This window comes from Amycolatopsis sp. NPDC114503 (genome assembly GCF_055633655.1).
Genome location: NZ_JBVKDT010000004.1, coordinates 1 through 56,581 on the forward strand (window position 1 = coordinate 1; position 56,581 = coordinate 56,581).

General features: G+C 69.0%; 49 protein-coding genes, 1 tRNA gene and 1 pseudogene (1 of these 51 cut by a window edge). 19 read left to right on the forward strand and 32 right to left on the reverse strand.

From position 1 onward, the window contains the following. Positions 1–154: 154 nt before the first annotated feature. From ACZ7OI_RS17190 to ACZ7OI_RS17215, 6 genes are all read right to left on the reverse strand, one after another. Positions 155–868: an ABC transporter ATP-binding protein gene (locus ACZ7OI_RS17190; protein WP_116203489.1), complete on the reverse strand. Its 714-nt coding sequence runs from the start codon at positions 866–868 to the stop codon at positions 155–157. Next, entirely contained in the window at positions 855–1,784 is a 930-nt protein-coding gene (locus tag ACZ7OI_RS17195; RefSeq protein ID WP_470265184.1) for an ABC transporter ATP-binding protein, read from the reverse strand. The genes ACZ7OI_RS17190 and ACZ7OI_RS17195 overlap by 14 nt, the downstream gene beginning before the upstream one ends. After that, positions 1,781–2,926: a branched-chain amino acid ABC transporter permease gene (locus ACZ7OI_RS17200; RefSeq protein ID WP_470265185.1), complete on the reverse strand. Its 1,146-nt coding sequence runs from the start codon at positions 2,924–2,926 to the stop codon at positions 1,781–1,783. The genes ACZ7OI_RS17195 and ACZ7OI_RS17200 overlap by 4 nt, the downstream gene beginning before the upstream one ends. Further along, positions 2,923–3,936, reverse strand: coding sequence for a branched-chain amino acid ABC transporter permease (locus ACZ7OI_RS17205; RefSeq protein WP_037818218.1), 1,014 nt, complete (start codon positions 3,934–3,936; stop codon positions 2,923–2,925). Before ACZ7OI_RS17205 ends, ACZ7OI_RS17200 begins: the two co-directional genes overlap by 4 nt. A gap of 94 nt (positions 3,937–4,030) precedes the next feature. Next, entirely contained in the window at positions 4,031–5,206 is a 1,176-nt protein-coding gene (locus ACZ7OI_RS17210; RefSeq protein ID WP_470265969.1) for a branched-chain amino acid ABC transporter substrate-binding protein, read from the reverse strand. 619 nt (positions 5,207–5,825) lie between these two features. Further along, the gene (locus tag ACZ7OI_RS17215; protein WP_009079762.1) at positions 5,826–6,440 is read right to left on the reverse strand and encodes an ANTAR domain-containing response regulator; all 615 of its coding nucleotides are present in this window, start codon (positions 6,438–6,440) and stop codon (positions 5,826–5,828) included. A 196-nt stretch (positions 6,441–6,636) separates the two neighbouring features. On the opposite strand from ACZ7OI_RS17215, the gene ACZ7OI_RS17220 reads away from it, so the two are divergent. Continuing rightward, positions 6,637–6,710: transfer RNA gene (locus tag ACZ7OI_RS17220), tRNA-Leu, on the forward strand. On the opposite strand, the gene ACZ7OI_RS17225 is transcribed toward ACZ7OI_RS17220, so the two are convergent. From ACZ7OI_RS17225 to ACZ7OI_RS17240, 4 genes are all read right to left on the reverse strand, one after another. Beyond that, on the reverse strand, positions 6,699–7,400 hold the full coding sequence (locus ACZ7OI_RS17225; RefSeq protein WP_470265186.1) for a hypothetical protein: 702 nt from the start codon (positions 7,398–7,400) through the stop codon (positions 6,699–6,701). The two genes, ACZ7OI_RS17220 and ACZ7OI_RS17225, sit on opposite strands and share 12 nt — an antisense overlap. Positions 7,401–7,898: 498 nt before the next feature. Further along, a complete protein-coding gene (locus ACZ7OI_RS17230; protein WP_470265187.1) occupies positions 7,899–8,069 on the reverse strand; it encodes a hypothetical protein in 171 nt (56 codons plus the stop codon). Between the two features lie 581 nt (positions 8,070–8,650). Then, a complete protein-coding gene (locus ACZ7OI_RS17235) occupies positions 8,651–8,869 on the reverse strand; it encodes a hypothetical protein (protein ID WP_470265188.1) in 219 nt (72 codons plus the stop codon). A 301-nt stretch (positions 8,870–9,170) separates the two neighbouring features. Continuing rightward, complete coding sequence (locus ACZ7OI_RS17240) at positions 9,171–9,863, reverse strand: TetR/AcrR family transcriptional regulator (protein WP_470265189.1); 693 nt, start codon at positions 9,861–9,863, stop codon at positions 9,171–9,173. A gap of 103 nt (positions 9,864–9,966) precedes the next feature. Between ACZ7OI_RS17240 and ACZ7OI_RS17245 the strand changes: the two genes are divergently transcribed. From ACZ7OI_RS17245 to ACZ7OI_RS17275, 7 genes are read left to right on the forward strand one after another with little or no spacing between them, the layout of a single operon-like run. Further along, positions 9,967–11,157, forward strand: coding sequence for a lipid-transfer protein (locus tag ACZ7OI_RS17245; RefSeq protein WP_470265190.1), 1,191 nt, complete (start codon positions 9,967–9,969; stop codon positions 11,155–11,157). Between the two features lie 37 nt (positions 11,158–11,194). Further along, entirely contained in the window at positions 11,195–11,626 is a 432-nt protein-coding gene (locus ACZ7OI_RS17250) for a type II toxin-antitoxin system Rv0910 family toxin (RefSeq protein WP_470265191.1), read from the forward strand. Beyond that, positions 11,626–12,480 carry a MaoC/PaaZ C-terminal domain-containing protein gene (locus ACZ7OI_RS17255; protein ID WP_470265192.1) on the forward strand — a complete coding sequence of 285 codons (855 nt, stop codon included), beginning with the start codon at positions 11,626–11,628 and terminating at the stop codon, positions 12,478–12,480. The genes ACZ7OI_RS17250 and ACZ7OI_RS17255 overlap by 1 nt, the downstream gene beginning before the upstream one ends. Before the next feature lie 21 nt (positions 12,481–12,501). Continuing rightward, positions 12,502–13,380 carry an SDR family oxidoreductase gene (locus ACZ7OI_RS17260; protein ID WP_470265193.1) on the forward strand — a complete coding sequence of 293 codons (879 nt, stop codon included), beginning with the start codon at positions 12,502–12,504 and terminating at the stop codon, positions 13,378–13,380. Positions 13,381–13,393: 13 nt separating this feature from the next. After that, on the forward strand, positions 13,394–15,595 hold the full coding sequence (locus tag ACZ7OI_RS17265) for an acyl-CoA dehydrogenase (RefSeq protein ID WP_470265194.1): 2,202 nt from the start codon (positions 13,394–13,396) through the stop codon (positions 15,593–15,595). Between the two features lie 46 nt (positions 15,596–15,641). After that, complete coding sequence (locus tag ACZ7OI_RS17270; RefSeq protein WP_470265195.1) at positions 15,642–16,622, forward strand: AurF N-oxygenase family protein; 981 nt, start codon at positions 15,642–15,644, stop codon at positions 16,620–16,622. Further along, a complete protein-coding gene (locus ACZ7OI_RS17275) occupies positions 16,622–18,082 on the forward strand; it encodes an FAD-dependent oxidoreductase (protein ID WP_470265196.1) in 1,461 nt (486 codons plus the stop codon). Before ACZ7OI_RS17270 ends, ACZ7OI_RS17275 begins: the two co-directional genes overlap by 1 nt. A 1,480-nt stretch (positions 18,083–19,562) precedes the next feature. Here the strand turns inward: ACZ7OI_RS17275 and ACZ7OI_RS17280 are convergent. Further along, positions 19,563–20,066, reverse strand: coding sequence for a hypothetical protein (locus ACZ7OI_RS17280; RefSeq protein ID WP_470265197.1), 504 nt, complete (start codon positions 20,064–20,066; stop codon positions 19,563–19,565). 325 nt (positions 20,067–20,391) lie between these two features. Here ACZ7OI_RS17280 and ACZ7OI_RS17285 point away from each other — a divergent pair, with 325 nt between their 5' ends. Further along, positions 20,392–21,330, forward strand: coding sequence for a helix-turn-helix domain-containing protein (locus tag ACZ7OI_RS17285; protein ID WP_470265198.1), 939 nt, complete (start codon positions 20,392–20,394; stop codon positions 21,328–21,330). A gap of 1,331 nt (positions 21,331–22,661) precedes the next feature. Here the strand turns inward: ACZ7OI_RS17285 and ACZ7OI_RS17290 are convergent. Further along, positions 22,662–22,961, reverse strand: a complete 300-nt coding sequence (locus tag ACZ7OI_RS17290; protein WP_470265199.1) for an antibiotic biosynthesis monooxygenase family protein — start codon at positions 22,959–22,961, stop codon at positions 22,662–22,664. Positions 22,962–23,329: 368 nt separating this feature from the next. On the opposite strand from ACZ7OI_RS17290, the gene ACZ7OI_RS17295 reads away from it, so the two are divergent. The 3 genes from ACZ7OI_RS17295 (at position 23,330) to ACZ7OI_RS17305 (ending at position 25,146) form a co-directional block, all read left to right on the forward strand. Further along, complete coding sequence (locus tag ACZ7OI_RS17295) at positions 23,330–23,803, forward strand: hypothetical protein (RefSeq protein ID WP_470265200.1); 474 nt, start codon at positions 23,330–23,332, stop codon at positions 23,801–23,803. Positions 23,804–24,397: 594 nt separating this feature from the next. Further along, positions 24,398–24,676, forward strand: coding sequence for a thioredoxin domain-containing protein (locus tag ACZ7OI_RS17300; protein ID WP_470265201.1), 279 nt, complete (start codon positions 24,398–24,400; stop codon positions 24,674–24,676). Positions 24,677–24,708: 32 nt separating this feature from the next. Continuing rightward, positions 24,709–25,146: a hypothetical protein gene (locus tag ACZ7OI_RS17305; protein WP_470265202.1), complete on the forward strand. Its 438-nt coding sequence runs from the start codon at positions 24,709–24,711 to the stop codon at positions 25,144–25,146. Between the two features lie 554 nt (positions 25,147–25,700). On the opposite strand, the pseudogene ACZ7OI_RS17310 reads toward ACZ7OI_RS17305, so the two are convergent. Both ACZ7OI_RS17310 and ACZ7OI_RS17315 read right to left on the reverse strand, forming a co-directional pair. Beyond that, a pseudogene (locus ACZ7OI_RS17310) lies at positions 25,701–26,042 on the reverse strand (winged helix-turn-helix domain-containing protein); the annotation flags it as partial. 376 nt (positions 26,043–26,418) lie between these two features. Then, entirely contained in the window at positions 26,419–27,039 is a 621-nt protein-coding gene (locus ACZ7OI_RS17315; RefSeq protein ID WP_470265203.1) for an SMI1/KNR4 family protein, read from the reverse strand. A 134-nt stretch (positions 27,040–27,173) separates the two neighbouring features. Here ACZ7OI_RS17315 and ACZ7OI_RS17320 point away from each other — a divergent pair, with 134 nt between their 5' ends. Then, positions 27,174–27,407: a hypothetical protein gene (locus tag ACZ7OI_RS17320; protein ID WP_470265204.1), complete on the forward strand. Its 234-nt coding sequence runs from the start codon at positions 27,174–27,176 to the stop codon at positions 27,405–27,407. A gap of 91 nt (positions 27,408–27,498) precedes the next feature. Here ACZ7OI_RS17320 and ACZ7OI_RS17325 read toward each other — a convergent pair whose 3' ends face one another. Continuing rightward, positions 27,499–27,909: a nuclear transport factor 2 family protein gene (locus ACZ7OI_RS17325; protein ID WP_470265205.1), complete on the reverse strand. Its 411-nt coding sequence runs from the start codon at positions 27,907–27,909 to the stop codon at positions 27,499–27,501. Between the two features lie 471 nt (positions 27,910–28,380). Between ACZ7OI_RS17325 and ACZ7OI_RS17330 the strand changes: the two genes are divergently transcribed. Further along, positions 28,381–28,839, forward strand: coding sequence for an MmyB family transcriptional regulator (locus tag ACZ7OI_RS17330; RefSeq protein WP_470265970.1), 459 nt, complete (start codon positions 28,381–28,383; stop codon positions 28,837–28,839). 358 nt (positions 28,840–29,197) lie between these two features. Here the strand turns inward: ACZ7OI_RS17330 and ACZ7OI_RS17335 are convergent, their stop codons facing one another. From ACZ7OI_RS17335 to ACZ7OI_RS17345, 3 genes are all read right to left on the reverse strand, one after another. Continuing rightward, entirely contained in the window at positions 29,198–29,608 is a 411-nt protein-coding gene (locus ACZ7OI_RS17335) for a hypothetical protein (protein ID WP_470265206.1), read from the reverse strand. Positions 29,609–29,636: 28 nt separating this feature from the next. Then, on the reverse strand, positions 29,637–32,342 hold the full coding sequence (locus ACZ7OI_RS17340; protein WP_470265207.1) for a hypothetical protein: 2,706 nt from the start codon (positions 32,340–32,342) through the stop codon (positions 29,637–29,639). A gap of 568 nt (positions 32,343–32,910) precedes the next feature. Further along, positions 32,911–33,372: an Lrp/AsnC family transcriptional regulator gene (locus ACZ7OI_RS17345; RefSeq protein WP_470265208.1), complete on the reverse strand. Its 462-nt coding sequence runs from the start codon at positions 33,370–33,372 to the stop codon at positions 32,911–32,913. A gap of 69 nt (positions 33,373–33,441) precedes the next feature. Here ACZ7OI_RS17345 and ACZ7OI_RS17350 point away from each other — a divergent pair, with 69 nt between their 5' ends. Next, positions 33,442–34,338 carry an SMP-30/gluconolactonase/LRE family protein gene (locus ACZ7OI_RS17350; RefSeq protein ID WP_470265209.1) on the forward strand — a complete coding sequence of 299 codons (897 nt, stop codon included), beginning with the start codon at positions 33,442–33,444 and terminating at the stop codon, positions 34,336–34,338. A 109-nt stretch (positions 34,339–34,447) separates the two neighbouring features. Here the strand turns inward: ACZ7OI_RS17350 and ACZ7OI_RS17355 are convergent, their stop codons facing one another. The 7 genes from ACZ7OI_RS17355 to ACZ7OI_RS17385 all read right to left on the reverse strand — a co-directional run bounded on the left by ACZ7OI_RS17355 (position 34,448) and on the right by ACZ7OI_RS17385 (position 42,068). Further along, positions 34,448–35,152, reverse strand: coding sequence for an alpha/beta fold hydrolase (locus ACZ7OI_RS17355; protein WP_470265210.1), 705 nt, complete (start codon positions 35,150–35,152; stop codon positions 34,448–34,450). An 86-nt stretch (positions 35,153–35,238) separates the two neighbouring features. After that, positions 35,239–35,745 carry a MarR family winged helix-turn-helix transcriptional regulator gene (locus tag ACZ7OI_RS17360; protein WP_470265211.1) on the reverse strand — a complete coding sequence of 169 codons (507 nt, stop codon included), beginning with the start codon at positions 35,743–35,745 and terminating at the stop codon, positions 35,239–35,241. Positions 35,746–35,813: 68 nt separating this feature from the next. Then, positions 35,814–37,100 carry an MFS transporter gene (locus ACZ7OI_RS17365; protein WP_470265212.1) on the reverse strand — a complete coding sequence of 429 codons (1,287 nt, stop codon included), beginning with the start codon at positions 37,098–37,100 and terminating at the stop codon, positions 35,814–35,816. Between the two features lie 630 nt (positions 37,101–37,730). Then, positions 37,731–38,465 (reverse strand): dipeptidase PepE, encoded by a 735-nt coding sequence (gene pepE, locus ACZ7OI_RS17370; RefSeq protein ID WP_470265213.1) that lies wholly within the window; start codon positions 38,463–38,465, stop codon positions 37,731–37,733. Positions 38,466–38,494: 29 nt separating this feature from the next. Next, positions 38,495–39,784 (reverse strand): M20/M25/M40 family metallo-hydrolase, encoded by a 1,290-nt coding sequence (locus ACZ7OI_RS17375; protein WP_470265214.1) that lies wholly within the window; start codon positions 39,782–39,784, stop codon positions 38,495–38,497. Then, complete coding sequence (locus ACZ7OI_RS17380) at positions 39,781–41,121, reverse strand: cytosine permease (RefSeq protein WP_470265215.1); 1,341 nt, start codon at positions 41,119–41,121, stop codon at positions 39,781–39,783. The genes ACZ7OI_RS17375 and ACZ7OI_RS17380 overlap by 4 nt, the downstream gene beginning before the upstream one ends. Next, positions 41,118–42,068, reverse strand: a complete 951-nt coding sequence (locus ACZ7OI_RS17385; protein ID WP_470265216.1) for a DUF1177 domain-containing protein — start codon at positions 42,066–42,068, stop codon at positions 41,118–41,120. Before ACZ7OI_RS17385 ends, ACZ7OI_RS17380 begins: the two co-directional genes overlap by 4 nt. 97 nt (positions 42,069–42,165) lie before the next feature. Here ACZ7OI_RS17385 and ACZ7OI_RS17390 point away from each other — a divergent pair, with 97 nt between their 5' ends. Beyond that, positions 42,166–42,960, forward strand: coding sequence for an IclR family transcriptional regulator (locus tag ACZ7OI_RS17390; RefSeq protein WP_470265217.1), 795 nt, complete (start codon positions 42,166–42,168; stop codon positions 42,958–42,960). A 17-nt stretch (positions 42,961–42,977) separates the two neighbouring features. On the opposite strand, the gene ACZ7OI_RS17395 is transcribed toward ACZ7OI_RS17390, so the two are convergent. Both ACZ7OI_RS17395 and ACZ7OI_RS17400 read right to left on the reverse strand, forming a co-directional pair. Continuing rightward, complete coding sequence (locus tag ACZ7OI_RS17395) at positions 42,978–43,766, reverse strand: maleylpyruvate isomerase family mycothiol-dependent enzyme (protein ID WP_470265218.1); 789 nt, start codon at positions 43,764–43,766, stop codon at positions 42,978–42,980. A 117-nt stretch (positions 43,767–43,883) separates the two neighbouring features. Continuing rightward, positions 43,884–45,344, reverse strand: coding sequence for an aminotransferase class I/II-fold pyridoxal phosphate-dependent enzyme (locus ACZ7OI_RS17400; protein WP_470265219.1), 1,461 nt, complete (start codon positions 45,342–45,344; stop codon positions 43,884–43,886). Positions 45,345–45,444: 100 nt separating this feature from the next. On the opposite strand from ACZ7OI_RS17400, the gene ACZ7OI_RS17405 reads away from it, so the two are divergent. From ACZ7OI_RS17405 to ACZ7OI_RS17415, 3 genes are all read left to right on the forward strand, one after another. Continuing rightward, positions 45,445–45,618: a hypothetical protein gene (locus ACZ7OI_RS17405; RefSeq protein ID WP_470265220.1), complete on the forward strand. Its 174-nt coding sequence runs from the start codon at positions 45,445–45,447 to the stop codon at positions 45,616–45,618. Positions 45,619–45,945: 327 nt separating this feature from the next. Continuing rightward, positions 45,946–46,815: a serine hydrolase gene (locus tag ACZ7OI_RS17410; RefSeq protein WP_470265221.1), complete on the forward strand. Its 870-nt coding sequence runs from the start codon at positions 45,946–45,948 to the stop codon at positions 46,813–46,815. 128 nt (positions 46,816–46,943) lie between these two features. Next, entirely contained in the window at positions 46,944–48,038 is a 1,095-nt protein-coding gene (locus ACZ7OI_RS17415) for a carboxylate-amine ligase (RefSeq protein WP_470265222.1), read from the forward strand. A gap of 7 nt (positions 48,039–48,045) precedes the next feature. Here ACZ7OI_RS17415 and ACZ7OI_RS17420 read toward each other — a convergent pair whose 3' ends face one another. From ACZ7OI_RS17420 to ACZ7OI_RS17440, 5 genes are all read right to left on the reverse strand, one after another. Next, positions 48,046–48,861 (reverse strand): DUF1206 domain-containing protein, encoded by an 816-nt coding sequence (locus ACZ7OI_RS17420; protein WP_470265223.1) that lies wholly within the window; start codon positions 48,859–48,861, stop codon positions 48,046–48,048. Positions 48,862–49,069: 208 nt separating this feature from the next. Next, complete coding sequence (locus ACZ7OI_RS17425) at positions 49,070–50,287, reverse strand: MFS transporter (RefSeq protein ID WP_470265224.1); 1,218 nt, start codon at positions 50,285–50,287, stop codon at positions 49,070–49,072. Next, on the reverse strand, positions 50,284–53,964 hold the full coding sequence (locus ACZ7OI_RS17430; protein WP_470265225.1) for an IucA/IucC family protein: 3,681 nt from the start codon (positions 53,962–53,964) through the stop codon (positions 50,284–50,286). The genes ACZ7OI_RS17425 and ACZ7OI_RS17430 overlap by 4 nt, the downstream gene beginning before the upstream one ends. A gap of 417 nt (positions 53,965–54,381) precedes the next feature. After that, positions 54,382–55,266 carry a serine hydrolase domain-containing protein gene (locus ACZ7OI_RS17435; protein WP_470265226.1) on the reverse strand — a complete coding sequence of 295 codons (885 nt, stop codon included), beginning with the start codon at positions 55,264–55,266 and terminating at the stop codon, positions 54,382–54,384. 149 nt (positions 55,267–55,415) lie between these two features. After that, positions 55,416–56,581 carry the 3' portion of a vWA domain-containing protein gene (locus ACZ7OI_RS17440; protein WP_470265227.1) on the reverse strand. Its footprint extends 37 nt past the window's final position, so only the last 1,166 of its 1,203 coding nucleotides appear in the window; its start codon lies off the right edge, out of view — the gene reads right to left on this strand; its stop codon occupies positions 55,416–55,418.

Consider the following 56,581-nt stretch of genomic DNA (forward strand, 5'->3'; position numbering starts at 1 on the left):
AAGCCAAAAATGCGGACGGCGGGTGCTTGTCAAGGCATCTTTCCCGCCTTGACAAGCACCCGCCGTCCGTCATCACAATCAGCTTCGGGGTGCCCCCACCATACGAGGCGCAATGTCGCCGCCAGGCGACGAGCCGAAGCTCACCGCAGCCGAGTCACCCGACCCCGAGATAAGCCTCCTTGATACTGGTGTCAGCCAACAACTCCTGCCCAGTACCAGTCTTGGTGATCTGCCCAGTCTCCAGCACATACGCCCGATGCGCCCGGGACAACGCCTGCTGCGCATTCTGCTCGACCAGCAGCACAGTCGTCCCCTGCCGGTTGATCTCCGTGATAATCCGGAAAATCTGCTGAATGAACTGCGGCGCCAACCCCATCGAAGGCTCGTCGAGCAACAACAACCGAGGTTTGGCCATCAACGCCCGGCCAATAGCCAGCATCTGCTGCTCGCCACCGGACATCGTCCCGCCGACCTGAGTCTTCCGCTCGGCCAGCCGCGGGAACAGCTCAAACACCCGGTCGAAATCCGGCTGCAGATTCTTCCGGTCCTTGCGCGCGTACGCGCCCATGTCCAGGTTCTCCAGCACCGTCATGCCAGGGAAAATCCCCCGACCTTCCGGAGCCTGCGAAATCCCGCGGACCACGCGCAAATCCCCGCGCAGCCGCGAAATGTCCTCGCCGTCGAACCGGATGGCTCCGCCGGAGATCGGCCGGATGCCGGAAATCGCCCGCATCGTGGTCGACTTGCCGGCGCCGTTCGCTCCGATGAGGGTGACGATTTCGCCCTCGTTGACCGTGATCGACAGCCCGGACACGGCCTGGATCCGTCCATAGTGGACGGAAACGTCGGAAAGCTCAAGCAACGTCATCGTCGGGAACTCCCAGGTAAGCGGCGATCACGGCGGGGTTCTCCCGGATCTCGGCAGGCAGCCCGTCGGCGATCTTCTTGCCGAACTCCAGCACCACGATCCGGTCGGTGACGCCCATGACGAGCTTCATGTCGTGTTCGATCAGCAGGACGGTGTAGCCGTCGTCGCGGATCGTCCGGATCAGCCCCATGAGCTCTTCCTTCTCCGCCGGGTTGAACCCGGCGGCAGGCTCGTCGAGGCACAGCAGCTTCGGCTCGGTGGCCAGGGCCCGCGCGATCTCCAGCCGCCGCTGATAGCCGTACGGCAGGTTCTTCGCGCGGTCCGCGGCCCGGTCGGCGATGCCGACGAATTCCAGCAGCGCCATGGCCTTCTCGATCGCCTGCTTCTCCTCGCGGTGGTGCCGAGGGACCCGCAGGAGAGCGCCGAGCAGGCTCGTCTTGTGCCGTGCGTCGGTGCCGACGACCACGTTCTCCAGCGCGGTCATCTCGGAAAACAGCCGGATGTTCTGGAACGTCCTGGCGATGCCGAGCTGGGTGATCCCGTGCCGCGACGTCTTGCCGAGCGGTTTGTCCTCGAGCAGCACCTGCCCCGAGGACGGCCGGTAGACGCCGGTCATCGCGTTGAAGCAGGTGGTCTTGCCCGCGCCGTTCGGCCCGATCAGGCCGAGGATCTCGCCGCGCCGGATCTCGAAGGACACCGAGTCCAGCGCCACCAGGCCGCCGAAGCGGACGGTGACGTCGTCGACCTTGAGCAGCGTCTGCCCGTAGTCGGCCCGGATCTCGCGGTCCGGCGCGACGACCTCGGCGACCTCGGCCTCGTGCTCGGCGAGCTCGTCGGCGGTCATGTTCGCGACCTCGGCCACGAGGCCGCCCTCGGCCGGGACCTCGGGCCCGTTTCCGTTGCCAGGGACCGTCATGCCTTCTCCCCCGCGTTGTCGGACGCCAGCGAACCGTCGCTGCTGACCTGTTCGCCCTTGCCGAGCAGCCGCTGGTACGCCTGCCTGCCGTACGCGAGCAGCCGCTGCCGCGCGCCGAGCAGGCCCTGCGGGCGAAAGATCATCAGGACGATCAGCGCCAGGCCGAAGATCAGGTACTTGTACTCCGCGATCGCCTGGAACCGCAGCGGCACGTAGGCCACCACGATCGCGCCCAGCAGCACGCCGACCTTGTTGCCCGCGCCGCCGAGAATCACCGCGGCGAGGAACAGCATCGACGTCACCACGTCGAACTTCTGGTTGTTCACGAAGCCCAATTGCCCCGCGTACAGCGCGCCGGAGAGGCCGCCGACCGCGGCGCCGCCGACGAACGCCCAGATCTTGAACTTGAACGTCGGCACGCCCATGATCTCGGCCGCGTCCTCGTCGTCGCGGATGGCGACCCACGCGCGGCCGACGCGGCTGCGCTCCAGGTTCCCGACCACGAACAGGATCACGATGATGATCGTGACGCAGAGCCAGTACCACGGGATGCCGTCGGTGTTGTTGAAGAGCGGATTGCCGTCCGCCTTCACGCCCGGCGGATGTCCGACGCCCTGGAAGCCGCGGTTGCCGCGCAGCGGGTCGATGTTGTCGGCCAGCAGCCGCACGATCTCGCCGAAGCCCAGCGTGACGATCGCCAGGTAGTCGCCGCGCAAGCGCAGCGTCGGCGTCCCCAGGATCACCCCGAAGATCATCGTGACCACCATCGCGATCGGCAGCACGACGAGGAACGGCAGCTTCGACAGCGACGAGTCCGGGCTGGTGAACAGCGCCATCACATAGGCGCCGATCGCGAAGAACCCGACGTAGCCCAGGTCGAGCAGACCGGCTTGGCCCACGACGATGTTGAGCCCGATGGCGACCAGCGCGTAGCGGGCCACCTCGAACATCGCGATCGGGAAGTCGTACCCGGGCTGGGTGGTGATCAGCGGCGGGTTCAGCACCGGCAGCAGGTAGACCAGCGCCACCAGCGGGATGAGCACCCCCCACTGCTGGACCCGGGAGAGCCTGTTCCACCAGTCCGAAACGGGACGGCGGCGCGCCTTCGCCGGAGCGGCGGGCGGCGTCGTAGTCGTCGTCATACCCGTGCCTTTCCGAGCGATTCGCCGAGAATGCCGGTCGGGCGGAACATCAGGATCAGCACCAGCAGGGCGAACGCGACGACGTCGCGCCACGCGCCGCCGAACAGCGACTGCCCGTAGTTCTCCACGACGCCGAGCAGCAGGCCGCCCAGCAGCGCGCCGCGCAGGTTGCCGATGCCGCCGAGCACCGCGGCGGTGAACGCCTTGATGCCGAGGATGAAGCCGCCCTGGTACGAGGCGCCCTGCGGGATCTTCATCATGTAGAACAGCGCCGCCGCGCCGGCCAGCAGGCCGCCGATGAGGAACGTGAGCGTGATGACGCGTTCCTTGTTGACGCCCATCAGCGTCGCGGTGTCCGGGTCCTGCGCGACCGCGCGGATGCCGCGGCCGAACTTGGTGCGGTTGACGAACATGTCCGTGCCGACCATCAGCAGGATCGACGCCACCACGGTGATGATGGTGACGATCGTGACGCTGCCGCCGAAGATTGTGAAGACCTCGTCGTTGCGCAGCAGCCGGATGCTGTTCTCCGGGTTGCCGCCGCGCCAGATGAACAGGATCTGCTGCAGCACGAAGGAAGCGCCGATCGCGGTGATCAGGAAGACCAGCCGGGGCGCCTTGCGTTTGCGCAGCGGCCGGTAAGCCACGCGTTCCAGCACGACCGCGGTGCCGCCGGAGACCGCCATCGACGCGATGAGCGCGAGCAGCAGGAAGCCGATCAGCTCGAAGATCGGCAGATCCGGCGTCGCGCCGGGGCGGAAACCCAAGCCGTAGAAGGTGAACCACGTCGCGAAGGCGCCGTAGATGAACACCTCGGAGTGGGCGAAGTTGATGAGTTTGAGCACGCCGTAGACGAGGGTGTAGCCCAGCGCCACGAGCGCGTAAATGCTGCCGTAGGAAAGACCGTCGATCGTGTTGTCCCAGAACTGGTTCAGGAACGAATTCACGTCGAAGGTGATCCAGCTGCCGCCGCCCTGCGCGAGGACGAGCGAACTGAGGTCAGGGGTCATCGACACACTAGTTCTCCATGTGGGTCCGGGGTGCGGGCCCGGGCGGGATCAGCCGCCTGGCCCGCACCCCGGTACTGGAACCGAAAGCGGTGAGCTACTTGATCTCGGTGTTGCGGACGATCTTTCCGTTGTCCACCTTGTAGGTCCACACGGTGGTCGCGGCGAGCTCGCCGTGGTCGTCCCACTTGAAGTGCTTCGTGATGCCCTGGCCGTCGTAGGTCTTCACGTAGTCCAGCAGGCCGGCGCGGTCCTTCTTGCCGGCGTCGATGCCCCGCAGCAGGATCGTCGCGACGTCGTAGGCCTCGGGCGAGTAGGTGCCCGGGTCGACGCCGGTCGCCGCCTTGTAGGCGTCGGTGAACTTGGTGAACTGGTCAGCGGGCACGCAAGGGCAGGTGAAGTACGCGTTGGCCGCGGCGTCGCCGGCGCCCTTCACGAACAGGTCGTCCTTCACGCCGTCCGGGCCGACGAACTTCGCCTTGACGCCGGCGTCGTTCAGCTGCTGCGCGAACGGGGCGGCTTCCTGGTAGTAGCCCGAGTAGAAGATCGCGTCCGGCTTCTCGCCCTTGATCTTGTTGACCACGGCGGAGAAGTCGGTCTGCTTCGTCTTGACCTTGTCCTGGCAGCTCGCCTTGTCGCCGAGCGCCTTGACGGTCGAGGCGGCGAGGCCGGTGCCGTACTCGGAGTCGTCCTCGATGACGCAGACCTTGCTGGCCTTGAGCTCGCCGGTGATGAACTTCGCGGCGGCCGGGCCCTGCGCGTTGTCGTTGCCCAGCGCGCGGAAGAAGGTCTTCCAGCCGTTCTGGGCGAGCGACGGGTTGGTCGCGGACGGGGTCACGGCGACCAGGCCCGCGGAGTTGAAGATGTTGCCCGCGGCCTTCGACTCGCCCGAGAACGGGAGGCCGATGACGCCGACGATGCCCGGGGTGTTGACGATCTGGGTCACGATGCCCGGCGCCTTGTCCGGGGTGCCCTCGGTGTCGAACTGCTCCAGTTTGACCTGGCAGCCCGGGTTCGCCTTGTTGTGCTGGTCGACCGCCAGCTTCGCGCCCTTGAGGATGTTCTGGCCCAGGGCCGCGTTCGCGCCGTTGATCGTGCCGGCGTAGGCGATCGAGGTCGGCGCGCACTGCGCCTTGCCGTCTCCCGCCGGGTCCGCCGCGTTTGCCGCCGCCGACGGGGCCGCGGCCTGCGGCGCGCCGCTGTCGCCACCCGAGTCACCGCCGGTCCGCGCCGAACAGGCGCCAAGGGAGATGACTCCCGCCGCGGCCAGCACGATGACCTTAGTGAGTCGTGCTCTCTGCACTCGTTCCTCCAAATGCCACCCGCCACGCTCCCGTGGAACGGCGGGTCCCTGCGTGGGACTTCGACTGGGCGCTGAACGTAGCCGCCGGGTGAGGTGTTGCACAGAGTCACAGCGAGTCTTGTATCCACATCGTGACGGTCGTCACGAGAATTAACGGACGATTTACACTCGATCGTCTTATTGCAACGACCGAGTGAATGACTCTTCGTGTCCGAGCACCCCTCGAAAGGACCTTGACCAGACGTCTGATCAATGGGGGCAGTCTAGGAACATCCCCTCCGTCACCGTGACCGACACCACGATGCCCCGGCCTCCAAGGTAGCAACCTTGCCCTTTCGCGCAGGGCAGATCAACCCGCACGGGTGGGTACGGCACCGCTGCGGCAGAAGGGTTTTCGCTGGTCAACAGCCAGGTTTCGGCGCGACACGGCAGGCCGAGCCGGATGCGGCGAAACGGACGGGGTCCCGCTGGGCGGGAGCGCACTCCGGGTCCAGCCGGTCACTCTCCGGCGCTGTTTCCGGTCTCGGGTCATGAAAAAGCGGGCGCGACCCCCTGGTCACGCCCGCTTCTCCGGGTTCTTGCCCGTTGCTCAGCCGATGCTTTCCACGACCGCCTCGGCGACGGCCTTCATCGTGGTGCGCCGGTCCATCGCGGTGCGCTGGATCCAGCGGAACGCGTCCGGCTCGGTGAGCCCCTGACGGCTCATCAGCAGGCCCTTCGCCCGGTCGATGACCTTGCGGGTCTCGAGCCGGTCGGTGAGCCCGGCGACCTCGGCCTCGAGGGCCTGCAGCTCGGAGAACCGGCTGACGGCCAGCTCGATGGCGGGCACGAGGTCGCGTTTGGCGAACGGTTTGACCAGATACGCCATGGTGCCCGCGTCGCGGGCCCGTTCGACGAGGTCGCGCTGGCTGAACGCGGTGAGAATGACGACCGGCGCGATCCGGTCGCCGGTGATCCGCGCGGCCGCCTCGATGCCGTCGAGCTTCGGCATCTTGACGTCGAGGATCACGAGGTCCGGCTTGAGGTCGGTGGCCAGCGCGATGGCCTCCTCGCCGTCGCCGGCCTCGCCGACGACCTCGTAGCCCTCTTCGCGCAGCATTTCCACCAGGTCGAGCCGGATGAGCGCCTCGTCTTCCGCGACGAGCACCCGTCGCTGCGGCACGCCGGCGGCGGCGCCGTTCGACTCGGCAGCCTGTTCGGTCACCGGTGTCCTCCTGAAGGCTCGGCGGGACGTCTTCGACACGCGGTCACCCGCGAGAGCCCAGCGTACCGGGACCGATCCAGATCCCACGATGGCGTTCACCACGAAGTGGCGGGAGACACCCAGCCCCGGCCCCAAGTCGATCACCGGACCCGGTCGAGGGAGACAGGGGCGGGTCCCGTAGAGTTTCCGGCACTGCGCCCCCGTAGCCCAACTGGCAGAGGCAACGGATTCAAAACCCGTCCAGTGTGAGTTCGAATCTCACCGGGGGCACGCGGGATCTACACAAGCGAGCGCGCTCGGTTGAGCGGCTTGTGTGTCGCACATCTGGTCCGTGATCCTCTCCGCCACCTCGGCCACGTCCGGGACGTCCCAGGCGGGCAGCGTGATGGCTATCTCGACATGATCGTCGTCCAGCAATCGCACTTCGAGCCGAAGCACTTCGAAGAGTCTCCTCGGCAGTTCCGACGGTGCGGCGGCCAGTTTCAGGGCAAGCAGGGCAAGGCATCGAGCAAGGCTGCTTCGTCCGGGCCGGGCAGCTCCGGCTGGCTCGCGGCCTCGATGTCCAGGGCCTCGACCTGCTTTCTTCTCCGCCTCCAAGCCGTTGTACGTGCCCCGCAGACCGCGGGTGAACGGATCCGCCGGGTCCCCGCTTTGGGCTTGCAGGAGAACCGACTGCTGGCGCTTCTCGACGTCAGCGATCGCGCGTTCCAGCAAGGCGCGTTTCCGCAACCGCTCTTCCGTAGCCACTTTGTCCGTCGACGAGGCCTCGCCGAGCAACAGCCGTATCCGCTCCTGCCCGAACACCCGATCGGTCAGGAACTGGGCGACCACCTCGGCTACCGCATCCTCTCGGACGTAGACCGTCTTGCGGTGCCCCGCGTACTTGTCGGCTCTCCCCCGGTTGTTGTTCAGCGGGTGGCAGACGTAGTAGGCAAACCGCGGCCGCTGCGCCCCGAACATGCGACGACCGCAACTGCAGAAGATCAGGCTTCGGAACAGGCCCGTCCGCTTCGCCTCCGGGGGGCTGTTGAGCTCGAGGCCGTTCCGCCTTCCCCTGCCGATCTTCCGGCCGGCGTTCATCTGGTCGTACATCCACTTCGGAATCAGCGGTTCGTGCGCTGGCTCGACCGACCAAACCCACTTCTCCGGAGCGTTGACCTACCCGTGTGCCGACCTCGACGCCCGTCGGCGACGGTCGACTTGCCCCAGGCCCCACGCGCGCGAAGCATCCCCGGCGGCTGAGGAGGCGGGTACTTCGTCAGATCGGCGTTGAGCCGGTCGAGCAGAATCCGTCGCGCCCGACTGACCCGGAGGCTTCTGACCGCGGCGTGCCCTCAAGAACGCATTTCCGAGGCTCCTGTCAGCCCGTCACGGCACCAGATGCGCATTCGTCGCGAGCGGCATCCGATCGCCGGACGAGTTCTGTTCCGTTTCCGAGCCAGACGGGCAGCGCTGCTACTACTGCCCAGTTCCGGCTTTGCTGTCCGGATCGGCCAAGTCGGCGATTCTGTTGAGGGCTTCCGACACCGCGAGAGTCGCGCGCACCTGGGCTTCGGCGTTCTTGTTTCCTTCGATGGCCTCGACAGCCGCTTCAGCATGTCGCGCCGATTCATTCTGAGCGTCGTTCACATCCATCCTCCTTTTCAGGAGCCGTCGGACTTGTCACTAGGTTTCCCTTGCTCGCGACTGCGAAGCGCCCTTCCGATGTTTTCCTTCCAACGTGGTTCCGCGTCATCCACGTGGCCGCGCTCTGGCAGCCGCTCTGCGACACCGCGTCAGTGTCGCTCACACCTTCGCGGTGTCATCCTGTCCCTGGCGAAGACCGCATGCGGGCGAAGCGAAGTACGGCGACAGACTCCTAGCGCGCGTTTCTTCCCGATCGGCGAAGACGCGCCCGGCGAAGCCGCTCCTGCAAGCTGATTGAGGGCCGCACTCGGACTCGCGAAGACATCGCACTTTCAACACCGCTGCGCCTTCAGCACTTCACCTGCCCCGAACTCCGAACACAGCAGCAGGACCGACAAACTTGAATTCTGCTCAATCGACAGGACGTCGCGGGCAGTCGACTGCCCGCTGCACCGACAGCGACAGCGAACTTCTCGGCACCATCCCGCCCTGCGAGCCGCCCCAGACCTCTTTCGCCAGCCACCCGGAGCCTGGAGTTGCCACGGAAGGGGCAGCGCCGACCACAGGAATTCGAACCGGCGGCATCAATCCGCCCTTCCGGAATCGACCACGCCGGTGAGATCCCGTTCTTCACCGTTGCGCGGTTCGTCCTGGGACTCGCGCCGAGCTGCCGACCAAGCCAAGATGCGGCGGTAGCCGAGGACCTCGCCCTCCAGAACATGGCCTTCCGGCACCTTGTCGTCCACCGGCTCGATGACATGCCAGCTCACCTCCGGGTGCCCGACGAGCACGTCAGCCGGCATTGGCAGCTCAGTCCCCCAAGGGTGACCGACTGGTCGGGAAGACGAATCCACGCTCCGGGGTTTTCGACAGGAAAGACCCCCGGCCGGATGGACCGGTCCTATTCGACGACCCGCCCTTCCCGCAGCATGCGCAGCTGACGTATTCGTACTCGTTCCGGCAGCGTCAGCGCGCTGGGGAACATCGGCCAAGCCGTGGACGAGCTTCGCAGGGTGCACGCCGACCCCGTGCGCAGTCCAGACTCCGCGGGGCGCCTTCGACGCGCAGCCGCTGCGCGGTCTCCGCCGGTGTCCCCGGTCGGCCTCAGCCGCCGAGCAGGTCCGCCACCGGACGCTCGGGATCGATCTCGACGCCGAGGACCCGGAGGTTGCCGTCGAGGACCGCCCAGACCGACCGCGCGAGGAACTCGGCTAGCTGGGCGGCCGTGAAGACCCGGGGCTGCTCGGTCAGCCACCGGTTGACGCTGGCGTCGACGAATCCGACCAGCCCGGCGGCGATCGGCTTCGCCAGGTCGGGGTCGTTGCCGAGACCGACCAGCCCGGCCGCGAACAGCTCACCCGCCCGTCCGGCGATCGCGGCCTTGGTGCCGGCGACCGCCCGGGAAGACCCGGCCGCGGTCCGGGTGTGCGCGAGCAGGAACGCGTGCAGGTGCTGATGTGCCTCGACCCAGCCGAGGTAGGTGCCGACCGCGCGCCGGATCGCCGCCATGACCGTGCCGTCCGGCTGCAGCGTGGGCGCGAGTTCGGCCATCAACGACTCGACGATGCGCCGGCAGATCTGCTCGTCGAGGTCCGCCCGGTCCTTGAAGTGCCGGTACACCACCGGCCGGGGCAGCCGGGCCCGCTCGGCGATCGCCTTGACGCCCACGTCCGGGCCGTGTTCCTCGATCGCGGCCACCGCGGCGTCGAGCACGTCGCCCTGGCGGCGCATCTTGTGCGCGTCCCAGCGGGTCGACCGGCCGTCGGCTTCGGAATCGGGGGTGGCGGCTTCGAGCATCGGTTCAGCATACGTCCCGGCCACTTTTCCGAGACACCTTGTCACAGTCATCTGAATGAGACATGCTGTCACAGCAAGACGGTCGGACCGGCGAGGAGGTCGTGTGAACGCCAGGACGTACGTGATCGGCGTAGGGATGACGAAGTTCGAGAAGCCGGGCCGCCGCGAATGGGACTACCCGGACATGGCACGCGAAGCGGGGACCAACGCCCTCGCAGACGCGGGCATCCGCTACGAGCTGGTGGAGCAGGCTTACGTCGGCTACGTCTACGGCGAATCGACCTCCGGTCAGCGGGCGGTCTACGAACTGGGGTTGACCGGCATCCCGGTGGTCAACGTGAACAACAACTGCTCGACCGGGTCCACCGCGCTCTTCCTCGCCACCCAAGCGGTGCGCAGCGGCGCCGTCGGCTGCGCGCTGGCGCTGGGCTTCGAGAAGATGCAACCGGGCTCGCTGGGCGCGACCTACGAGGACCGCGAGCAGCCGATGATGAAGCACCTGCTCGCGCTCGCCGAACTGCAGGAGTTCGCGATGCCGCCCGCGCCGTACATGTTCGGCGCCGCCGGGCGCGAGCACATGCAGCGCTACGGCACCACGGCCGAGCAGTTCGCGAAGATCGCGGTGAAGAACCATCAGCATTCGGTGAACAACCCGTACGCGCAGTTCCGCGACGAGTACACGCTCGAAGAAATCCTTGCCGCGAACCAGGTTTACGACCCCCTGACCAAACTGCAGTGCTCCCCGACCTCCGACGGATCGGGCGCGGCGGTGATCGCGAGCGAGGCGTTCGTCGAGCGCCACGGCCTGGCCGGGCAGGCGGTGGAGATCGTCGGCCAGGCGATGGTGACCGACCTGCCGAGCACCTTCGAAGACCGCAGCGCAATCAGCCTCGTCGGAGCGGAGATGACGCGCACCGCCGCCCGGCAGGTCTACGAGCAGGCCGGCCTGGCTCCGTCCGATGTGGACGTCATCGAACTGCACGACTGCTTCTCCACCAACGAACTGCTGACCTACGAAGCGCTCGGCCTGTGCGGGGAAGGTGAGGGCGGCAAACTGGTCGACGCCGGCGAAACGACCTACGGCGGGCGGTGGGTGGTCAACCCCTCCGGCGGCTTGATCTCCAAAGGCCATCCGCTCGGCGCGACCGGGCTGGCCCAGTGCGCCGAGCTGACCTGGCAGCTGCGCGGCACCGCCGAGCTCCGGCAGGTCGAGGGCGCGACGGTCGCCCTGCAGCACAACATCGGGCTCGGCGGCGCCGCGGTGGTCACCGCCTATCGGACCGCCCAGCGCTGAACCCGCATATTCGCTTCAATCGCAAGGAGAAAATGACATGACGACCGTCAACGTCGCCGGCCAGTTGCCGACCACGCCGGAGAAGGCCTGGGCCACTGTGTCGGACCTGCACCGGTTCGAGGAATGGCTGAGCATCCACCAGAAGTGGAGCGGGGAACCGCCTGCCTCGATCGGGCTCGGGACCAAGATCACCGAGGTCGTCTCCGTGATGGGGATGGCGAATAAAATCGAGTGGAACGTGGACGAGTACGACGAACCGCGTTCGCTCAAGATCAGCGGCACCGGGATGGCCGGCGTCAAGGTCTCCTTCACCCTGTCGGTCAAGCCGGCGGACGCGGGCAGCGTCGTCGAAATCGACGCCGAATTCTCCGGTCAGATGATCGTCGGCCCGATCGGCCTCGCGATCGGCAAGAACACCAAGGGCGAACTGGAGAAGTCCGTCGCCAAGCTGGCCGAATTGGTGGCCTGATGGCGGGATCGGCGACCGCCGGGTTCGACCAGGCCGGGCTCGGCGTCTGGAGCGAGCCGGAAACGTTCGAGGTGACCGCGGAGCGGATCGCCGCGTACGCCGAGGCGACCAACGACCCGATCCGGCGCCACCGCGACGGCGAGGTGGCCCCTCCGGTGTTCGCGATCGTGCCGGTGTTCAACTCGCTCGTGCCGGCCGCGTTGTCGGTCGCGCCGGTCGAGCTGTTGCCGAAGCTGGTCCACGGCGAGCAGGATTTCCTGTTCCACCGCCCGATCCGGCCCGGCGACGTGCTCACGTCACGGGCGAAACCGGTCGGCTTTCACGGAAAACCGAACGGCACCACGGTGCTGATCCGGACCGAAACCGCCGGCGCGGACGGCGATCCGGTGAACGAGCAGTGGATGACCGCGTTCTTCCGCAAGGCCGACGCCGGGGCTTCGGTCGGCGAAACCGCACCGCCGCACAGCTTCGACGAATCGCTGCGCGCCTCCGCCCCGGCTGCCGAGGTCGGCGCGCACGTCGACCAGGACCAGACCTTCCGGTATTCCCCGGCCTCCGGCGATCCGATGCCGATCCACCTCGACGACGAGCTGGCGCGGCTGTCCGGGCTGCCGGGAATCATCGCGCACGGCCTGTGCACCATGGCGTTCACCTCGTGGGCCGTACTGACCGAATGCGCCGGGTCCGAAGTGGACCGGCTGCGCCGGCTGGCGGTCCGGTTCGCCAAGCCGGTCCTGCCGGGGCAGGACCTCACCACCCGGATCTGGCGCACCGGGAACGGAACCTTCGCCTACGAGACCGCCGCGGCCGGCGAGGTGGTCGTCAAGGACGGGCTGGCCGAGATCGCCGGCTGATCGACCTCAGGGAGCAGCATCATGGGAGAACTGGACGGGCGGGTCGCGATCGTCACCGGCGCGGGCCGCGGCATCGGGCGCGAGCATGCGCTGCTGTTCGCGGCCGAGGGCGCGAAGGTCGTGGTGAACGATCTCGGCGGAGCGAACGACGGCAGCGGCAGCGACGCCGGACCAGCGCAGGAAGTGGTCGCGGAGATCGCCGCCGCGGGCGGGACCGCAGTCGCCAACACCGACAACGTGGCCGACTGGGACGGGGCGAAGGCGCTCGTCGACCAGGCAGTGGCGGAGTTCGGCCGCCTCGACGTCCTGGTCAACAACGCCGGGATCCTGCGCGACGCGTTCATCGCCGGGATGGACGAGGCGCAGTGGGATTCGGTCATCGCGGTCCACCTCAAGGGGCATTTCGCTCCGCTCCGGCACGCCGCCGAATACTGGAAAACACAGTCGAAAGCGGGCCAGGAGGTCGCCGCGTCGGTGATCAACACCGCGTCCGCGTCCGGGACCTTCATGCCCAATGCCGGGCAGGCCAACTACGGCGCGGCCAAGGCGGGCATCGCCGCGCTCACCCTGGTCGCGGCTCAGGAACTGGAGCGCTATGGCGTGCGGGTCAACGCGATCGCGCCGATCGCGCGCACCCGGCTGACCCTGGCTACGCCGGGAATGGGCGCGATGTTCGCCGCCGAGGTGCCCGAGGGCGAGTTCGACGCCTTTTCCCCGGCCAATATTTCGCCGTTGGCGGCGTACCTCGGCGCGGAGAAATGCCCGTTCACCGGGAAGGTGTTCGCGGTCCAGGGCGGGGCGATCTTCGAACTGGCCGGCTGGCAGGGCGGGCGGACGATCGAGACCGACGGCCCGTGGACGATCGGCGATCTCGACCGGCGACTGGCCGGCTGGGCCTGAACAGGAGCACGACATGAACGCTCGAGGTTACGAACTCGGCTTGGGGCTGAGCGAAGAACACGCCGCGCTCGCGGACGCGGCGCGGGGTTTCGCCGAACGGCACCTCGGCGTCGACGTGCTCCGTGCCGCGGTGGATGCCAAAGTGGAAGCCCTGCCCGGCTTCTGGCCGCGCCAGGCGGCGCAGGGCCTGCTCGGGCTGCACGTCCCGGAGGAACACGGCGGACAGGGCGGCGGGCTGCTGGAACTGGCGGTCGCACTGGAAGCCCTGGGCCGCGCCGCGCAGCCAGGGCCGTTGCTGCCGACCGCGCTGGCCGCGGCGCTGCTCGTCGCCGCGGACACGAAGATCGGCGCCGAATTGCTGCCCCGGCTGGTCGACGGCTCGGTGACCGGGGCGGTCGGCCTCGCCGAACCGTTGCGGGGCACTGAAACCGATGACGGACTGAGGGTGTCGGGGACGACGGTCGGCGTGCTCGGCGGCATGGTCGCCGAGGTCTTGCTGCTGCCGGTCCGCATCGGCGACCAGGTTCGCTGGGCGGTGCTGGACCGCGACGACGTCACGGTCCGCGAGCAGGAAAGCATCGACGTCATCCGGCGCGCCGCACTGGTCGAGGTCGCCGAGCGCGCCGTCCCCGCCGAGCGGGTGCTGGACCGGCTCGCCGAGCAGCGGGTCCGCTCGATCGCGGCCGTGCTGTTCGGCGCCGAGGCAGTCGGCGTCGCGTCGTGGTGCACCTCGACCGCGGCCGAGTACGCGCGGGTACGCGTCCAGTTCGACCGCCCGATCGGGCAGTTCCAAGGCGTGAAGCACAAATGCGCGGCGATGGGCGTCGAACTGGAGCGGGCTCGCGCCACGGTGTGGGACGCCGCTCGTGCGCTGGACGCCGGTGACGACACCGCGGAGTTCGCCGCCGCCGTCGCCGCGGTCGTCGCCCCGGACGCGGCGGTGAACTGCGGCGCGGACTGCATCCAGGTGCTCGGCGGCATCGGCTTCACCTGGGAACACGAAGCGCACCTGTACTACCGCCGTGCGCTGTCGCTGCGCGGCCTGCTCGGCCGAAGTACACAGTGGACGGACAGGGTCGCCCGACATGCCCTGGACGGAGTGTCCCGGCGGACCGCGCTCGAACTTCCGCGGGACGCCGAAACGATCCGTGCCGCAGTGCGCGCCGACCTGGCCGAGATCGCGGCCCTCGGCGCGGAAGAACAACTGGTCGCCCTCGGCGACGGCGGCTGGGTGCAGCCCCACCTGCCCCGGCCCTACGGCCGCGGCGCCGGGCCGTTGGAGCAGGTGGTGATCGGCGAAGAGGTCAAACGCGCCGGGATCCAGCTCCCCGAGCTGCTGATGGGCGGCTGGGCGGTGCCCCCGATCGTCGCCTACGGCACCGAAGAGCAGAAGCAGCGGGTGGTCGTGCCGACGTTGCGCGGGGAAGTGGTCTGGTGCCAGCTGTTCTCCGAACCGGGTGCGGGCTCCGATCTGGCCGCGCTCTCCACCAAGGCCGAACGCACCGAGGGCGGCTGGCGGATCAACGGCCAGAAGATCTGGACCACGGTCGCCCAGTTCGCGCAGTGGGGGATGCTGATCGCCCGCACCGACCCGGACGCCCCGAAACACCGCGGCATCACCTACTTCATCCTGGACATGTCCGCCCCGGGCATCACCGTCCGCCCGCTGCGCGAGGCCACCGGCTCGGCGCTGTTCAACGAGGTCTTCTTCGACGACGTGTTCGTCCCGGACGACTGCGTCGTCGGCGCGGTGAACGACGGCTGGACCGTCGCCCGCGCGACGCTGTCCAGCGAACGGGTAGCGCTGGGCCGCGGCAACCCGTCCTATCCGACGCTCGCCGATCTGCTCGCGTTCGCGTCCGGGCGCGACCTCGATCCGCTGGCCGTCAACCGGATCGGCCGGTTCGTCTGCGAGGACCAGGTGCTCGACCTGCTCGGCGCGCGCACGGTGCTCCGGCAGCTGTCCGGGGCGGACGTCAGCACCACTTCGAGCGTCGCCAAGCTCCTCAGCATGCGCTTCGGACAGCAGATCGCGGAATTCTGCCTGGCCGAACTGGGCGTCGCCGGCGCGGTGTCGGTCAAGGGCGAGCCCAGCGACAAGTGGATGGACCAGGTGCTCGCCTGCCGGGCCATGACCATCTACGGCGGCACCACGGAAATCCAGCTCAACGTCATCGGAGAACGCATGCTCGGCCTGCCCCGCGACGCCGGCTGAAGCTCGACGCCCGATTTCCCCGCACTACGCCGACGAGGAGGCGCCCATGACCCGCGCGACATTCGACCAGGAATACCGCGACCTGCTGCAGACCTTGTCCGAGGGCTCGGTGCGCCGGCGGTTCGACCCGTACCTGGACATCGACTGGGACTCGCCGGAGTTCGCGATCGACCCGGACGACCCCCGCTGGGTGCTCTCGCCCGAGATCGACCCGCTCGGCGCGACCCGGTGGTACCAGCAGCAGCCGCTGGCCCGCCGGATCGAGATCGGGAGATGGCGCCAAGCCAACGCGATCAAGGTCGGCGCGGCGTTCGAGAGCATCCTGATCCGCGGCATGATGCAGTACATCTTCAAGCTGCCCAACCAGTCGCCCGAATTCCGCTACTGCCTCCACGAGATGACCGAGGAGTGCAATCACATCCAGATGTTCCAGGAGCTGGTCAACCGGATCGGCGCGGACGTTCCGGGGATGCGGCCGCTGTTCCGCGCGCTGTCGCCGCTGATCGGGGTCGCCGGCGGCTACGCGCACGTGATCCTGTTCATCGGCATCCTCGGCGGCGAAGAGCCCATCGACCACTACCAGAAAGCCCTCATCCGGCAAGGCGGCGACATCCCGCCCGCGATGCTGCGCACGATGGAGATCCACATCGCCGAGGAAGCCCGCCACATCTCGTTCGCGGGCGACTTCCTGCGCGTGCACCTCGGGCGCATGAGCCGGGCGGGCCGGGCGGTGTGCGGGCTCGCCTTCCCGCTGGCGATGCGCTGGCTGGCCGGCGAGATCATGGCACCGTCGAAATCCTTCGGCAGGCAGTTCGGCATTCCCCGGACCGTGCTCAAGGAAGCGTTCTGGCGCAGCGAGCACTCCCGCCGGATCCTGAGCGGCTACTTCGGCGACATGCGCAAGCTCGCGACCGACCTGGGGCTGATGAACGCCGTGACCCGTTGGCTGTGGAAACGCTGCCACATCGACGGAGCCCCGTCCCGGTACCGGGGCGAACCGGACCGCGAAGCCCGGCCGGTGCTCTGATGCCGCACGTCGTCACGCAATCCTGCTGCAGCGACGCGTCCTGCGTCGTGGTGTGCCCGGTCAACTGCATCCACCCGACGCCCGACGAGCCGGATTTCGCCACCGCCGAAATGCTCTACATCGACCCGGTCGCCTGCGTGGACTGCGGCGCCTGCGTGCCGGCCTGCCCGGTGGACGCGATCAAACCGCACACTCGGCTCGGCGACGGCGAGCAGGAGTTCCAGTCGGTCAACGCCGATTTCTACCAGACCTCGCGCGAGCGGCCGCTGCTCGCGCCGGTGCCGCAGCCGTTGCGGGTGCGAGAGCGCCCGGAGCCGCTGCGGGTGGCGATCGTCGGGTCCGGCCCGGCGGCGATGTACGCGGCCGACGAGATCCTCACCGTCCCCGGCGCCAGGGTGACCATGTTCGAGCGGCTCGCGCAGCCCTACGGCCTGGCCCGCTACGGCGTCGCCCCCGACCACCGGCGGACCCGCCGGATCAGCGACCAGTTCGACCGCATCCTCGCCCAGGACCGGCTTGCCCTGGTGCTCGACGTCGGGATCGGCGCCGATCTCGCTCACGCCGACCTGCTGAAGCACCACCATGCGGTCGTCTACGCTGTCGGCGCGGCTACCGACCGGCGCCTGGACCTTCCCGGCACGGACCTGCCGGGAGCGGCATCCGCCACCGAGTTCGTCGCCTGGTACAACGGCCACCCCGAGTTCGCCGACCGCACCTTCGATCTCTCCTGCGAACAGGCCGTCGTGATCGGCAACGGCAACGTCGCCCTCGACGTAGCCCGCATCCTCACCGTCGACCCCGGCGCCCTCGCCGACACCGACCTCGCCCCGGCCGCCCGCGACGCCTTGCGGCACAGCCGGATCGGCGAAGTCTCCGTCGTCGCCCGCCGCGGCCCCGCGCAATCGGCATTCACCCTGCCCGAATTGCTCGGGCTGCGCAGCACCCCCGGCGTCGACGTGCTCGTCCGGCCCGACGAACTGGAACCTGCCAGCGACCGCAAGCTCCAGCTGCTGCACACCCTCGACCGGCCCGCGACCCAGGCCCGCCGGATTCACCTGCGCTACCGGCTCTCCCCCACCCGGATCATCGGCGAAAACCAGGTCGAAGGCGTTGAGTTCGAACGCACCGAACTGGTCGTCGCGGCCGACGGCAGCACCCGGAGCAAACCGACCGGAGAACTCGAGACGGTCGCCGCCGGGCTGGTCCTCACCGCCGTCGGCTACCGCGGCCGGCCGGTCCCGGACCTGCCGTTCGACCAGGCTTCCGGGACCGTCCCGAACACCGCCGGCCGCGTCGTAGAGCCGTCGAGCGGCGAACCGCTGCCCGCGACCTACGTCGCCGGCTGGATCAAACGCGGCCCGACCGGATTCCTCGGCACCAACAAAGCCTGCGCCCGCGAAACGGTGCTGGCTCTGGTCGACGACTACAACTCGGGCCGGCTAGCTCTCGGGAACGGATGACCGCCAGCGACTCGACGACGCCGGCGGCACCGAACCGGGCCACGGCGCAGCGTGGTCGAACTGCGCGGCGAGCGACGGCAGGCGCGCTTCCTGCCCGAGGTCGGCGGCGAACTGGACGCCCACCGCCGACCCGTCGTCGTCCGGGGCAAACCGCGCGCCTCGACCATCTGCAACTGTTCGAGGCCTGACCAGTCCGGTGAGCGTGTCCGTCGCCTCAGGTGCGACGACTGGCTGCGAAAACCCGGCGGACACGGGACTGGCAGGGACGCCGAATCGGCTCGATCGCGCTGGCTGCCGCCGACCTGTCGATGTCGATCGTTCTCCGTCCGGCCCACGGGCTAGCTGCGCTCAGACAACGTCGCGGCCGGCAAGACATCCCTCGACCGCAACCGCCCGCGGGTAGCGAAGATGCATCGCAATCGGGCGGCATCGACGGCGAAGGCAAGCGGCGACGACTGCGCGTCCGAACCGCTGATTCCTCCGGATGACGACCGACACGATCCACCGTCACTGCCGTCATGCCGACTCACCCCTGCGCGACCAGCGGCAGCTCACAATCCCGACCACCGCAGAAACCCGCAGCTCAAAGGCCATTTTTCCCGATGTAGACGTCGTCCGAACCGCCCGGGGGGCACCCGGAATCTTCCCGTTTTCGCAGGCAGCAACTTTCTGACGGCTCGCGTCTCCGCTCTGGACAGCGTTTCCGCAGGTCAAACTGTGTGGGTTCGAATCCCCAGGGACTCTCGAGCGGCCGCTCGACGAGACCTGATTCGCGACGCTCCCACCTGTGCTTGCGCATCCCCCAGGCAGGCATTCCTTGCCGTGCCCAGGTACTCGGCCGCATCTCCTCGCCCAAGGTGGGCCCGCCTGCCAGGCGATCGCGAGAGAAGGATGACGTGCGTACGCCGCGCTCTCGGACGGCGGGTCAGCTGCCAAGCTCGACCGTGCCGACGCGGCCTACCGGCAGTGGCGGCGTTCGTCCTCGGTTGAGAAGCGGGCGGCGTTGCTCGGCGCCGTGCAACAACACCACATAGCGAATTCTCCCCACAGGAAACGAAAACGCCCGCCTACCATCAACTCAGGAACCAGACCGCGCCAACTGAACACCAGAGCAACGGCAACGCCAGCGAAGAACTACGTTGAACCCATATCCCACGCTGGCCAGCACAAGCGAATGAAAATCCAGTCACCCCCAGATAAACTCCCAGGCTAAGAAGCGTTCCCCCGCGTGAGCGGGAGTGGTCCGCTGAGGCTCCCGCTCGACAGCTGATCGGAGACATCTTCCCCGCGTTCCCCGGCGCGCAAGGGTGTTGCGGTGATCCGGCACGTCTGTCGGCGAACAGACCGCGGTCGACCGGAGGAGCCGATGCGGGACTCGGCCCCGGCTGTCCGGAAAGACCGCCGAGGCCGAGTCCGCGGGCGAAAGCACTCAAGATCACGGAACACTCGACTTGATCACCGCCGCGTCAGGACGGCTGCCTTAGGAGAGATCGCACGCGCGGGGCAATCCGTCCAGCCACGCCTGGTCGACAATGCGGATCTTCGGCCAGGCGAAGTGATACTGGTCGAAAGCGGCCGGACTGGTGATCCACCTCTTGACGCCGTTGCTGATCAAAAAGGTCGCGTCCGTGCTGGGGCCTTTCGCCAGTGCGGCGCCGTCGGACACATCATAGCCGCGCGGAATGCTGTTCAGATCGGTTGTCACTATGCCGTTCCAGTCGACGAAAAGGTTTTCGTAGGTGGCCGGGTTCGGGATCAATCTGCGTGAACCGCATAAGACCAGATACACATCCGGATTGTCCGCCGCTTTGACTCGGGATCCGTCCCATCCCGTGTAGTTGCCGGCAGGTTGCGCCGCATGTCTTTCAGGTGAAGGGAGTGCCGGCGAAGCGGCGGCTTGCGCAGGCGCGGCAGCCAGGCCGATCGCGCCCGTCAACGCGATCGCGAGCAGGCCGAAACGAGTTCGCCGAATAAATGTGGACATATTTCTCCTCGGGGATGCCTCCGGGCCGGATAGCCGCACGCGGAGCACCCGTGGGCGCTCGGCGAAGGGCTGCCTTGGACGTTAACGCCGAATCGGCTGTCGGCCTTGTAAAAATGCGAATCAACGTCGCCCTCGCGGTGGGCAGGCAGCAGAGACCTCCACTGTGGTGTGGCACTGGACGCCCAGGGCGCCGAGCGGGCAGGAATTGGCCGGTCCGGCCTTTGTCCTGGCCAAAAGGAGATCATCGTGGGATTCTCGGGAACGAACTCGCCAGCCTGCCGCACTGCGCCGGTTGTCGAGCTTTCGATGCCAGGGGAGGGTGTCGATGCGAAACTGGCGAACCATCATGGCCGCTTACCAAACGCAGGTCGAGCCTCGCGAGGTGGTGAGGGGAACTCCGCACGCGGCCTTGCGCGATACGGTCGCCGGATATGCCGGGTACCGAAGTTTCACCCCGCGACCAACGGCGCGACAGTTGTTCCCGCGCGGGTTCGTGGTGGTGCTGTTCGACTTCGAGTCGCCGCTTCGCTGGACGCTCGACGGGAAACCCTTGCCGCGCAGCTTGGCTGTCCCAGTGCTCGGCCTGCACGACCGGGTCGTGCGGTTCGCCCAGGCGGGACCGCACAGCGGCATCGCGGTGGTGCTGCCCCCGAGAGCCGCGTTCACCCTGTTGGACGTCAAGATGACCGAACTCGCGAACATGCGGGCCGACCTCGTCGACCTGTTCGGCCCCGCGGCACGCGACGTCGTCGAGCGGCTCGCGGAGACGGCGGACTGGCAGTCCCGGTTCGCCATCCTGGACCAGTTCCTGCTCGGTGCGCTCCAGATCCAGCGCGGCGATGCGATGACGGACGCCGCCTGGCACCGCCTGCGGCGGGCTCACGGCGCGATTCCCATCGCCGCCCTGGCCGACGAACTCGGAATCAGCACCCGCACCCTGGAACTGCGCTTCCGGACACAGATCGGGGTGTCCCCGAAGAACGCCGCGCGGATCCTGCGTTTCCAGCACGCCGTGCGCCTGCTCGAACAGGATCGCCAGGGCGGGATGACATCGATCGCACACGAATGCGGATACACCGACCACGCGCACTTCGCGAAAGAGGTCCGCACGATGGCCGGATGCACGCCCACCCAGTTGCGCGGCACTGTCCGGCCGCCCGGATCGGCGGCGGTTCGAGATGGCCGGCGCGATGCGCGAGATCGAGGGGATCCGGGCCGAGTCGGCGGTGCGCCCGGTTCCGGTCCTCGTCGGGATTCTGACTGACGCTTTTCCCGGGCGGCCGGTTCGCCTTGCCGCGCTGGACGGGGTTGGCCTGGCGGGTGCGTTGCACCGCGGCGAGACCGGTGGCGCGGATCTCCGCTTGCGACACAGCCGTACCGGTAGGCTCCGCCGCGGCGGCCACCTGGTCGATCCGCCGATCACACGCGGCATTCCCGATTACCGACCCGCACTGCAGCGGCGCACGAAACCGTTTACGTGAAAGACCGAGCGTGCAAGCCGCCGATCCACGCCGCAGCGCGACCCGCACCCAGAACACGTATCCACCAGGACGACATCGTGTCGCGGGCAGACGGCGGCGACACCAGCTTCCACCACGCCAGCCAAACCCACCCGAATCCGCGAGGCACAACGGACACGCTCGGCTGCCATGAAAATCTGCCCACGCGTCACGACCCGGGCCAGCCAGCCGATAAAGTCCAGCTGCCAGCGAGTCCCGGCGATCGCGAGATCGGTCCATCCGCACAGATGCGGCCGCAGCGGAACCCTGGACCCGGTGCCTCAGTCGGACGCAGTCGTCGCCACGCGGGGCGTCGTGGGTCTAAGCCGTGCCCCTGGCACCACGCCGCCCAGGTGGCAGCAATCGCATGTTTTCGGTGACAGGTATGTGCAACTGAGCGCTTTGGTTGGCCAGCGTGACGCTGCCTCCCCTGGAGAACGGCCGGACGCGTACTCAACGCGGCAGATGCGGATGCCTGAACAGGCATGTGGCGACGGTGATGACAGCGTGGGCGGCTCTGTACGCGCGGGCTAGGCGGCGCGGGGTTGATTGCTGAGGGCGTTGTGCCACAACGCCCTCTTTCCAGCTTTCGCTGAATGGCTGCGGATCTCGTTCAGGTCGGCGGCTGCGCCTCGCTCAGCAGACGGGCAGCGAGCCACTCGGCGATCTCGGTGACAAGCGCCGGCTCGACAGGCCGCACGAGCTGCTCCTTGTACGCACGCAGCGAGCCGGAACCGGGGTCACCGAACTGGACGCCTGGGTGTCCGAACAGGGCGAACAGGATCCTGATCCGTAGCGCCGATGCAGTTGCTCGGCACCCGCAGTCGACACATCTCAGTCCGAGCCTGGTGCCAACTACCGCGCACAAGTGACAAGCGGCCTGGTGGTTCGCGGTCTCTTGTGCGGGATAACTGTCACCGGCTGTGCGCAGTTTCTGTCACCTCAGCGCTTAGTGATCAGTTCAGAATGAGTTTTGCGCAGGCGGACGATCGAGCAGGCGAGGCTGAGCATGCCCTGGTGGACGTCGGTTCGCCGCTCAGTGCGGACGCGGAGTCGCCAGGTCTGACGGAGACGCCGTCCGTTCGGAGGTCCAGTGTCAGTTTTGATGACCGATGGAACGAATCGCGCGGTAGCCGGCGGCTTCGACGAGTGCGATCTGCTGGTCCAGCATGGGGCAGGTGTTCGTGGCGGCCTCCCATGCCTGCTTCGACGTCCATTCGGCGATGTTGACGAGCGTGTACTTCGACTCGTCCGACAGTGCCTTGAAGACGTGCGTCCTCACGAACCCGGGCTGGACGGACATGATGGCCACCGTCTCGTCCCACAACGACATGTACTCGTCGACCTTGCTCTCTTCGACGTCGATGTTGACGACGGAGAAGAAGTGATCGTTCATGGCGCGCTCCCCAGGGGTGATCGGCTGTCAGTTGCAGGGGCCTTGGTGCTTCTCCACATCCCACTTCCTGTGGCGGGCGGTGGGCAAACATCTTTGCCGGTCTGGCAAAAGAACATGCTGTGCACGACCGGCAGACGTGCGACAGCCGTTGATGCCGGGTGCTCCGCAGCGCGAGCCTGCCCTGAACCGTCCGGATCTCCACCGGCCCCAGCACGCGGAAATCCATGGGCTCCCCTCCTCCGGTTCACGATTAGCCCGTTTGACCTGCGGAAGGACCGCACGATGACGAGGCGAGGACGGATCTTCGTAGCGTGATGCTCGTTCGGTCACCCGCCCCGGTGGTGATCGATTCGAGGGGAGAACGTCACATGTCCAAGTTCCGCTCCGTGGTGGCTCTCGCGGCCACCGCCGCTGGTGTCGCCACCGGCACCGTGCTCGCGCCGACGCCGGCTTCCGCGGCCAACGCGCACTGGACGGTCAACGCCTACAGCGGCGGCACGCTGCACGCCAAGGCCTACGGGGATTTCGCCAACAACGGCGGCGTATATGCCACGGCCGGCATCAACTACGTCGACATGCTCAATAACGGGAACCCGGTCTACGTCGAAGTGCACTGGTCTTTTTGGCGAACCCCGGTCGGCGGCTCCAATCCGGTATGGTATCCCGAGAAGGAATACAAGCAGACCGACCGCACTGAACGCATGAAATACGTACCTACGAGTTTGTCGAAAGGGCTGCGGGGCGATTCAAACAAGGTGCGGGCGACAATCAAGGTGTGCGAAGACAGGCCTCATAATTTTGACATTTGCTCCGACCCTGCGATCGTGGCGTTCGACTACTGACCTAACCCCGTGACACCTCCTGTCGAGCCGTCGGTACGCGGAAACTGTGACCTGCTGGGAACCGGCAGCTCGGCGGCGGTGGTCGTTAGGCACTAATATGACCTGGCCGACTCCGCCGATGCGTTGTGCGTTGGGCGTGGTCCGAGTCAAGCTGGCGGCGAGTTGACGGACGCGCTCGACACCCATCAATCTCCGCGATCAACGCGGAGATCCGTGCCGCCGCTCGCGGGTGGGCCAACCCCGCCGACGGCCCGCGCTACCTGGACGGAGAAGGGCAGCTAGGTCACCGACGTCCTCGGAGATCGACGCCAAGGCGATCTCCGAGGACGTGGCCGCGGTGCTCAAGGAGCGTCCGCACCTCGCAGCGGCCGCAGGCGGTAGTCGGGACCGAACCCCGACCCGGGGCAAGCCCACTGGGGCGGCGTCTCGGTCGCGGATCAGATCCGCGACCGAGGGCAAGGGCGCCAGTCGGGAAACGCTGCGGTCGAAGACCCTGCAGTTGCTCGGCCGCAAAAGCGGTCGCTGAAGTTCCGTGCCGGTACCGAGCGTCGCGACCGCTCAGGGAGTGATCGCTGAATTCCCGGTAGCGCTGGAATGCTCGATACGTTCAACAGCCCCAATTTCGTCGGGGAACTGTTCGGCGCCACACCGACCGACACTCCGCTGCCGTCCTCGATCGGCGGCCAGTCGACGGACAGCACGATCTTCACCCGACGGTCCTCCGGCCTGCGGCAGAACGCCGTCAACGTGGTGGAGATCCGCCAGGAGACTCTGTCCATCAGCTACACCCGCGCAGCGGCCAACGGGCAGTTCGCGGGCACCACCACGTGCTCTTTCCTCCCGTGTAACCCCCTCGCATATCCACAGGTATAGACAATTGCATTGCTGAGAGCAGGGAGGATTCCGTGCGGTACAACCACATTGCGGCGACTACGGTCGTCGCTGGTTTGCTCAGCCTGGTCGTCACCACCGGGAACGCCGAGGCCAGCCGGCGGTGCGGCCCCACCTCGGAAGCCGACGGCGCCGGGAGCCTGGGGACGTCGTGGACGCTGAAGTCCAAGCACGATGACGACGGGCCGGGCGGGAGCTTCGTCGTCGGGGAGGAGTTCGAGATCCACACCAACATCCCCGGCCAGGTCTGGACCATCACCTTCGCCGACAACGAGCAAGTCTTCTTCACCGGCGACGACGTCTCGACCACCACCGGGATCAGGGAGCAGCACGCGACCGCCAATCACCCGGGCACCAACCAGCACATGACCGCGCACGCGGTCAACCACACCACCAGCGAAGTCATCGACGCCGCCGTGGACGTCGCCCCGGTTCCCGCCTGCGGCGGCTGACCGCAGGCCCTGTCACCACCGTCCCCTCAGCGGCACCCGCTCCGGAGACGGTGGTGGCCCAGCGCGTCGAACTCGGCGGCCAGCATGGCGCGCACGTGCTGGACCGCCAGCGGAGCCTCGGGGGTGCTCACCACGGTGACCTCGCGTCAGTGTTGCGTAGTACGCGGGCCGTAGTGAGCTCGCCCAGCGCAGGACCGGCGAACTCACGGCCGGCCGGAAACTGGACGCCCCTCTCGCGGAGAGAAGATGGCGCGCGCATGGGAACTTCGCAAGAGATTCGAGTCCGGCTGCCGCACGAGATGCAGGCGCATCAGTACGCGTCGATCGTGCACGCTGTCGCTGCGGTTCTCAACACCGCCGACCTGATGGACGGGTCGTCCATTGTCGTGGACAGGACAAGCCGCGATGGAGACGAACGATTCGTTCGACCGATTCAGCGCTCTGTACCGGACCACGTCTCTCGTCGAGGAGGCCGGGCGCGAGTCAGCGTTCTCGCAACGCCGAGACGGGTATCCGAATCGTCCAGTTCAGCAAATGGGGATGTAAAGCTCGAATTATTCCGCCGCGCGCCCTCGATGGTCGGCGGGCGGGGCGATCCGATAGCCGATTCCCGGGGTCGTGGTGATGATCGGCGGGCTGCCGAGCTTGCGCCGCAGCCGGCCTACCGTGACCGTGACGGTGTTGGTGAACGGGTCGGCGTTCTCGTCCCAAACCTGTTCCAGCAGGGTCTCGGCGCTCAGGAAGCCGGGGCTCGCTCGCAGCAGCGTTTCGAGAACCGCGAACTCCTTCACCGAGAGGCTGAGTTGTCGTCCGTCGCGTACGACGGTGCGGCGTACCGGGTCCAGTTCGATCCCGGCAGTGCGCAGGGTTCGGGGGCGTGCGTGCGGTTTGCGACGGCAGTGACGGCCACCGCGAGCGCGGGTCCATGCACAGCCATCAGTACCGCGCCGACCGAACCGACAACCGCTCCGGTGACGGCGACGGCCCTTTTACGGCGGGCTTTCTGCATCTCCGCGTGCGTCGCTCGTGAGCCTTGATCTGCAAGCCCAGTTTGACAAGTTGGCGTTCGGACTGGACCGTGTTGAGCGACTCGTCCATTTCCAGAAAACTCAGTGAAACGCGGCGCCGGTCCGGGCCTGAGTGCCTGCCAGCGGCGCGCCTGGGTTCTCTCCAGCAACGGCGCGCCGACCATCGCCGCGCCGGCCCGCTGACGAGAACCGGAGGGCGTTCAGCCTGTGACGATGGCACTGGTGCTATTGCTGAATGTGCGCGTCAGTTGGCGGCCATGCCCCAGTTCAGCGTCCCGTCGTCATCGATGATGACGCGGCTTTCGGGTTGGCCGGGCAGGCGCTGGAGAGCGTGGTCGTCGAGGCGTTCAGCGACGTAGGCGAGCATCGCGGTGACGTCGTCCCATTCGACGGCGTAGGCGCCTTCGCTGGCGTACCAGGTCATGACGCAGTCGTGGTCTTGTCCGGGACGCAGGTCGACGCAGAGGAGGCCGCCGTCGATGGAGCGGCAGATCGGGACGAGTGCGGTGCAGTAAGGGAAGACGGGCTCGCCAGCCGGTTTGTGATGCTCGCCGTTCCCGGTGCAGCAGCCAGGGTCGAGCGCGTCGTGCTGTCGAACATATTCTTCTCGGGCTCGAGTGACCGCGAGAGGAATGAAGCCGTCGGGTATCAGTGTCCCGGAACGGTGGTCGCGCTCGTCGTCGATGCCGTCCATGACGCTCCACCAGGCGAGCAGGTCGGCGGGCAGATCGAGGCCGACGAGGCGTTCAAGTTCCCGGACGTTGTCCACGGGGCCTGCGGCGCGGATCGCCCGCGCGGTCGTCGGTGCGTGTTCTCGCAGCACCGTGGTGATCCGTTGCCATGCTTGTGTCACCGGTTCGGTCACCCGAGACCAGCCTCCTGTCTTCGCCGGGTATCCAGTTGATCGGACAAAGGCGGGTGTGCCCAGTGCATTCGCCGGGCACACCCGCAGGCTATCCGGCCCGCAGGACCGCTCAGCCGCTTTACGGAGTAACTGCGATGAAGAAGCACCTCGACCGGCCGGACGCGAACCCCGTCAACGACTCGGTGGGCTACAAGCAAGACACTTTCTGGCTCAGCCCCGACGAACTCGCCGAGTTGATCGGCGAACTGCGGGCCGTCTTCCGGGCGCGGTGGCGCAACGAACCGGCCCCTTCCCGCCGTCCCCACTTGATGGCCGCGATCTTCTTTCCTGCCGCGGAACAGGACGAGGACTCGCAGCGGCGACCCTGAACCATCGCCGACCGCCAAAGGCGACCAGGCCAGGAGGCGGTGACATGTGCCCGATGACGGCACCATGCCGAGGAGCGCGGGCGCGGGAGGTTCACGACGGGATGTCGAATGGTTCGTAGCAGTCGAAGGTCTCGATCGAGGTGATCAGGCCGTCGGCGGTCTCGACGAACTGGGCGATGTGCGCGACGAGTTCGTCACCGCGGCGGAAAGGGCCCGCGTCACGCGCGATCACACCGCTCCAGGTGAGGCGAAGGATCGCGGTGTTCCCGGCCGCTACCGCCGAGCGCACGTCATACCGCTGGCTGGACATCAGCCCGGCACCGACCTCAGACGCCGCGAGCATCTGGTCCAGGGTGGCGCGGGCGCCCGCGGGTTTGAGCCGGTTCGGATGCTCGACGGTCGACGCCGTCGGGGCGAAGTGCTTCCGGAGATCCTCGCCGCACTGCCCGGCCTCAAGCGCCCGCAGCAGGGAGGTCGCAACGGCAACCGGGTCATGAGCCATAAGAACAACCGTAGTTGTACAGCATGGGCTGTCAATTGCATGGTTGACGCGGTGACTTCACTGGACCCGGCCGACACCGACCTCGCCGAACTCGCCTGGCTGGCGGGCAGTTCCGCGAACAGGGCGCTCCTGGCGGAGCTGCCTGATCGACCGGGCGCCCACGGTCGCCGAACTCGCCGGCCTTCTCGGCGTCACCCAGCAGGCGGCCTCGAAGCATCTTCTCGAACTGGAGCGTCTCGGCTACGTCGCGCAGGGTGCCGGATCCCGCCGACAGCCGAGTGCGACGCGCCCAGCTCACCGACCGCGTTCGGCGGCTCGTCGGCGACAGCCGCCGGATACGGCAGCAACTGGACGAGCGGCTGACGAAATCGGCGGGCAAGGACGCTGCCGAGGCGGCCCGGCAAGTCCTGGCTCGCCGCGCACGACTTCTTCCCCGATCACCCCAAGTCCTGCCACACCTCCGTCGCCATCCTGTGCAGCGAGGCCGGCCGCGACCCGCACGACAAGAGCCTCACCGAACTCATCGGCGAACTCTGCACCCGCAGCGACGATTTCCGCACCCGCTGGGCCGCCCACGACGTCCGCCTCCACCGCACCGGCGTCAAGGAATTCCGCCACCCCGCGGTCGGCGAACTCGCCCTCGACTTCGAAGCCATGCAGCTCACCACCGACCCCCAGCCTCACCCTCACCGCCTACACCGCCCCACCCGACTCGGCCTCCGCGGAACGGCTGCAACTCCTCGCCAGCTGGGCCGCCACCGAAAACATCACCGCGTCCTGAGGCGGCACAGTGCTTTTGGAGGCACAGCACTTTTGGGCTCTGTTACTTCATGCTGCGAGCGGCCAGTCCATGGATCGGCTTGCTCGCCCAGGAGTCACCGGCGCTCCGGCTACGCCACCCGCAAATTCGGCGCTGTCACGCCTGCTTAGGCATGATCCAGTCGCAGGTCGGCTATCCGATGGGCCAAAGCTTGCGGTTTCGCGATCCCACAGGACCCGCGGCAAGCCTTCCCGCAACGGCGGTAGTTGCCACTCCTGACGAACTTCGTCGGCCACGCCCTGCCCCCCAGGCCGTACAAAGTTCGCCGCGTTCGTTCACCGCCGATCCGGTCCACACCGAAACCTGACGCCACGCTTCCCGGGACCAGGGAGTTTCGGACGCACTCCGGATACGTCACTCGCGCCGCGGCTCCAGATCTCGGACGCTGGCCGAATTCCTTTGCACAGCAAGGGAATTGACGCACACCGCGAGTTGTCCCCCGACCCCTTCCCGTGGCAGCGAAGCGGTTCAACTGCCGAAGCGGCGACGAAAGTCCGCGGCCAGTGTGTCACCGGCCGCAGCGACCAGCTTGACCACTACCGGGTGCAGCACTGTCCGGTGGATCGCGCCGGTGAGGGACGGGATGTGCCGGGCGAACCAGTCCCGGACTCGTTCCATGGCGGTCAGATCCGGGGTGTCCGCGGTGATCGCCGCTTCGAGGTCGTCTAGTTGGGCGCCGCCGGTTCCGGCGAGGTCGGCGGGCAGCGCGGCGCGGATTTCTTCGAGCAGCGCGGTGACGGCGGCCAGGTCGGACTGGCTCGCCGCCGCCAAGGCGTGGTGGTCGCCGGCGGTGGTGGTGTTGTCGTTGCCGAGGACCACTTGGCCGGAGAGGTCGCGTCCGACGTGGATGGTGATCCGGTCTTGTCCCGGTTCGGGCATCGGGTCTGGCCTTTCTGGGTTGGGGGAATCAGCCGGTGCGGCGGATCGAGTGGGCGGTGATGGCACCGCCGCTGACGGTGTAGGTGCCGGAGTAGGTCTGACGGGTGCGGTCGGTTTGCACGGCGGTCAGGCTGATGGTGACCACGTTGCCCTCGGTGGCCACGATCGTCAGTTCGTCGTGGTCGGTGCGGGCGAAGCCGGCGACGAACTGGCTGTAGGTCTCGTGCAGCTTGTCGCCGCCCAGCGACCACGCCTGCTGGTAGCGGCGGGCGTTGATCGCGTCGATGTAGTTCCGCACCACGGCGGCCGGTCCGGTCTGCGCTGGTTCCGTGGCGCTCGGTGTCGTGGCCGCGGTGGGTGCCGGGCCGGTTCGCGCGGCCGGGTTCGCTGCGGTGACGTTGCTGATCATCCGGGAGAGTCCTTGCGGGACAAGATAATCGAGGCCGTGGAGGGAGCCGACGAGGCTGTTGCGGCCGATTCCCTCGGACATGGCGTACACGTAGTCGCCGTCGAGCACGTAACGCGGATCAGTCGCGCCGTACAGGTCGTAACTGTTGGCCGTGCGCAGCAACGGGGTCAGACCGACGGTGAACCCCGGATGCCCCTCGAAGGCGGCGTCGCTCAGCGGCGGCCCGCCTTGGCTGTCCGGTTTGCCGCAGCTGGACAGCACACGCCGCACCCCGGTGAAGAACGCCGAGGCAGCGGTGGCCGAGGGGAACTGATAGATCGCCTGGTCCACGTAGATGGATTGCTGGCGGTCCGGGTCGGTGGCGTGGGTGTTCGCGGCGAACGCCGATTCGCCGAAACCGGGGACGAACGTGGTTTTCAGCAGCAGCGTCGACCAGTCGGTGCAGCTCATCGCGGCCAGGTTGTGCTGCGGCTGGGCCGTGCTCAGGGTCGCGCCGCTGGTGACCTCGCTGCCCGCCGCGACCCCCATGTCGTCGGGGAACGAGGACTGTGGCGCCAGAGCGTCCTTCAACTGGAGGCCAGTCAACTGTGGCGCGGCCACTGCTGCCGCCGGCCGTTCGGACGCGGCGGGGGTCGTGGCGGTGGGCACGAAGGCCTGCACTCCCAGGTAGCCGGCCCCGCCGACGACCACCGTCGCTGCCCCGGCAATGGCGAGTTTCGTGCTCAGTCCGACCCCGGCCTTCACTCCGAACGCCGTACCTTTGGCGGTCCCCGCAACGCTTTTCGCGCCGACTGCCGCGGTCTTCGCGGCAGGAGCGGCCGCATGCGCGCTCGCGTGACCCGCGGCGTGCACGGCGGCGTGACCGCCCGCCCCGGCATGTGCGGCGGAGCCGGTGATCGCCTGGGTGTGCTGGGCCACGGCGACCTGGGTTGCCTGGCCGAGTTCGTGCCATACCGCCACCGCTGCCCCGATCGCGACCGCGGCGGCCGCCCGTTTTCCGGTCACCAGGCTGCGGATCCCGTCCTCGTGGGTGAGATACGCCAGGATCGAACGGTTTCCGGCGCGCTCGGCGGCGATCTTCCCGCGACCGAGGATGCGCTCCCACGCACTCAGCCGCAGCGAACACGCGGCGAACGGAGCGGCCGCTTTGGCCAACCGCGCGCCCGCCTCGGCCGCCCCGGCGGTCACGGTGACGTCGATGACCGCGCCGATCAATTCGGCGTGCTCGGCCACCAGTTGCGGCGGCAGGTGCGGCGAAGCGATCCAGGACAGCAGACCGGCGGCCAGACGTTCCGCGGCATCCGGCGGGAGGGCTGACTCGGACGGGAGCGCGTCGGCGACGCCGGGGGCCAGCCGGTAACCACTGTCGTCCTCCAGCACCAAGCCGCGCGTGGTCAATTCGGCCAACGCCTCGGGCAGCGCGGCGGCATCACCGACCAGCCAGGGCAGGACCACCGGCGAAAACACCGGCGCCCCGGGCAGGCTCAGCAACGCCATCGCTTCCTTCGCGGGTCCACTTAGGACTGTCAGTACCCGGGGCAGCAACTCCCCCAAGCTCGCGGCCCGCACCAGCGCCGCCTCGCCGTCGGCTCCGGCAGTGACCGCGCGCAGCAGCAACAGGGGCAGACCCTCGCTGGCCTGCCACAACTCCAACGCGGCGGCCTGTTCCTCCGCCCGCAACGGCCGCCCCAACGCGGCAGCCAGCAGGCTGCGCGCGGACTCCTCGGTCAGGCCGGTCACGGGCAGCGCCACGCCGTCGTTCCACACGCTGCGCTCGGCGGCCGTACACACGACCGTCGCGTCGGGCACTCCGTCCAGAAGCACGGCTCGCTCGTCGGCAGACCGATCGAGATCGTCGACCAGCAGCAGCAACGGCACCTCGGTCATCAAGCGGCGAAGTTCCGCCGGGGACGGGCGGTAACCGGGTGCCTCATAACAGGTCTCGAACACCTCCTGCAGCAAATCCCCGACCTCCCACCCGCGAGCGGGCAGGAAGACCACGTCCGCACGGTCCTCGGCCAGCTCCCTGGCGGCGTGGCGCAGCAGCGTGCTCTTGCCGGCGCCGGGAACCCCGTACAGCTGCACCAGATCGCGCTCGGCGACCGCGGCACGCACCGCGGCCAAATCCTGCTCCCTGCCCAACGGAGGGGTCGTTCGCCGCGGCAGCAGCCGTGCGCTGGGCCGGCGCTGCGGCCGCGGCTGCTGACCTGGAGGCACGACCGTGACCACCGACTGCTCGGCGTAGACGGTGATGTTGTGGTCGCCGACCACCAACTGCCCACGGAAATCCCCGGCAACCTCGACGTGAGTGCCTGAGTCGGCCACCCGTCCTCCCCGCTGTTCCCCCAGTCCGCGACCGGCTCGCACACGAATGGGTCGCCACCCGGGCAGCGGCGTTACAGAGCTAGGCCAACCGAATGAAGATCGGTTCCGAACGTTGCCGAGAGGGAGATGTGCACCCGCCGTGGGGCATTTCGGCGAAGAACGGGAAGTGGGTGGTGCTCCGGATGCACGCCGGACTGCCGAAGGCCGACCACCGCACGGTGCCAAGCCGTGCAGACGGTATTTCAGGACCCGCGTTCCTCGCTCATCCCCCGGATGACGATCGAGGCGAATCGGGTGCCCGCTGCGCATCCATGGCGCTGATCCGGGAGCGGGCGGCCGATCTGCCGGCGCGGGTCGGACTGCACCCGAACTACGGGTCGACACCGCGCTGGCGCACAGCTTGCACCCGAAGCCGATTGTCTGCGACGAGACGGTTTCCACGCTCGGCAAGTCGGCGGAGATTCTCACCCTGCTCGAGGATCTGCAAGCGGACGCGGGCTGACCTACGTGTTCATCAGCTCGTGATGCACCGCGGCGAAGTCGTGGAATCCCCGCCCGACGCCGGGGTCTACTGCCCGCCGCTCCCGGAAGCAGTGTCGAGCGGACGCTCGAAGAAGGTCTCCAGCACGACGATCGCCTGAGTGCTCGTGACTCCGTCGATCGCGTAGAGGCGGCGAAGCGAGGCCTGCAGCTCCTCTGTCGTCGACGTCCGGATCTTCACCAAGAGGGCAGCCGGACCCGCGATGACGTGCGCCTCGACGACCTCGGGGAGCGCCTCGAGCGCTTCGCTCGTCGGCGAGTCGCCCATCCAGGCGTTGGCCTCGACCAGCACGAACGCCGCCACGCCACGGTCGACCGCCGACGGATCGACGTCGATCGTGGTCCGCCGGATGACGCCCTGTTCGCGCAGCTTCCGGACTCGCTCGTGCGCGGCGCCCGCGGACAGTCCCACGGCCTGCCCCAGAGCGGCATAGGCCTGCGTGGCGTCGCGCTGCAGCTCGGCGAGGAGCCCGCGATCTAAGTCATCCATGGACTTGACGATATCAGGTTCGGCACTACAAGCTGGTGACGATATGACGTTCAGATTTTGGGGGAATCAGTGGATCTGGTCAAGACTGAGTTTGTTAAACTGGACGAGAGGTTCGCGCGCTGCAACGGCGACGAGTGGATGCAGCGGCTGCACACCGGATGCCGCTGGACCGAGGGGCCGGTCTATTTCCCGGCCGGCCGGTACCTCGTGTTCAGCGACATCCCGAACGACCGGACCCTGCGCTGGGACGAGACCACCGGCCAGGTCGGCGTGTTCCGGCAGCCTTCGGGCTACGCCAACGGCCACACCAGGGACCGGGCGGGGCGGCTGGTCAGTTGCGAGCAAGGCCACCGTCGCGTCACGCGCACCGAGCCCGACGGCAGCGTGACCGTGCTCGCGGAGCGTTATCGCGGTCGCCGGCTCAACAGCCCCAACGACGTCGTCGAACGGTCCGACGGATCCATCTGGTTCACCGACCCGAGCTACGGCATCGACAGCGACTACGAGGGGTACCAGGAGGAGAGCGAGATCGGCGCCTGCCACGTCTACCGGGTCGACCCGGTAGACGGAGAGGTCCGGATCGTCGCCGACGACTTCGAACGGCCCAACGGACTGGCCTTCTCCGTCGACGAAAGCCGGCTCTACATCGCGGACACGCGGCAGAATCCCAGTCATATCAGGGTGTTCGACGTGACCGGCGACGGCGCGCTCACCGGCGGCGAGGTGTTCGGCACCTGCGACAGCGGGGCGTTCGACGGGGTCAGGGTGGACACCGCCGGCCGAGTCTGGGCGGCGGCTCACGACGGACTGCACTGTTTCGCGCCGGACGGCACCCGCATCGGCAAGCTGCGGATGCCCGAGATCTGCTCGAACCTGACCTTCGGCGGGCCGCGCGGCAACGAACTCTTCATCACCGCGTCGAGTTCGGTCTACACCCTGCGCGTCAACTTCAACGGGGCTCGCTGACCGGACCTCGGCGACTGCTCCAGCGGCAACGAGGTCTGGATCGAGGAGTCCCCGGCAACACCCACCTGACTGGCAAAACGAACGAGGAACCGCAATGCGGCGCGTTCCGTCAGGCCAGTTCGACCAGCAGAGCCGCCAGTTCTTCCGGTGCCGACCAGAACGGCGAGTGTCCGCCGTCGATCTCACGGACCGCGGCGCCGAGCAGTTCCTGGGCGCGGGCGGCATTCCAGTCGCAGTTCACCGCGCGGTCGTCTCGACAAGACACGTACGTGGTCGGCACTCGGCGCTGCGGCAAGTCAGGACAGATCTGCTGGCCCACGGTATTCGCGGTGGGGCGCAATCGGCTGACCGCGTCGGCGGCGTCCGCCGGGGCGCAGTCGTGGTACAGCACGTCGGTCGCGTCGGCCGGGTCCAGGACCACGCGTCCGGACTCGTCCACGACGGCCGTGGCGACGACCTTCTGCAACGGCTCGGCAAGCGGTGCTGCCCCGTCGTCGGTCAACGTCGCGCCGGGCTTGCGCAGCAGGGCTGCGAGCAGGATCAGGGAGCTGACTGCCGGGTTGCCGGTCGCCAGCGGGGCCACCATGCCGCTCATCGAGTGCGCGACGAGGACGACGTCGGATCGGCCGCGGAGCGCGTCTTCGATCACCGCCAGGTACTCTTCCTGGCCTGCCTCGGCGTTATCGCACGGGAGCGACGGGCAGATCACCTCGTGACCGCGCGCGATCAGGTGCTCGCTCACCCGTTCCCAGCACCACGGGCCGTGCCAGGCTCCGTGTACGAGGACGAACGCAGTGGGCTTCTCGCCTTTCATGATGATCACGCTAGCCACGGCTGCGGAGCCTGGGAGTTCGCCGGGCTTCTGCGGGTTCGTTGTCTGCCCGAATGAACACCTGCCGGCTACTGCGCCGGAGCAGCCGCCCGGACCGTGTGTTCCAGCAGCGCGAGTGCCCGTTCGACGTCCTTGCGGTCGGCTTCGTCCAGACCGGCCAGGAGCGCTTCCTCCCGGTCCAGGTGTCCTTCGAGGACGCGGTCGATGAGCTTGCGGCCGGCGGCGGTCAGTTCCGCGTAGCTGACCCTGCGGTCGGCCGGGTGGTCGCGGCGGCGGATCAGCCCGTCGCGCTCGAGCGCGTCCAGCCGTCCGGTCAGGGCGCCGGAGGTGACGAGCGCGGAGGCGGCCAGTTCGGACGGCGTCTTCCGGTAGGGACGGCCGCCTCGGCGCAGGTTGCAGAGGATGTCGAACGAGCCCGGGGTCAGGCCGTACGACGCCAGGTATCCGCGGAGGCTTCCGGCGGCGAGGTCGGCGATCCGCCGGACGCGGCCGAAGATCGCGATCGGCGAGGCGTCCAGGTCGCGGCGTTCCCGCGCCCAGTCCGCGACTACCTGATCGACCGGGTCCATCGTCATCGACTCCTTGTTCGCCAGGGTGCGGAAGGGAGCCTATCCGGTGTTCGCGCGACGCCGCCGCGTCCGTCCTAACGGGACTCTTCCGCCACCGCGGGCAGATCGGCCGCAGCCGGTTCGTTTCCGGCCGGGCCTCGGCCGCGGAGAAGCACGACTGCGCCGAGCAGCGTGAGCAGCTGCGTCGCGGCGAGCAGCGCGTACCCGGCGGCGAATCCGTGGTCGCCGCCCGCGGCGATCGCCACGCCCATCAACGTGGGAAGCAGCGCGGACACGAGATTGCCGACTCCGTTGATCAGGCCGTAGGCGCTCCCGACGGTGCCCGCCGGCGCGTATTGCTGCACCAGCGTCGGAATCGCCGGCCCCTGCAGGCCCCAGAACGCGTTGGCGAGGATGAGCGTCGCCGCGGCGAGCCAGCGCGAGTCGGCGAGGGTGACGGTGGTCGCGCACAGCGCGGTGCCGACGCTGCCGATCACCAGCACGAGCGGCACCCGGCGGGCGGGCATCCGGTCGATGAGGTACCCGCCGAGGAAACCGGATCCGAGGCTGACCACGAACGGCAGCGCCGACAGCGCGCTCATCTGCGCCAGCGAGAAATGCCGCGCCTGCAGCAAATACGACGGCAGCCAGGACGTGCTGCCCCACAGATAGCCGAGCGTGGCCACCTCGATCAGCAGGATCCAGCCGAGTTTGGGCGTGCGCAGCGCTCCGGCGAACCGCCGCAACGCCGGCTGCCGCACGGCCGTCCGGTGCCGCGAGGCCCGGACGAACACGGCGACCAGCGGCAGCCCGACCACCAGGTTGAGGGCCGCGAGCAGGAGGAACGAGCCGTGCCAGCCGAAGTGCACGAGGGCGAAGGTGATCACCGGGATGCCCAGCGCCGTGCCCAGGGAAACGCCCATCGAGCTGACCGCGTTGGGCTTGCCCCACGCGCCTTCGGCGAAATTGTCCTTGACGTACATGGTCTTCAGCGAGAACAGCGGACCCTCGCTGGCGCCGAGCAGGAACCGCAGCGTCAGCAGCACCACCGCGCCCCCGGCGTACGGGGACGCGAGCGTCAACAGCGCCCAGCACACCAGGCTGACGAGCAGCCCGCGCCGCACGCCGAACACCGCTTCGTACCACGGGGTGATCAGCATGGCCGCGATCCCGTAGCCGGCAAGGAAAAGCGTCATCAGCGCGCCTTGCGCCGCCCGGTTGCCCGCGATCCCGAAATGCTGGGTGAAAGCCGGATCGGTGATCAGCACGGACACATTGACCCGGTCGATGTAGGAAACCGCCACGACCACCAGGAGCGCCAGCACGCCCAGCCACGCGGACAGCGGCGCGCCGGGCCGGCGGCCTTCCCTCAGCACGGTCACGACGGTTCCTTTCCGGGCCGGACCATCGCGAGGCGGCCCGGACCGCGCGGACCCGCCGCGGTTCCGGACCGGCCGCCTCGGCCGGCGGGGTCGCCGGGAAGTATCTTTGTCCTAAGATGCTTGTGTCAAGCTATCTCGGCAGAGTCCTTTCGGGAGGCTGGTTTCGGGGGGCAGGTTAGGGGCGGCGGGCTGGGCTGGGCTGAGGCACGCTCACCCGGCCTGGCTCGCGGCGGGATCGGTTCCGCAGGCACGACAACGACACCCGGGATCGGAGGGACTGCGGTTCGCGATCAGCGGGTCGGCGGAGTTGGGGGTCCGCGATCAGCGGGGCGGCGGGGTCGGCGGTCTGCGACCAGCGGGTCGGCGGGCTTGGGGATGGGCGGGGCTGAGGTCGGCGGGGTCTGCGGTTCGCGGGTCGGCGGGGTTGGGGGGCTGCGGTCTGCGATCAGCGAGTCAGCGGGGTGGGGGTCCGGGGCACGGGGTCGGCGGGGTTGGCGCGGTCCGCGGGCTTCGGGCTTCGGGCTTCGGGCTTCGGGCTTCGGGCTTCGGGCTTCGGTGATCATCCGCCGCGCAACAAAAAAAGGGCTGAGCCCGCAGGCTCAGCCCTTTCCTCCGTCGCCCAGACCGGTGTCAGCCCCACACCGGTTCGCTCGCGGGGGCGAGCAGGTCGCTGACGTCGCCGGACACATCCTCGCCGGGCTTGCCGCGGCGGAACAGCCGTCCGGGAGCGCCGCCGCTCGTGGACACGCCCGCCAGTTCCGCCCAGTCGCCGCGCACTCGCAGCCACGTGCCCTCGCGCAGGCCTAGCACCGGGATGTCGTTGCACTCGTGGAATTCCGCGAGCCGTTTCTCCCGGGTCTCCCCCATGTGCCTGCTGGCCGGGTCGGGGTCGACGTAGTGCGGGTTGAGCTGGAACGGCACCAGGCCCAGCGAGGCGAGGCTCGGCGGCTCCACGATCGGCATGTCGTTGGTGGTGCGCACCGTGGGCCCGGCGATGTTGGTTCCCGCGCTGGCTCCGAGGTAGGGCATCCCCTCGGACACCCTGTCCCGCAACGGTTCCAGCAGCTCGCGGCGATACAGCTCGGACAGCAGGCGGAACGTGTTGCCGCCGCCGGTGAACACCGCCGGAGCCGAGCGGACCGCGGCGACCGCGTCGGCGGCGGTGTGCAGCCCGCGCACCCGCACGCCGAGCGGCGCCACCGCGGTCGCGATGCGCTCGGTGTAGCCGTCGTGGTCGGCCAGCGCGAAGGGCACGAACACCAGCTCGGTGCGCCCGTCCAGCACCTCGGACACCGCGTCCAGCGCGTGTTCGAGCGCGCCGTGGCCGTGGTTGGTCGAATTGGACAGCAGCAGCAGGTCAGTCACGCGATTCTCCTTGGTTCGCCCGCCATTGTTCAGCAAGTCCGCAGCAGCCGTTCCAGGACCCGGACGGAGAACCGCAGCGATTCCAGCGGCACCCGTTCGTCGACGCCGTGGAAGAGCCGGTTGTAGGGCAGTTCCGGCGGGACGCGCAGCGCTTTGAACCCGAAGCCGCGGATGCCGAGCGCGGACAGCGCCTTGTTGTCGGTGCCGCCGGCGTTGCAGTACGGGGCGGGGTGGCCGTCGGGGTCCTCCGCGGTGACGGCGGCGCACATCGCGTCTACCAGAGGACCGTCGAAACCGCTCTCCATCGCGATGTCGTGGTGGATGAATTCGCGGCGCACCGACGGCAGCAGCAGCTCGTCGATGGTGTCCAGCAGTTCCTGTTCGTATCCGGGAAGGAACCGGCCGTCGACCGCGGCGGTGGCCCGGCCGGGGATGACGTTGACCTGGTACCCGCCGGAGATCATGGTGGGGTTCGCCGAATTGCGCAGGATCACGTTCACCAGGTCGGCCACCGGGCCCATCCGCGCCAGGCTTCCGTCCACATCGGACGGATCGAAGGGGACGCCGAGCAGTTCGCCCGCGCGTTCCAGCAGCACCCGCACCGGTTCGATCAGCCGGACCGGGAAGCGGTGCCGTCCGATCCGGGCGAGCGATTCGGCCAGGTCGGTGACCGCGTTCTCGTCGTTCGGCGAGGAGCCGTGCCCGGCGCGGCCGGTGGCGACGAGCCGCAGCCACGCCTGCCCGCGCTGCGCGCATTCGATCGGGTACAGCCGGCTGCCGTTGCCGAGGTCGAACGACACCCCGCCGCCCTCGGTGATCGCCTCGCCGACGCCCTCGAACAGGTCGGGGCGGTTCTCGGCCAGCCAGTGCGAGCCGAACTTCCCGCCGCCCTCCTCGTCGGCGAGGAACCCGAACACGATGTCTCGCGCCGGTTTCTCGCCGGTGCGGCCGAATTGCCGCGCCAGCGCGAGGATCGCCGCGTCGAAGTCCTTCATGTCGATCGCGCCGCGGCCCCACAGCATGCCGTCGGCGATCTCCCCGGAAAACGGCGGGACGCTCCACTCGTCGGCGTCCGCGGGCACCACGTCGAGATGCCCGTGCAGGAGCAGCGCGGGCCGCGAAGAGTCCACTCCGGACAGTCGGGCGAACACGCTGGCCCGGCCGGGTGCGCTTTCCACCAGAGTCGGTTCCAGCCCGGCGTCGGCGAGTTTCTCCGCGACGTACTCCGCCGCGGGCCGCTCGGCCACGCCCGGGTTGGAGGTGTCGATCCGGATCAGCTCCCGGCAGAGGTCGACCACCTCGTCCTGCGCGCTGCTCACGGGGCCACCTCCTCCAGTTCCACCGAGCCCACTGGCCGGATCAGCCCGGCCCAGCCCAGCACCGTGTACAGGATCGCCGCCGTCAGCAACGAGTTGAGCGCGGGGATGCCCCAGTGCACGAACTTGCCGACGCAGAACGCCGCCGCCCACACCGCGAGGGTGGCGGGCACCCAGACCGGCATCGTGGCGGGCACCCGCCCGGCCGCCCGGGTTTCCCGCAGCGGCGTGGAAAGCCGGCGCACCAGGAAGTACTCGGCCACGATGATCCCGCCCACCGGCGGGATCGCGACGCCCAGCAGCGACAGGAACGCGGTGAAGTGCTGCAGGAAACCGACCGCGGACAGCACCGTCCCGGCGATCCCGATCACCAGCGTGACGACGCCGCGGTGCAGCGGACGGCCGAACACCGTCCGCACGAAGTTCACCACGCCCAGCGAAGAGCCGTACAGGTTCCAGTCGTTGATCTTCGCGGTCGCCAGCACCACCACGATCAGGCCGACGAAGCCCGAGGTGGACAGCACGATGCGGGTGACGTCGGAACTGCCGACCAGGTGCCCGAGCAGCACGCCGGTCATGCCGACGATGTACTCCGACAGCACGATCGACGCCGAACTCTGCAGCAGGACGTGCCAGCCCTTGCGATTGAACCGGGTCATGTCGGGAGCGACCACGGCGCCGGTCATGTAGCCGCCGGCGATGATCGTCGCCGCGGCCGGGACGGAGATCGCCGTCGCGGTCGGCGCGGCCGACATCAGCGCGCCCACCGAGTGCTCCGACAGCGTCGAGATGACGCTCCAGGCCACGAGCCCGAAGAACAGCGGCACCGCGATCTTCGCCAGCCACATCATGTACTTGAAGCCGTAGATCACCAGCAGCGTCAAGACCGCGCCGGACACCGCGCACCACAGCCAGACCGGCCCGCCGACCAGCGCGTTCATGCTCTTGCCGAAGATGCCGTTCTGCACGCCGAACCAGCCGACCAGGCTGATCGCGATCACCAGGCTCACCAGCGCGGACCCGTTGCGGCCGAAGCCGGTGAACCGGGTCAGCATGGTCATCGTGAGACCCTCGCGCTGGCCGGCGAGGCCGATCAGGAAGATCACCGCCTCCAGGATCACCGCGCCGAGCGTGAACGCCCAGAACGCGTCGGAGAACCGCATTCCGACGCCGAGCGTCGCGCCGAGCACGAACTGGGACAGCGACCCGGACTGCGCGAGCCACTGCAACAGCATCGACCCGAACCCGTAGCGGGCGTCCTCGGGGACGCGGCGCAGGGAGTAGTCGTCGTTGCCGATCCGTTTCTTGGCGTGCTTCGCGGTTTTCGTCGCGGTGCTCATCCGGCCACCTCCGTGCCCAGCGTCTGCAGGTGCGCCATCGAGCCGTAGCGACCCTGCAAGGTGGCGAATTCCGCCTCGTCGTGGAAAAGCAGCGCGCCCGCGCCGAACTGCTTGGCGACCTCGACCGCGTAGCGCGCGGCGGCCGCGATGTCCGTCTCGTGGCTGGCCCCGGTCGCGCAGCCGGCCACCGTCGCGGCCGAGGTGATCGCCAGTCCGACCACCGGCGCGTCCGTCGCGGTCGCCGGCTGGAGGATCGAGTTCAGGTGGTAGACGCCGTTGCCGTAGGGCGTGATGTCCTGCGTGGTGATCGGGTAGGTCACCAGCGGCGCGCCGGTCACCGTCTCCAGCAGTTCGCCAAGGCCCTCGGACACGCGCAGGATGTAGCCGCTGCGCACCGTCGGGGACAGCGCGAGCCCGCGGTGGTTGATCACCCGGTTGCCCTTGGTGGTGTCGATCGACAGCACGGCGGCCATCTCGGCGGACAGCTCGTAGCTGTTCATCGTGGCGATGTCGACCGGCGAGTTCATGAACGGCACCGGGTCGTGCGGGAGGGTGGGCGCGTCCGGGCAGACGTGCGTGCCGATCAGCACGTCGCCTGCCAGCACGTCCCCGCGGGACCGCATGGACAGCAGCTTGGCGGCGGCGGCCAGCGCGGCGGCGGCGCCGTCCCCGTCGGACACGAAGCCGGTCACCTCCGGCCGGGCACCGACCCCGCCGAGCCGGCCGACCACGCCGAGGGTGGGCGCGTCGCCGCCCGCGGTGCGGCCTCGGCTGCCAGGCACCCGCACCCGGACGAAGTCGGTCCGTCCGGCGTCGCCGGTCACCGTGGTGATTTCCGCGCCGCTGCCCGCCGCGCCGGCGACGGCGTCGAGGTAGGCGACGACCTCTTTCCCGGTCACCGCCGGGTCGTCGAGGATTTCGAGCAGTTCCAGGACGTGTTTGAGCATGTGGTTCCTCTGAAAAGTCAGGCCGCGGGGGTCCGACCAGACTCAGCCCGCGCACACCGGCTTTACAAACATTTCCCGTTATTCGCACAATGGCCGGATGCCGGAATCCGACGACCGCGCCACCCCGCCCGGCCTGCCGCAGACCGCGGACCGCGCGCTGCAGGTGCTGCTCGCGTTCGACCGCGCCCGCCCGGAATGGGGCGTCACCGCGGTGGCCCGCGAGTTCGGGCTGCACACGTCGATCGCGCAGCGGCTCCTGGCGGTGCTGGCGCATCGCGGGTTCCTCGTCCGCGACGACAGCACCCGCCGGTACCGGATCGGACCGGCCGCGCTGCACCTCGGCCGGTTGTGGGACCGGGCCGGGGCGCTGGACCTGCTGGTGGTCCCGGTCCTCTCCGACCTCGCCGCCCAGACCGGGCACGCCGCCCTGCTGTCCCTGCCCGACGGCGCGCACACCCGGTGCGTGCTGGCCGCGGAAGGCACCGACGGGCGGCTGCGCGGCTACTCGCTGGTCGGCGAGCTGTATCCGGCGCACGCGGGCGCGACCAGCAAGGCGTACTTCGCGTTCCTGCCCGAGCGGGAGCGCGACCGGCTGTTCGCGGGCCGGCCGATGGCGCGGTTCACGCCGGACACGGTCACCGACCTCGCCGTCCTGCGCGAGCAGCTGGCCGAGATCGCCGACCGGGGCTGGGCGTTCACCACCGGCGAGTACGACACCGGCGTGGCGACGCTCGCGGTGCCGGTTTTCCTGCGCGGCGAACCGTACGGCAGCCTGTCGGTCGGCTGGTCCTCCGCCCGCTTCGACCACGACCCCGAGCAGTGGGTGGACCTGTTGCGGCGCGGCGCAAACCTGATCGAGCTGCGGCTCTCCCGGCCGGTTCCGCGCCGGTGAACGCCGTCGGCCGGGGCTCAGTCGCTGGCGTGGGCGGTGTTGGCGAGCCAGTGCTGAGCGAGCTCGAGATCGCCGTCGACAGTGACGGTTTCGCCGTCGGCGAGCGGAAGTCGCCGGGTCAGGAGCAGCAGCAGGGAACGTGCCGGGCCGGTCACTGTCACGTCGGCCTCGCGGGTTCCGGGCTGCCACGTCGCGCCGTCCGGCCGTCGTTCGACAGACCAGGCGCCCGCGGTGTCGGTGGCCAGCCACTGCAGGGTCTGCCCGGTGCCCCGGATGGCGTGCGCGGACTCGGACCGCTGCATCTCCCAGGTCGGCGAGGTGAGCATCGTCAGGTGGTTGGTGATGAGCGCGGCGGCGACCTCGGCGTCGACGTCAAGCGGGTGGTTCGCTGCGTTGGCGGCGTCGAAGCCGTGGACGACCGCCTCGTTGAGCATGCTGGTCATCCAGAACTGCGTCCCGGATCGTGAGTCGCCCGAGGCGTTGAACACCGGCGCGTCGAGCGCTTCATCGGAGCACGCGTTGGCGACCCGGTGCGCGGATTCCGACAACCAGTCCTGCCACTGACCAGGGTCGGCAGGAGGTGCGGCCATTTCCGTGGGCAGCTCCGCCGGGTCGGCGATGCGCCGCTCGATGATCTCCGCGACCCAGTGCTGGGTCTGGCCGACGTGTGCGACCAGGTCGGCGACCGTCCACTTCGGAGCAGTCGGCACGGCCGCGTCCGGCCCGGCCGCGACGGCCGATTCCGCCAGGCGCCGGGTGTGCTCGACGATCGCCCGACGGGCGAGGTCCGCGTTCAGTTCAGTCATCGGGGGGTCCTTGGGGTCTCGGCAGTCGCCCTTCGCGAGGGCCTTCGGCTACGCGTCGAACGACCGCGGCGCGGATCGACACACCCCAGCGCGAATCTTTCGATCGCCTTCTCCGGTTCAGCGGGCCACGACGCGCACGGTGCGCAGCGACTGGTCCACCGGATCAGGCAGGAACATACCCGCGGCCACCCCGCTGCGCAGGTAGTCGAGCACCGGGCGGGTCAGCACCTCGCCGGGCAGCACCGCCGGGACGCCTGGCGGGTACGGGCTGATCGTCTCGGCCGCGATCCGTCCAGCGGCGTCCTCGGCCGGGATCTGTTCGGCCGGGCCGAAGAACGCGTCGCGCGGCAGCAAGGCCTGTTCTGGTTCCAGGTCCTCGGGCGCGGGCAGGTCCAGCGGAGCGGCTCGGGGCAGGTCGTGTTCGGACAGCGCTTGGAGTGCTCCGACCAGCCGGGCGGCGGTTTCCTCGTCGTCGCCGACGGTCAGCTGGGCAGCGATCCTGCGGTGGTCGGAGAGTCCGACATCGACCCGTTGCCGGTCTCGCAGCCAGTGGTTCGCGGCGTAGCCGGTGCACCCGAGCTCGGACACGTCGAGCAGCAGTTTCAGCGGATCCCGGTCGTCCGCCCGGCCGGGGCCGACGAGTTCGGCGTCTCCCAGCACGGTGATCCCGGAGATCCCGGACACCCGTTCCCGGGTGTCCTCGGCCAGCCGGAGCACGTTGTCGAGCAGGCTCTTTCCGTGCTCGGCCATGTGCCGGCGCCAGCCGTCCAACCCGGCGTAGACGAGCGAGGACGGGCTGGTCGTGTCGAGCAGGTCGGCGCGCATGGCGAGCACGTCGGGATCCACCAGGTCGCCGCGCAGGTGGTAGACCGAGCCCTGTTCCAGGCCCGCGCCCATCTTGTGCACGCTCGTCACGCACAGGTCGGCACCCGCGTCCATCGCCCACGCCGGCAGGTCCGGATGGAACGGCAAATGCGCGCCCCAGGCCTCGTCGACGATCAACGGCACCCCACGCTCGTGACAGATTCGCGCGACGCCGCGGATGTCCGCGCAGGAGCCGTAGTCGGTCGGCGTGATCAGCAGCATTCCCTTCGCCGCCGGGTGTTCCGCGAAGGCCGCCTCGGTTTCCTCCGGGCCGGGCGGGTGGGCGAAGTTCAGCGTCCGGTCCCAGCGCGGGGACACCCACACCGGCCGGATGCCGCTGAGGACGAGCCCGGCGACCACGGATTTGTGCGCGTTGCGGGAGAGGAGCAGCTCTTCGCCGGGACCCGCGACCGACAGCATCGCCGATTTGACCGACAAGGAACTGCCGCAGGTGGAGAAGAACGCGCGGTCCGCGTGCACCGCGTCCGCCATCAGCTCTTCGGCCTCGGAAAGCACGCCGCGGCCGAGTGCCCGGTCGTCCAGGCCGTTCATCAGGATGATGTCCGAGGCGAACACGTCGCGGCCGACGATCTCCGTCAGCCTCGGGTCCGCGCCGCGGCCTTGTTTGTGTCCGGGAGGCAGGAACGAGACGTGCCCGGACGCGCGGAACCGCCGGATCGCTTCGAGCACGGGTGCGCGGGAATGATCAGCCACCCGGCCCGCTTACCCGGCCCGCTCCGGTTCAAACACCGGCGGTTTCGCGGGGCTCGATAGGGGTAGTCCGAGGTGGTCTTCGCCCGGAGACGGAGGAATCATGACTCAGATGACAGAAGAACCGCAGCCGGCGGGCGGCGCCCTCGCGACGCCGCGGCGCACGTGGATCGGCGACCACGACCCGACGGACCAGAACTGGCAGGAGGTCGGCGACGAGATCCGGCTGGCCGCCCAGCGGGCCGGACGGACGTGGCAGCAGCCCGAAACCGACTGAACGAAACCCCGGAAACCGACGACGGCGAAACAGCCGCCCGGAAAGGCGTGATCGGGCAAGAAGAATTGCCTGAACGTCCTCCGGCTTTCGCCGTCGCCGGCTTGTGCGGGCTCCCGGCCGCCGTCTCGGCATCGAGGACGGCCGTCGAGTCGTCCCAGTTCAGGGTGGTGCGGGTCGGCCAGATGGCCGATGCCCGGACGGGGTTGCCCGCCGCTTGGCCGGAATGGACGGACTCTTCGGACGATTCTGCGCATTCCCCGGTCTCAATACCTTCGGATCGCTCCCGCTTCCCGCTGAAGCGGACCGTTTCCGAAGGAGTTCGCATCGATGAAGATGCTCGTGGGGGTCGCCGCAGTCGCTGTCGTGGGAGGCCTGGTCGCCGCGATCGCGGTGGCGAGCAGTTCCGGTGGCACTGATTGGCAGGCCGCGTGCAAAGCGGCTCCGGCCGCGGCGGCGGACAAGCATCCGGGAGCCGTCGCCGAAGCCAGGAAAGCGTTGCTGAGCAACGGGAACGATCCTCGGCTCGAGATCGAGGTCGTCGATCTCGACGCGTGCGCCGTCGAGGTGAGCTGGAAGGGCGACCAGCCGCAGCCGACCGCTTCCGTGGTGAAGCTGCTGATCGCACTCGAATTGATCGACCGTTCCGGAGTTCCCTCCGACAGCGACGCCGCAGCCGTCCGCTCGATGCTCTCGGCCAGCGACGACCGCGTCGCCAGCCGGCTGTGGCAGCAACTCGGCGGACCGGCGATCGTCCGGCGGCAGGCCGGAAAACTGGGGCTCGCGCACACCTCGCCGCCCGCCGATCCCGGCCAATGGGGTTCCACCCAGATGTCGGCCGACGACGTCATCGCGGTGTACCGGCACATCACGTCGGGTCGTTCCGACGACGAACGGGAATTCCTCACCGAGGCGCTGGAGGGCGCGCCGCGCACCGCCGCTGACGGGTTCGACCAGCACTTCGGGATCCCGCGCGCGTTCCCTGGCGCGAAATGGGCGGTCAAACAAGGGTGGGGCACTTCCGACGGACGCCGGGTGCTCAACACGACCGGTCTGGTCCGGACCGAGTCGCGGACGTTCGCCGTCGCGGTGATGAGCACCTGGGACGACGGCATCGACCTCGCCACTGCGACCAGGGCGCTCACGGAGGCGACCGGCGCGTTGAAGGGTTCGCTCGCCGGGGGCGGCAAGCTCACCTGAGATTTAGTCCTTTGTGGACTCAGCGGGGGGATCGCGGCTGGCGCGACGTCCGGGTCCCGCCCGGAAAACGCCGTTTGCGCGCGGACCGGCCGGGGTACTCCGATGCCCCCGACCCCAGGAGAGCCTCGGTGAGCGAGCAGACCGGCGACGTGCTGACCTTCGGCATCGAAGAGGAGTTTTTCGTCGTCGACCGGGACGGCAGGCTGGCCAAGGCGGACGACGTGGTCGACGACGCCGCCGAGACGGGCGGCGACAAGGGGGAACTGCAGCACGAACTCATCCAGCCGCAGGCCGAAATCGCCACGGACGTCTGCCGGAACCGCGACGAGGCGCTGCAGCGGCTGCGCGAATTGCGCGAGGACCTGGCCGCGGCCGCGCGCCGGCAGCGATGCCGGTTGTTGCCCGCGGGCTCGCCTCCGGTGCCGGAGACGGGCTTGCCCGGCGTCACGCCGAGTCCGCGCTACGAGCGGATCGCCGAGCATTTCGGGGCCACCGCGTGGACTTCGCGCACCTGCGGCTGTCACGTGCACGTCGCGATCCCGGACAAGGAGACCGGCATCCAGGTGCTCGGGCGGCTCCGGCCGTGGCTGCCGGCGCTGCTGACCGTGACCGCGAATTCAGCCATCTCCGACGGCTACGACACCGGATACCGCAGCTGGCGCTACCAGCAGTGGAGCCGCTGGCCCTCGGCCGGGCCGCCGCCGCGGTTCGCGTCGCTCGACGAGTACGAAAGCGTCGTCGACGCGTGGCTGCGCGCGGGCGCGATCCTCGACCGCGGGATGGTCTACTGGGATGTCCGGCTCTCGGAGAAGCAGCCGACCATCGAGTTCCGCATCGCCGACGTCGCCGCGACCCCGCACGAGGCGGTCCTGCTCGGCGTGCTGGCCCGAGGCTTGGTCGCCACCGCGTTGGCGGACGACGCTCCCCCGCCGGATTTGCCGAACGCGGTGCTGCGCGCCCAGCTCTGGCGCGCGTCGCGGGACGGAGTCCTCGGCAGGTGCCCGCATCCGCACAGCGGCGATTTGGCGCCGACGAGCACAGTGCTGGCGGATCTGGTCGAGCTGACCGCGGCTGCGTTGGAGTCGGCCGGGGACCTGGAGTTCGCGAGGGACGCGACGGCGCGGCTGTGTGCCGAGGGCAGCGGCGCGGACCGGCAGCGGCGGCGCTTCGCGGAGCGGGGACGCGGCGAGGACGTCGTCGACCTGCTCGCGGGCACCGGCTGATCCCCCGTCAACGCCGGTGCGCCCAGGCCGCAGCCAGGCAATAGACGCCGAACGCCGCCAGGCCCAGCGCCACCACCGTCAGCAACACCGTGCCGAACGGCTGGGCGGCGAGAGTCTTGAGGCTGGCGTCCAGCCCGCCGGCCCGTTTCGCGTCGGCGCGGAAACCGGCGTAGCCCAGCAGGCACGCGGTCACCGCGAACACGACGGCCTTGGCCAGGTATCCGGTGGTCCCCAGCCAGCCGACCCAGCGGCGGGTCTTGCCGGGCAGCCCGGCGGGGTCGAGGTCTTCGAGGAAAGTCTGCTTCCCGCCTTTGACCCCGGCGGCGACGGCGACGGCCAGCACCGCCACCGCGGCGGCCACCACCAGCGCCCGGCCGGCGGGCAGCTGGAGCAGCTTCGCGGTGAACTCCTGCTGGGTCTGATCGCTCGACCCGCCGCCGCCCTCGCCCGCGGCGAGCCGGAAGGCGGTGCCGCCGAGCGCGAGCACGACGATCCCCCGCCCGGCCGCGCCGAGCCGTTTGCGGGTCCGCTTTCCGCCGCTGGTCCAGGTGTATCCGGTCGCGGCCATCAGGAACTGCCACAACCCGAACGCGGCCAGGCCGGCCGCGAGCACCCACAAGAGAACCTGGCCGAACACCGTCGAGCCGACTTCCTGCAGGGCGCCCTTCTGGTCGGTCTGTTCGCCGCTTCCGAAGGCGACTCGCACGGCGAGGTAGGCGAGGATGAGGTGCACGAGCGCGTAACAGGCCATCCCCGCCCGGCCGAGGAGCTGGGCGGCGTCGGTCTTTTCGCCTCGGGCGACCGTGCGGGTGATCCGGTTCATGCGGTGGGGGTACCCGTTCCGGCGGCGGTGCTGTGGGGCAGATGGCGCAATCCGCCGCGGGAAGATCCACAGAGGACGGTCGGATCGCGTACGGTCAGCGATCGATTGCAGGCCGCTTCGCCGTGGCGGGACATCGGACGGTTGCTGCCGGGGTGCCCGTGTCGCGCCACCCCGGCCGACCGGTCCGCGTCGAGCAGCGAGCGCGGAATCAGCCCGGCGCCAGGTCGGGTTCCGGCTGCGGAGGGCTCCGGTAGATCCTGATCGTCAGCAACGTCGTGACCACGCATCCGAGCCCCATGAACGCCAGCATCGTCCGGGTGCCCGCGAGTTCCGCGATCGGGCCCAGCATCGCCGTGCCGACCGGGATCATCGCGCGGTCCGTGCTCGCGATGCCCATGATCCGGCCGAGGACGTTGCCGGGGACGGTCGCTTGCAGGGCCGCCCGGTTGGCCGTGCGGTAGCACTGTCCGACCAGGCCGACCACGACCATCGTCGCGCCGGCGCCTACCGCGGCGGGTTTTCCGGTGAAGCCGCTTGGCACCAGGAGGACCAGCAGCGCGAAGCCGAGGAGCACGGCGCCGACTGCGGCCAGTCGCGCGGGGTTCGACGGCGGGCGGCGGGACATGGTGGTCGAAGCAGCCAACGCGCCCGTCGCGCCGCAGGTCAGCAGCAAGGCCGCGGTGCTTCCGTCGCCGTCGAAGAGGTCTTTCGACAGCAGCGGCATCATTGCGGTGTAAGGGAAAGCGAACAGCATCGGCCCCATCGCAAGGGCGATCTGACGCCGTATCGCCGGGTTTCGCCGGAGCAGGTGCCAGACCGACTCCGCCGGCGGGTCCGGAGCGGACGGCGGCGGGGCGGAGTCGGGCAGGACCGTCAAGCAGCACAGTGCGACCAGCGTGCAGAAAGCGTTGAACCAGAACGCGGTGGGGACCGAGCTGATCGCGAGGACCAGCGCGCCGACCGCGGGGCCGAGGATCATCGCCGCGTTCAGGCAGGCCGAGTGCATCGCGATCACGGCGGTGAGCGGTCGCTGGCCGCGCAGCAACGGCAGGAGCGTCTGTCTCAGCACGGGTTCGGCGCTGCCCGCCGAGGCTCGTGCGAACACCATCGCGCACACCAGCCACAGCGGGCCGCCGGCGGTGACGATCCAGGCCAGGCACAGGGTCGAGGCGAAGAGCGCCACGCGCAGGCCGGCGAGAAGCCGGCGTTGGTCGTAGCGGTCGGCGAGCCAGCCGGCCGGCGCGGTGAACAGCAGGATGGGCGCGAGCCGCACCACGTTCACCGTCGCCAGCGCGGTTGCCGAACCGGTCTGCTCGACCACGTACCAGTTGAGGGCGACGAGATCCGCGGTGTCGCCGATCCGGGAGGACAGCGTGCCGCCCAGGAACAGGCGCAGCGGCAGCCGCCGGGCAGTGCCCGCGGTCATCGCACGGGGTCGCCCGCGCCGTGCAGAGGATTGGCCTGCGGCAGGTAGATGTCGTGGTCCGCGGCCAGCAATCGCATGAGCCCGAACGCTTTCTGCGGGAGATGGGACGTCCGGAGGAACGCCACGTCCGCCGACGCCCTCGCGAGCAGGTTCTCCGGCAGCCCGGCCAGCAGGCCGGTCATCGTGGTGCGCACCGTCGCCCAGAGCTGCTCGCCGGGCAGGCCCCAGGTCGCCGCGACCATCGTCACCACCTGCGCGATGTTGGCCTGCAGCAGCGCATACGAAACCTTTCTGCGGACGTGGTCGATGTCGTCGGTGAAGGTGATCGAGTCGGGGTGCGGGGCGAAATCCAGGCCTGCCTCGCGCATCCGGCCGGAATGGACGCGGATCCCGCCGAAGTCGCGGACGAGGACCCGCACCGGGAGTCCGTCGCGGACCGCCAGCAGCGTGTTCTGCAGATGGGCTTCCAGGCCGATGCCGTACCGCCACAGCAGCGGCAGCCCCGCCGCCAGCATCAGCTCCGTGTACCGCTCGAAGAACGCGTGCGGACGTTCCTGGGCCAGTTCCGCCAGAACGGTTCCGTTCGTAGGCGACGCTCCGCGCAGCGCGCAGGCGGACAGGACGATCTCGCCCGGCATCGCGTAGTCGGCGGGATCGGCCCTCAGCAGCGCGGAAAGGCCGCGTTCTCGCGAGGGTGCGGCGTCGCCTGCCAGCGGGGAAAAGGCGATGCCAGCCAATTCCGGTACGCAGACGACCCTGCCGCGCGTGGCGGGGTCGTCCGCCAGGAGCCGTTGGAGGAGACAGCTCATTCGCGGGCCGTTGTCGGTGGTGGCGGGCGAGATCGTGCGCCGCCGCGAGGTGAGCTGGACGTCGAGCGAGGTTTTGACCGTCAGCCGGCGTCCGTGCCTGCCCGCGGCGGCGGTGACCAGGGTGCGCACCGAGACGGTCGGACGGCACGCCAGTTGCGCTTCGGGGAGCGGGACGATGCTGCCCGCCGCAAGTTCCTCGTGGTATTCGGCGGCCAGCCGGCTCCGCAGCTGCCACGGGTGCACGGGGATCAGCTCGTACTCGGCGGGAGCGTGCCCGCGGGCGGCGAGTCCGTCGATGGCACGCGCGGCTATCGCGGGGAAGTGATCAGCCACGATCGTTCCCACCGACGCGCCCGACGGATCGGGTGTCGAGCGCACGGAATCCTTGCGCACCGCGACGAAGGAAAGGCTGACGGTGTCGGCGCTTTCCGGGCAGTACGCGAGGGAATCCGCCGGGGTGAAGCCTCGGCGAACCCTCGGGCAGAGGTGGATCGTGTGCCCTTCCGCGCTCGACGCGTCCAGATCGAGAGTGAGGTCGGAAGCGGAGCGCTGCTCGGCCAGCCGGTGGATCGGCAGGCCGCGCCGGACGCAGGCGCGGGACAGGGCGAGGTTGCGCGCGGAGTCGACGAGATCGTCCCGGAGCGCGCCCCAATCCATCTCTCCGCCGGACGAAGCGACGGCGTCGACGAGTTGTTCGGGACGGTCGAGCGCGCGGACTTCGACGCCGTCGCTCACCACGACGGGGCTCACCACTTCGTTGGCCCCGAACCCGTTCTCGAGCTCGCACACCGCGGCCAGCCGTCGTCCCGATGGCAAGGTCACGCAGATCAGCCGTCCGGCGCGCGGCCCCAGCAGCGCGAGAACGCTCGGGGACACCGGCGGCGTTCCGGTGAAGGGCAGCACCAGCTCGGTGATTCGCTTGGCGGACAACGATCTCCGCTCGCGCAGCAGTGCGCCGCAGGCTCCGTTGAGGGTGCTCAGCCTCGCCCCGGCGAGTTCGTCCAGCCACGGCCGCACGAGTTCGGGACGGCGCTCCCGCAGGCAAGCCAGCATTTCCCGTTCCGCCTCGTTGAGGTCCGGCGGTTCCGGCTCCGCGGCCGGTGCGGCGAGCGGATTCGGGGCCTCGACGTACTGCTGGTCGGTGACGAGGTTCTTCAAGCGCATCGTCAGCAATGCTTTGTGCTGCCACGGCCCGCTCAGCAGCGCGTCGGCATCCGCTCTGGCGTCCTCGGCCTCTTCCGGACAGCAGGCGGACAGCGCGAGCCGGTGGAACGTCCGCCGCACGCACTCCCCCACGACCGGCCACAGGAGATCCTCCGAGCACCCGGCGGCGTGCGCGATCCCGGCGACGACTTCTCCGAGGTGGTGGCCGAAAAGCGGGTAGTACAGCTTGGCCCGCAGCGCCGCGGCGTCCGGCGCGAGCAGGGGCGAGCCGGGCAGGAACTCGCCGGTCATCGCCCGCCGGGCCAGCCGGGACTCCAGCAGCCGCGCGGCGCCGAGATCCCTGGCCAGAACGCGATGCGGCCACCGGTTTTTCAGCACGAGAACGGTGTTCTGCGGATGGGGTTCGAGCGCGATGCCGTAGCGGACGAGGAGCGTCAGCACCGGCGGGACGCAGCACTCGACGTGCGCGGACAGCCACTGCTGCCCCACCTCGCTCGGCGGAGCGCCGGTGACCGCTGCGGTCTCGGCGATCAGGTCGTGGAGCAGGCTCTCTCCGGTCAACGGCGATTTCGCGAACAGCGAGGCGATCGGCATCGATAATTCGCCCGGGCCGAGCAGGTTTTCGCTGTCTTCGCGCAGAACGGCGGCCAGGGAGCGGCGACGAGCCTGCGCGGCAGCGGGATCGGGCCCGTCCGGCGGCACATACGCGACGCTGGCCAGCTCTCGCAGCACCGCGAACCGGGGCCGCCCGTCCGGGGTGCAGAGCGACAGGTCCAGGTCTCCGGCGACGATGCGCTCGAGCAGCGCCGACAGTCGCGGACCGTTGTGCACCGCGGCGGGCGAGACCCCGCGGACGGCACTGGTGAGCTGGACTTCCAGCGCGGTTTTGACGTGCAGCCCCGCGCCGGCCGCAGTCTCGCGCGCCGACAGGGTCCGGACCGAAATCAGCGGCCTCGCCGGGATCCGGGTCCGCAGGGGCGCCACCGTGCCGTCGGCGAGCGCGTCGGAGTGCAGCGCGGGCAGGGCGTGGAAACGCTGGTGCGGATGAACGGGAATCAGCACGCGCTGCTCCGGAATCAGCCCGGCCGCGCGCATCTCGACCGCCGCCGCGGCGACAGTTCGCGGAAAGACCTCGCTCAGCAGAGCTTGCGAAGCATCGAGGTCATTCGCTCCGGTGGCGGCGTCCCGGGAAACCGAAACCAGCGACAGGTCGAACTCCGCACCGAATTCCGGGGAATACCGCACGGCGTCCGCCACCGACATTCCGACTTTCATTTTCGCGACCGGATGCAATGGATGCCCTTCGGCGACCATTCGCTCGAACGAAACCAGCAGCGACCCGGATTCTCCCGACTCGCGGAGCGCGTCGGCCAGCGCCGTGAACGGCCGGGTTCCGCGCTCGTTGTCGGAATTATCCCGATCGCACAGCCCGGCCGCGAAGACCCTCGCGCCGGCCAGGGACAATGCGTGGCCGGTGACGCTGTCGGCGAGTTCGGCGCGCAGCCGCTCCCAAGCGTCGCAATCGCCGGAGCAGAGCTGCTCCTTCAGGAGAAAGTCCAAGATTCGCAACGGGTCGGCGACCTCCTGGCCGTCGAGCGACACCGGACCGGCCAGGACCAGCCTGCCGGTCTTGGTCGCCTGGCTCAACACCAGGCGCAGACCGCGTTCGCGGGCCAGTTCTATTTTCAGCAAACCCTCGCGCACCAAAGCGGAGAGCAGCCGGGAAACAGTCGTCTCCCGAGCCGCCGGAAGGCATTGCGCATAGATTTCGGCAATGCCTGGCGGCGCGAGGTTTCCAGATTCTTCGAGGCGGACGAAGACGGCGCGTTCCTCGGGAGAAAGGGTGCCTCCCGGCGGAGCGATGAAAGCATTTTCACTAGCCTGGGCGGGGGATGGCATGGTGCACAATGGTGACCCTGCCACGGTTAACCAGACAGGAACGTACAGGTTAACAACAGATGAACACACCTATCACGACCCAATAAACTCGGACATTCGTGCACTCATTCGCGGCCATTGCGTCGCAGGTTGAGAACTCAACTGGAGCAGTGTCTCATATTTTGCCACGCCAATTAATCCGGCATCACCGAATGCGGCCGGTCCGCCGGTCGATTTCGCGGATCACGGCCAGTGCGCCGCGTGCGGCGTTGGACAGCACCGCCACGTCCAGGTCTTCGGCGGGATAGTGCCGCGCGATGCCGCAGGCTCCGGCGTTGCCGCCGTCCTTGTAGCAGTTCCGGACAGAACCGTTGCGCCCCAAGGCGAATTCCATCCCGAAGCCGAACCACACGTCGCCGTCCTCGGCGCGGTGGTGCAGCACCTGCGGGGTGAGGACCGCTCGGTGCTCTCGGCCGACAGCAGCTCGCCGCCGCGCACGGCGCGCAGGAACCGCACCAGGTCGGCCACCGTGGAATACGCGCCGCCGTCGGGCGAGCCGATCGACGGACAGCTGAAGATGTTCTGCTTCCACCCGGTGATCCGGCCCTCGGAATCGGTGACCGGATCCCAGCCCTCGGCGACGTCCGGCGCCGCTTCCCGGCGGTCGTAGAAGTCCGACGCGGTCATGCCCGCCCGCGCGAAAACAGCGCTCCGGACGTGGTCGCGGTAGGCGGCTCCGGTGATTTCCTCGATCGCCAGGCCGACGAGGAGGTACCCGGCGTTGCAGTACCGGCAGCCCTCCCCCGGCGGGAAATTCGGTGGCTTGCAGGCGAAATTCGGCAGGTGGTCCCGCGTTCGCGGCACCGAGCAGACCAGTTTGTCGGCCCACAACGCCTCGTAGCTCTCGCCAGCTTCCTCGTCGGCGTCGTCGGCGATCCCGGAGGTGTGCGTGAGCAGCTGGCGCACGCTCACGCGCGGCGGGATCGCCGTGCCGGACAGGTCGACGATCCCGGTGATCGGCGCGTCCAGGTCCAGCCGTCCTTCGTCCACCAGCTGCAACGCGGCCACCGCCGTGAAGAGCTTGGTGATGGACGCCGTGTCGAACCGGGGGGAAAGGCGGTTCGGCACGGCCCACCGAGGGCTCGCCTGCCCCTAGGCGCCCGAGAACACCGCCTGTCCTCCGCGAGAGACCAGCACCGCCCCCGAAAACTGGTCAGCGGCGGCTCGGGCACTCAGCCAGGCGTCCAGACCGGTGAAAGGCATCCTCCGAAGGCAGCTCACCCCACCGTGACCACCCGGGCCCAATCAGGCGGCGTATCCGGCCGGTAGTCCGGAGAGTGTTCCTGCGACGGAACCGCCCTCGGGAACAGGCCCACCACTGTCCGGCAGGGCGGTCTTGAGCTGGGCCAAGGGGTTTGGCCGTCGGTCAAGGCCACGATCACGTCGGGGCGAGGGCTTCCTCGCAGCGCGGCCGCGAAACCGGTGCGCATATCCGTGCCTCCGCCGCCCAGCAACGGGATTCCTTCGGCACTGCACACCTGTTGCGTGACGTACGCGGCGGCGTCGCACGACAGCACCGAGACGAGATCTCGCCGACCGCCGACCGCGCGGCCGATCGCGGCGATTTCGAGGAGCGCGCTGCCCAGTTCGGTGTCGCTTACCGAGCCCGAGGTGTCGACGATGACGCAAACCTGCGGCGGCCGGCGGCGCAGGCTCGGCAGGACGACGCCGGGCAGGCTGGCCGACCGGCGCGCAGGGCGGCCGTAGGTGTAGTCCTCGCCCGCGCCGGAGATCGCGGACCGCAGCGCCGCGCCCAGCAGTTCCCGCCACGGCTGCGGCGGGTGGAACGCTTCCTCGGCCCAGCGTTTCCATCCCGCCGGAACGTCGCCCGGATTGCCGTTGATGCCTTGCGCGACCCGGAACCGGACGGCGTCCCGTTCCTGCTCGCTGAGCCCGTGCGCGCCGTCGGGGCCCAGATCCCATTCGCGCTCCAGCCCGTCGGCGCCGCTGCCGCAGTCGAGCCAGGCGAATCCGGCGGTGTACGGCCCGAGCCGGAACTGGCCGAGGTACTCCTCCATCAGCTCGCCCTCGCGCAGCCTCAGCAGTTCCGGCTCGACGGCGCCCTCGGGCTTGGCCAGGCCGTCGCCGAACACGTCGTCGTTGATTTCGCAGTCCGCCGCGATGTTCATCCGCAACCGCTCCCCCGGCCCGGTCAGCTCGTGCTTCGCGGCGTACCGGTCGCCGCGGCCGTGATGGTCGCGCAGCAGATGGGACACCTCGTGCACCCAGACTCCGGCCAGTTCCTCCAACGGCGTGCGGTCCACGAATCTCGGCGAAACGTAGCAGCGCCAGTGGCGGTCGACGGCCATCGTCGGCACGCGCCGCGACTCCACCACGTGCAAGGCGAACAGCGCGGTCGCCAGATACGGCCGGTGCCGGACGG

Excerpts from the sequence above, each read along its gene's own strand:
- ACZ7OI_RS17335 (WP_470265206.1), bottom strand. The coding sequence starts at position 29,608 with ATGCCCGAACCGGGACAAGACCGGATCACCATCCACGTCGGACGCGAC.
- ACZ7OI_RS17255 (WP_470265192.1), top strand. The coding sequence starts at position 11,626 with ATGGCGGGATCGGCGACCGCCGGGTTCGACCAGGCCGGGCTCGGCGTC.
- ACZ7OI_RS17205 (WP_037818218.1), bottom strand. The coding sequence starts at position 3,936 with ATGACCCCTGACCTCAGTTCGCTCGTCCTCGCGCAGGGCGGCGGCAGC.
- ACZ7OI_RS17325 (WP_470265205.1), bottom strand. The coding sequence starts at position 27,909 with ATGGCTCATGACCCGGTTGCCGTTGCGACCTCCCTGCTGCGGGCGCTT.
- ACZ7OI_RS17200 (WP_470265185.1), bottom strand. The coding sequence starts at position 2,926 with ATGACGACGACTACGACGCCGCCCGCCGCTCCGGCGAAGGCGCGCCGC.
- ACZ7OI_RS17225 (WP_470265186.1), bottom strand. The coding sequence starts at position 7,400 with ATGTTCGGGGCGCAGCGGCCGCGGTTTGCCTACTACGTCTGCCACCCG.
- ACZ7OI_RS17195 (WP_470265184.1), bottom strand. The coding sequence starts at position 1,784 with ATGACGGTCCCTGGCAACGGAAACGGGCCCGAGGTCCCGGCCGAGGGC.
- ACZ7OI_RS17345 (WP_470265208.1), bottom strand. The coding sequence starts at position 33,372 with ATGGATGACTTAGATCGCGGGCTCCTCGCCGAGCTGCAGCGCGACGCC.
- ACZ7OI_RS17280 (WP_470265197.1), bottom strand. The coding sequence starts at position 20,066 with ATGTCCACATTTATTCGGCGAACTCGTTTCGGCCTGCTCGCGATCGCG.
- ACZ7OI_RS17300 (WP_470265201.1), top strand. The coding sequence starts at position 24,398 with ATGCTCGATACGTTCAACAGCCCCAATTTCGTCGGGGAACTGTTCGGC.
- ACZ7OI_RS17265 (WP_470265194.1), top strand. The coding sequence starts at position 13,394 with ATGAACGCTCGAGGTTACGAACTCGGCTTGGGGCTGAGCGAAGAACAC.
- ACZ7OI_RS17320 (WP_470265204.1), top strand. The coding sequence starts at position 27,174 with ATGAAGAAGCACCTCGACCGGCCGGACGCGAACCCCGTCAACGACTCG.
- ACZ7OI_RS17395 (WP_470265218.1), bottom strand. The coding sequence starts at position 43,766 with ATGACTGAACTGAACGCGGACCTCGCCCGTCGGGCGATCGTCGAGCAC.
- ACZ7OI_RS17385 (WP_470265216.1), bottom strand. The coding sequence starts at position 42,068 with ATGCTCAAACACGTCCTGGAACTGCTCGAAATCCTCGACGACCCGGCG.
- ACZ7OI_RS17240 (WP_470265189.1), bottom strand. The coding sequence starts at position 9,863 with ATGCTCGAAGCCGCCACCCCCGATTCCGAAGCCGACGGCCGGTCGACC.
- ACZ7OI_RS17295 (WP_470265200.1), top strand. The coding sequence starts at position 23,330 with ATGTCCAAGTTCCGCTCCGTGGTGGCTCTCGCGGCCACCGCCGCTGGT.
- ACZ7OI_RS17425 (WP_470265224.1), bottom strand. The coding sequence starts at position 50,287 with ATGACCGCGGGCACTGCCCGGCGGCTGCCGCTGCGCCTGTTCCTGGGC.
- ACZ7OI_RS17405 (WP_470265220.1), top strand. The coding sequence starts at position 45,445 with ATGACTCAGATGACAGAAGAACCGCAGCCGGCGGGCGGCGCCCTCGCG.
- ACZ7OI_RS17410 (WP_470265221.1), top strand. The coding sequence starts at position 45,946 with ATGAAGATGCTCGTGGGGGTCGCCGCAGTCGCTGTCGTGGGAGGCCTG.
- ACZ7OI_RS17290 (WP_470265199.1), bottom strand. The coding sequence starts at position 22,961 with ATGAACGATCACTTCTTCTCCGTCGTCAACATCGACGTCGAAGAGAGC.
- ACZ7OI_RS17270 (WP_470265195.1), top strand. The coding sequence starts at position 15,642 with ATGACCCGCGCGACATTCGACCAGGAATACCGCGACCTGCTGCAGACC.
- ACZ7OI_RS17250 (WP_470265191.1), top strand. The coding sequence starts at position 11,195 with ATGACGACCGTCAACGTCGCCGGCCAGTTGCCGACCACGCCGGAGAAG.
- ACZ7OI_RS17285 (WP_470265198.1), top strand. The coding sequence starts at position 20,392 with ATGCGAAACTGGCGAACCATCATGGCCGCTTACCAAACGCAGGTCGAG.
- ACZ7OI_RS17420 (WP_470265223.1), bottom strand. The coding sequence starts at position 48,861 with ATGAACCGGATCACCCGCACGGTCGCCCGAGGCGAAAAGACCGACGCC.
- ACZ7OI_RS17355 (WP_470265210.1), bottom strand. The coding sequence starts at position 35,152 with ATGAAAGGCGAGAAGCCCACTGCGTTCGTCCTCGTACACGGAGCCTGG.
- ACZ7OI_RS17275 (WP_470265196.1), top strand. The coding sequence starts at position 16,622 with ATGCCGCACGTCGTCACGCAATCCTGCTGCAGCGACGCGTCCTGCGTC.
- ACZ7OI_RS17360 (WP_470265211.1), bottom strand. The coding sequence starts at position 35,745 with ATGACGATGGACCCGGTCGATCAGGTAGTCGCGGACTGGGCGCGGGAA.
- ACZ7OI_RS17235 (WP_470265188.1), bottom strand. The coding sequence starts at position 8,869 with ATGCCGGCTGACGTGCTCGTCGGGCACCCGGAGGTGAGCTGGCATGTC.
- ACZ7OI_RS17380 (WP_470265215.1), bottom strand. The coding sequence starts at position 41,121 with ATGAGCACCGCGACGAAAACCGCGAAGCACGCCAAGAAACGGATCGGC.
- ACZ7OI_RS17390 (WP_470265217.1), top strand. The coding sequence starts at position 42,166 with ATGCCGGAATCCGACGACCGCGCCACCCCGCCCGGCCTGCCGCAGACC.
- ACZ7OI_RS17260 (WP_470265193.1), top strand. The coding sequence starts at position 12,502 with ATGGGAGAACTGGACGGGCGGGTCGCGATCGTCACCGGCGCGGGCCGC.
- ACZ7OI_RS17190 (WP_116203489.1), bottom strand. The coding sequence starts at position 868 with ATGACGTTGCTTGAGCTTTCCGACGTTTCCGTCCACTATGGACGGATC.